The sequence below is a fragment of the Micromonospora endophytica genome (assembly GCF_003236305.1).
GTDB lineage: Bacteria > Actinomycetota > Actinomycetes > Mycobacteriales > Micromonosporaceae > Micromonospora > Micromonospora endophytica.
The window spans coordinates 1-44812 of sequence record NZ_POTX01000019.1 but is presented as its reverse complement, the minus strand read 5'-3'; the positions used below and the strand labels follow the sequence as shown (position 1 = coordinate 44812).

General features: G+C 71.9%; 40 protein-coding genes and 2 pseudogenes. 20 read left to right on the top strand and 22 right to left on the bottom strand.

The window, feature by feature from the left end; translation table 11 throughout:
• Positions 1–434 (bottom strand): cellulose binding domain-containing protein (locus C1I93_RS05005; RefSeq protein WP_181445015.1); only part of this gene is annotated, 434 nt, incomplete at its 3' end.
• A 191-nt stretch (positions 435–625) separates the two neighbouring features.
• On the opposite strand from C1I93_RS05005, the gene C1I93_RS05000 reads away from it, so the two are divergent.
• Positions 626–1297, top strand: coding sequence for an NADPH-dependent F420 reductase (locus C1I93_RS05000; RefSeq protein WP_111242023.1), 672 nt, complete (start codon positions 626–628; stop codon positions 1295–1297).
• 10 nt (positions 1298–1307) lie between these two features.
• Here C1I93_RS05000 and C1I93_RS04995 read toward each other — a convergent pair whose 3' ends face one another.
• Entirely contained in the window at positions 1308–1874 is a 567-nt protein-coding gene (locus tag C1I93_RS04995; protein ID WP_111242033.1) for a GNAT family N-acetyltransferase, read from the bottom strand.
• 128 nt (positions 1875–2002) lie between these two features.
• On the opposite strand from C1I93_RS04995, the gene C1I93_RS04990 reads away from it, so the two are divergent.
• Complete coding sequence (locus tag C1I93_RS04990) at positions 2003–2362, top strand: trypco2 family protein (protein ID WP_146603427.1); 360 nt, start codon at positions 2003–2005, stop codon at positions 2360–2362.
• Positions 2359–3567, top strand: a complete 1209-nt coding sequence (locus C1I93_RS04985) for a trypsin-like serine peptidase (protein WP_111242021.1) — start codon at positions 2359–2361, stop codon at positions 3565–3567. The genes C1I93_RS04990 and C1I93_RS04985 overlap by 4 nt, the downstream gene beginning before the upstream one ends.
• 189 nt (positions 3568–3756) lie before the next feature.
• On the opposite strand, the gene C1I93_RS04980 is transcribed toward C1I93_RS04985, so the two are convergent.
• The 5 genes from C1I93_RS04980 to C1I93_RS04960 form a co-directional block, all read right to left on the bottom strand.
• Complete coding sequence (locus C1I93_RS04980; protein WP_111242020.1) at positions 3757–4107, bottom strand: DUF2203 domain-containing protein; 351 nt, start codon at positions 4105–4107, stop codon at positions 3757–3759.
• 58 nt (positions 4108–4165) lie between these two features.
• A complete protein-coding gene (gene proC, locus C1I93_RS04975) occupies positions 4166–4984 on the bottom strand; it encodes a pyrroline-5-carboxylate reductase (RefSeq protein ID WP_111242019.1) in 819 nt (272 codons plus the stop codon).
• Positions 4985–5066: 82 nt separating this feature from the next.
• A complete protein-coding gene (locus tag C1I93_RS04970) occupies positions 5067–6095 on the bottom strand; it encodes a 6-phosphofructokinase (RefSeq protein WP_111242018.1) in 1029 nt (342 codons plus the stop codon).
• A gap of 226 nt (positions 6096–6321) precedes the next feature.
• Complete coding sequence (locus C1I93_RS04965) at positions 6322–6729, bottom strand: pyridoxamine 5'-phosphate oxidase family protein (RefSeq protein WP_181445013.1); 408 nt, start codon at positions 6727–6729, stop codon at positions 6322–6324.
• A gap of 66 nt (positions 6730–6795) precedes the next feature.
• The gene (locus C1I93_RS04960) at positions 6796–7293 is read right to left on the bottom strand and encodes a polyadenylate-specific 3'-exoribonuclease AS (protein ID WP_111242016.1); all 498 of its coding nucleotides are present in this window, start codon (positions 7291–7293) and stop codon (positions 6796–6798) included.
• 259 nt (positions 7294–7552) lie between these two features.
• On the opposite strand from C1I93_RS04960, the pseudogene C1I93_RS04955 reads away from it, so the two are divergent.
• A pseudogene (locus tag C1I93_RS04955) lies at positions 7553–8246 on the top strand (Crp/Fnr family transcriptional regulator).
• A gap of 88 nt (positions 8247–8334) precedes the next feature.
• Here C1I93_RS04955 and C1I93_RS04950 read toward each other — a convergent pair.
• Positions 8335–8559, bottom strand: a complete 225-nt coding sequence (locus tag C1I93_RS04950; protein ID WP_111242015.1) for a hypothetical protein — start codon at positions 8557–8559, stop codon at positions 8335–8337.
• Between the two features lie 165 nt (positions 8560–8724).
• Between C1I93_RS04950 and C1I93_RS04945 the strand changes: the two genes are divergently transcribed.
• The 3 genes from C1I93_RS04945 (at position 8725) to C1I93_RS04935 (ending at position 14885) form a co-directional block, all read left to right on the top strand.
• Positions 8725–12258 (top strand): adenylate/guanylate cyclase domain-containing protein, encoded by a 3534-nt coding sequence (locus C1I93_RS04945; protein WP_111242014.1) that lies wholly within the window; start codon positions 8725–8727, stop codon positions 12256–12258.
• Between the two features lie 191 nt (positions 12259–12449).
• Positions 12450–13292, top strand: coding sequence for a DUF308 domain-containing protein (locus C1I93_RS04940; protein ID WP_111242013.1), 843 nt, complete (start codon positions 12450–12452; stop codon positions 13290–13292).
• Between the two features lie 180 nt (positions 13293–13472).
• Positions 13473–14885, top strand: coding sequence for an alpha,alpha-trehalose-phosphate synthase (UDP-forming) (locus C1I93_RS04935; protein ID WP_111242032.1), 1413 nt, complete (start codon positions 13473–13475; stop codon positions 14883–14885).
• A 45-nt stretch (positions 14886–14930) separates the two neighbouring features.
• Here C1I93_RS04935 and C1I93_RS04930 read toward each other — a convergent pair whose 3' ends face one another.
• The 6 genes and pseudogenes from C1I93_RS04930 to C1I93_RS04905 form a co-directional block, all read right to left on the bottom strand.
• On the bottom strand, positions 14931–15752 hold the full coding sequence (locus C1I93_RS04930) for an alpha/beta hydrolase (RefSeq protein WP_111242012.1): 822 nt from the start codon (positions 15750–15752) through the stop codon (positions 14931–14933).
• The gene (locus C1I93_RS04925; protein ID WP_111242011.1) at positions 15749–17158 is read right to left on the bottom strand and encodes a flavin-containing monooxygenase; all 1410 of its coding nucleotides are present in this window, start codon (positions 17156–17158) and stop codon (positions 15749–15751) included. Before C1I93_RS04925 ends, C1I93_RS04930 begins: the two co-directional genes overlap by 4 nt.
• A 92-nt stretch (positions 17159–17250) precedes the next feature.
• Positions 17251–17940: an endonuclease/exonuclease/phosphatase family protein gene (locus C1I93_RS04920; protein ID WP_181445012.1), complete on the bottom strand. Its 690-nt coding sequence runs from the start codon at positions 17938–17940 to the stop codon at positions 17251–17253.
• 16 nt (positions 17941–17956) lie between these two features.
• Positions 17957–18904, bottom strand: coding sequence for an ROK family glucokinase (locus C1I93_RS04915; protein ID WP_111242031.1), 948 nt, complete (start codon positions 18902–18904; stop codon positions 17957–17959).
• Positions 18846–19522 (bottom strand): annotated as a pseudogene (locus C1I93_RS04910) (hypothetical protein). The gene C1I93_RS04915 and the pseudogene C1I93_RS04910 overlap by 59 nt, the downstream one beginning before the upstream one ends.
• A gap of 40 nt (positions 19523–19562) precedes the next feature.
• Positions 19563–20018, bottom strand: coding sequence for an SRPBCC family protein (locus C1I93_RS04905; RefSeq protein ID WP_111242009.1), 456 nt, complete (start codon positions 20016–20018; stop codon positions 19563–19565).
• A gap of 145 nt (positions 20019–20163) precedes the next feature.
• Here C1I93_RS04905 and C1I93_RS04900 point away from each other — a divergent pair, with 145 nt between their 5' ends.
• The 5 genes from C1I93_RS04900 to C1I93_RS04880 all read left to right on the top strand — a co-directional run bounded on the left by C1I93_RS04900 (position 20164) and on the right by C1I93_RS04880 (position 27076).
• Positions 20164–21963 carry an AMP-dependent synthetase/ligase gene (locus C1I93_RS04900; protein ID WP_111242030.1) on the top strand — a complete coding sequence of 600 codons (1800 nt, stop codon included), beginning with the start codon at positions 20164–20166 and terminating at the stop codon, positions 21961–21963.
• A gap of 14 nt (positions 21964–21977) precedes the next feature.
• The gene (locus C1I93_RS04895; protein WP_111242008.1) at positions 21978–23672 is read left to right on the top strand and encodes a sensor histidine kinase; all 1695 of its coding nucleotides are present in this window, start codon (positions 21978–21980) and stop codon (positions 23670–23672) included.
• A 7-nt stretch (positions 23673–23679) separates the two neighbouring features.
• Positions 23680–24348 (top strand): response regulator transcription factor, encoded by a 669-nt coding sequence (locus C1I93_RS04890; protein ID WP_007072219.1) that lies wholly within the window; start codon positions 23680–23682, stop codon positions 24346–24348.
• A gap of 171 nt (positions 24349–24519) precedes the next feature.
• Positions 24520–25329, top strand: coding sequence for an SAM-dependent methyltransferase (locus C1I93_RS04885; protein ID WP_111242029.1), 810 nt, complete (start codon positions 24520–24522; stop codon positions 25327–25329).
• A gap of 79 nt (positions 25330–25408) precedes the next feature.
• A complete protein-coding gene (locus tag C1I93_RS04880; RefSeq protein WP_111242028.1) occupies positions 25409–27076 on the top strand; it encodes a putative bifunctional diguanylate cyclase/phosphodiesterase in 1668 nt (555 codons plus the stop codon).
• A 125-nt stretch (positions 27077–27201) separates the two neighbouring features.
• On the opposite strand, the gene C1I93_RS04875 is transcribed toward C1I93_RS04880, so the two are convergent.
• The 3 genes from C1I93_RS04875 to C1I93_RS04865 form a co-directional block, all read right to left on the bottom strand.
• Positions 27202–28326, bottom strand: coding sequence for a glycosyltransferase family 4 protein (locus C1I93_RS04875; protein WP_111242007.1), 1125 nt, complete (start codon positions 28324–28326; stop codon positions 27202–27204).
• Positions 28323–29582: a M48 family metallopeptidase gene (locus C1I93_RS04870; RefSeq protein ID WP_111242006.1), complete on the bottom strand. Its 1260-nt coding sequence runs from the start codon at positions 29580–29582 to the stop codon at positions 28323–28325. Before C1I93_RS04870 ends, C1I93_RS04875 begins: the two co-directional genes overlap by 4 nt.
• 166 nt (positions 29583–29748) lie before the next feature.
• Positions 29749–31404 carry an NYN domain-containing protein gene (locus tag C1I93_RS04865; RefSeq protein ID WP_181445011.1) on the bottom strand — a complete coding sequence of 552 codons (1656 nt, stop codon included), beginning with the start codon at positions 31402–31404 and terminating at the stop codon, positions 29749–29751.
• 127 nt (positions 31405–31531) lie between these two features.
• Here C1I93_RS04865 and C1I93_RS04860 point away from each other — a divergent pair, with 127 nt between their 5' ends.
• The 5 genes from C1I93_RS04860 to C1I93_RS04840 all read left to right on the top strand — a co-directional run bounded on the left by C1I93_RS04860 (position 31532) and on the right by C1I93_RS04840 (position 36995).
• Positions 31532–33286 carry a DEDD exonuclease domain-containing protein gene (locus C1I93_RS04860; protein ID WP_111242026.1) on the top strand — a complete coding sequence of 585 codons (1755 nt, stop codon included), beginning with the start codon at positions 31532–31534 and terminating at the stop codon, positions 33284–33286.
• Between the two features lie 128 nt (positions 33287–33414).
• Positions 33415–35205 carry a RelA/SpoT family protein gene (locus C1I93_RS04855; RefSeq protein ID WP_111242025.1) on the top strand — a complete coding sequence of 597 codons (1791 nt, stop codon included), beginning with the start codon at positions 33415–33417 and terminating at the stop codon, positions 35203–35205.
• Positions 35206–35257: 52 nt separating this feature from the next.
• Positions 35258–35800: an NUDIX hydrolase gene (locus tag C1I93_RS04850; RefSeq protein ID WP_111242005.1), complete on the top strand. Its 543-nt coding sequence runs from the start codon at positions 35258–35260 to the stop codon at positions 35798–35800.
• Positions 35797–36663, top strand: coding sequence for a nucleotidyltransferase family protein (locus C1I93_RS04845; RefSeq protein WP_111242004.1), 867 nt, complete (start codon positions 35797–35799; stop codon positions 36661–36663). The genes C1I93_RS04850 and C1I93_RS04845 overlap by 4 nt, the downstream gene beginning before the upstream one ends.
• A gap of 50 nt (positions 36664–36713) precedes the next feature.
• Positions 36714–36995 (top strand): Lrp/AsnC family transcriptional regulator, encoded by a 282-nt coding sequence (locus C1I93_RS04840; protein WP_111242003.1) that lies wholly within the window; start codon positions 36714–36716, stop codon positions 36993–36995.
• Positions 36996–37108: 113 nt separating this feature from the next.
• Here the strand turns inward: C1I93_RS04840 and C1I93_RS04835 are convergent, their stop codons facing one another.
• The 5 genes from C1I93_RS04835 to ctaE all read right to left on the bottom strand — a co-directional run bounded on the left by C1I93_RS04835 (position 37109) and on the right by ctaE (position 42172).
• Complete coding sequence (locus tag C1I93_RS04835; RefSeq protein WP_111242002.1) at positions 37109–37780, bottom strand: DUF4142 domain-containing protein; 672 nt, start codon at positions 37778–37780, stop codon at positions 37109–37111.
• A 167-nt stretch (positions 37781–37947) separates the two neighbouring features.
• Positions 37948–39573 carry a cytochrome bc1 complex cytochrome b subunit gene (gene qcrB / locus C1I93_RS04830; RefSeq protein WP_111242001.1) on the bottom strand — a complete coding sequence of 542 codons (1626 nt, stop codon included), beginning with the start codon at positions 39571–39573 and terminating at the stop codon, positions 37948–37950.
• Positions 39570–40655, bottom strand: a complete 1086-nt coding sequence (gene qcrA, locus C1I93_RS04825; protein WP_111242024.1) for a cytochrome bc1 complex Rieske iron-sulfur subunit — start codon at positions 40653–40655, stop codon at positions 39570–39572. Before qcrA ends, qcrB begins: the two co-directional genes overlap by 4 nt.
• 11 nt (positions 40656–40666) lie before the next feature.
• Positions 40667–41500 (bottom strand): cytochrome bc1 complex diheme cytochrome c subunit, encoded by an 834-nt coding sequence (qcrC, locus tag C1I93_RS04820; protein ID WP_111242000.1) that lies wholly within the window; start codon positions 41498–41500, stop codon positions 40667–40669.
• Positions 41501–41572: 72 nt separating this feature from the next.
• The gene (gene ctaE, locus C1I93_RS04815; RefSeq protein ID WP_111241999.1) at positions 41573–42172 is read right to left on the bottom strand and encodes an aa3-type cytochrome oxidase subunit III; all 600 of its coding nucleotides are present in this window, start codon (positions 42170–42172) and stop codon (positions 41573–41575) included.
• Positions 42173–42279: 107 nt separating this feature from the next.
• Here ctaE and C1I93_RS04810 point away from each other — a divergent pair, with 107 nt between their 5' ends.
• The 3 genes from C1I93_RS04810 to trpD all read left to right on the top strand — a co-directional run.
• A complete protein-coding gene (locus C1I93_RS04810; protein ID WP_111241998.1) occupies positions 42280–43284 on the top strand; it encodes a cytochrome c oxidase assembly protein in 1005 nt (334 codons plus the stop codon).
• 83 nt (positions 43285–43367) lie between these two features.
• Positions 43368–43763 (top strand): response regulator, encoded by a 396-nt coding sequence (locus C1I93_RS04805; RefSeq protein WP_111241997.1) that lies wholly within the window; start codon positions 43368–43370, stop codon positions 43761–43763.
• An 87-nt stretch (positions 43764–43850) separates the two neighbouring features.
• The coding region (gene trpD / locus C1I93_RS04800; protein WP_111241996.1) for an anthranilate phosphoribosyltransferase at positions 43851–44812 on the top strand (962 nt) is incomplete at its 3' end.

The following is a 44812-nucleotide window of genomic DNA, read 5'->3' as shown; positions in this document are numbered from 1 at the left end:
GTGGTGGTGGGCGTGGTGGTCGGTGGGGTCGTGCCACCGCCGCAGGCCGCGCCGTTGACGGTGCAGTTCAGCGGCGCCCGATACCCGCCGGTGCCGTTGTAACCCCAGCTGAAGGAGTCGCCGGGGGCCAGGGCACCGGCCCAGCTCTTCTTGACCGCCACGTACCGGTTGCCGTCGCGGGTGACGTCGGCGTCCCAGGAGCTGCTGATGGTGGTGCCCGCGGGCAGCTCGAACTCGATCCGCCAGGTGCTGACGCTGGCGCTCGAACCGTTGGTGATGGTGACCTTCGTTTCGTGACCGGTCCCCCAGTCCGACGCCCGGGTGAACGAGGCGGTCACGTTTCCGGCGCCGAACGCGGAGGCCATCGGGACGGTGGCGACGGTCACCGCGACCACGGCACCGAGCCAGAGGGCCCGCCGGAGCGATCTCTTCATGTGGCGCCTCCAAACAGTTAGGAAACTTTCCAAAAGGATGAGGAGACGCTACTCACACGACACCACTTCGTCAAGATGTCCATGTATCGATCAATCGTCCGGGTGACCCCGGTCAACGCCCTGTCCCGGCGAGCGACGGGTGGGAAGCGCGGGTGCGGGGTACGTTCGCAAGGGACGAAGGGAGTGGGTCTGTGACCACCGTGGGGTTTATCGGGAGTGGGCACATCGGGGGGACGGTCGCGCGGTTGGCGGTCAACGCCGGTTACGACGTGGTGTTGAGCAACTCACGGGGGCCGGAAACCCTTGCCGACCTGGTGGACGAACTGGGTCCACAGGCCAGCGCGGGCACCGTCGAGGCGGCAGCCCGCGCCGGTGACCTGGTCGTGGTCACCATCCCGCTCAAGGCGTACCGGTCGGTGCCGGCCGCACCGCTGGCCGGCAAGCTCGTCATCGACACCAACAACTACTACCCGGAACGGGACGGTCAGTTCCCGGAGTTGGACGATGGCGCCACCACCAGCAGCGAGCTGCTGCAACGCCAGCTACCCGAGGCGCGGGTGGTGAAGGCGTTCAACAACATCTTCTTCAAGCACCTGCTCGCGCTGGCCCGCCCCACCGGCGCGGCCGATCGCAGCGCGTTGCCGATCGCCGGCGACGACCCACAGGCCAAGAGCGCCGCCACCGCTTTCCTCGACCGGATCGGCTACGACGCGTTCGACGCCGGCGCCCTCGCCGACAGTTGGCGTTTCCAGCCGGACACCCCGGCCTACGGCGTCATCTACTCTGCCGACCCGACCAACTGGGAGCAGGCCGCCCCGGGTGACATCGGCAAGCTGCGGGCGGCGCTCGCCAAGGCCGGCTGAGCCCGGCCGTTCAGTCCGCGACGCCGCCGTCGCGCCGGGCCCGCCACTCGGGCGCCAGCACCGACCAGATCTCCAGGTCGATCCGGCCGTCCGGGCCGGGCGCCACCTGACGCAGTACGCCGTCCCGGCGCATGCCTAGCCGGCGGGCCACCGCGATGCTGCGTACGTTGCCGGCGGTCACCCGCCACTCGACCCGGTGCAGGCCGCGCTCGTCGACCACCCAGTCGATGAGCCGGCTGACCGCGCGGGTCACCAGGCCCCGCCCCTCGGCGGCCGGTTCCAGCCAGCAACCCGCCTCGCAGACTCCGGTCGCGGTGCTCAACGACACCAGCAGCACCCCGCCGACCAGGGTGTCACCGGACCAGATGCCCCAGATCCCGCCGTCGTCACGGGCCCACCTGTCGGCGTAGCGCTGGAGCACGTGCCGCGCGCCGTCGAGATCAGCGGCCACGAAGGATGGCGACACCCACGGCAGCATGCTCTCCCGGCCCCGGTCCAGATTGGCCAGGAACTCCTCGGCGTGCCAGGGGTTCAGCGGACGCAGGTGCGCGTCGTCGGTCAACGGCATGGAAAACATCAGCACTCCCCCGCGGCGCGGCCCAGCGCCCCGCTCACCGTAGTGCACCCGCGTCGCACCGGTGCCATCCGCTCGGCCATCCCCATTACCGGGCAGGGCGATTCCGCAGCCGACTTCCCCCTCATACCGTGGTCTTCCATCGATTGTCATTGACGACGGAATTCGAGGAGGATGCCTTGGAGGATCGGATCAGTGTGGCCGAGGTGATCTCCCAACTGCGAGGTGACCTGGCACTCGCCGCGTGGCAAGGTGAGCACAAGGACCCGAAGTTCAAAATCGGTGCGATTGAGCTGGAACTTTCCGTGGTCGTGGATCGGTCACGTCAGCGCGGCGGCCACGCGAAGTTGTGGGTGGTCGACGTGGGACTCGACCAGACCCGCTCATCGTCGGTCGTGCATCAGATCCGGCTCACGCTGCAACCGATAAACCCGGACGACCCGGACGGTGACTACATAGTCCATGGCCGGGCCCGGGCAGGCGAGGAATGACGGCCGGACAATCGCAGCCCAGCGGTGGGATCGATCCGGACCGGGTGGCCCTGATCCGGATCACCCGCCGGGTCGGCGGTCGACCCGAAAAATTCCGTGCCACCGGCTATTTGATCAACTCGAAGACGATCCTGACCGCCGGCCATGTGCTTGACGACGCGAGCGACGTCTCGGTGGAGTTCTTCGGCGGTGACGACGGCGAGCCCGTGCGGGTCCAACCCTCGACGAGGTGGTCCGCGCAGGCCCGTTTCGGCGTGGACATCGGCATCCTCCGGGTCAACCACCCGAAGATCCGCACCACGAAGCCGGCCCTGATCGGCCGGATCAGCCGTGTTGACCGGAAGGTGGCGTGCGGCACCGCCGGCTTCCCCGCGTTCAAGCTGCGGCGCAGATCCGCCGATCCGCGCGGCGCCGTCAAGTTCCGGGACATGGTGCGGCGGGACGGTCGGATCATGACCCTCTCCAATCACCGGAGCAGGACGGTAGAGGTGCTTGTCGATCCGCCGGGAGAGTCGTCGCCGAGGCCCTGGGAGGGGATGTCCGGGGCACCGATATTCGTCAACGGCTACATCATTGGCGTGGTCAGCGAACACCATCCCGATGACGGTCCGGGCACGCTCACCGGCACACTGTTGGCGGAACTGTTCGGCACGGTGCCCGCCACCGAGATGGGGAAGGTCTGTGGATGGCTCGACACCAGCACGGAACTGCTCAAGATAATCAACGTGCTGACGCTTGACGACCATGAGTTGACGGACCCGCCAGTGGACCTCTCGGACCGGGTCTTGCGCAACCTGCGTACGTTCGGGTGCCGGCCGGTGTCGCAGGTCCCGCCGCTGCGCGTCAACCTGTCCCGGTCGAGGCACCGCCTGCCCTCCCACGAGCAGGTGCTCGGGTTGAGATTCGACAAGGACTTCGTCTACGTGCACTTTCTCGTAAAGCTGGCACAAGGATTTCCCGCCTCGGTGATCCTGACCGAGGACAGAATGAGCATCTACGACATGTTCGGCGGGCGAGTGGCCGTGTCGTACACCGAAATGCGCGGCGTGACGACCGAGGTCGTGTATCACACGGTGCCGAATGCTGACGGCAGCAGGGATTACCAGGTGCCGGCCCACAAGTTGAACCTGGCCGGTCGGACCATCGAGACCCGCGACGACGGCGCCATGAAGATCGCCACGACGATCTCCCGTTGGCTGGACTGACGCCCAACCCTTCCGACGCCGGTCCGGCCTCCCAGGTCGCCAGAAACCAGAACTGACACCGAGTGACGCAGGATCACGTGGCGGGCGTTCGCCGGCCGCAGGTAGGCCGACGGCTAGCTGCCTTGATCAGCCGGTCGGATGATCAATCTCGGGCCGACCGTACGCCCGCAGTCGCCTGTCGACCCACTGTCAGACCCGGCGGCGGCCGGCGAAGCCGCAGTCGGCGCGGTGGTACCAGCGCACGTCGGTGTCCCCCTCCAGCCAGCACCAGAGGACCTGCCGGCCGTCGCGCTCGCCGGGAAAGTCGAGCAGCACCGGAGCCACGCTCTTGATCTCGATGCCGTGCTGCCGTAGCTCGTCGAGGATCGCGTGCAGCCGGGCCTCCAGCCCTTTGACCTCGGGCCGGCCGCCGAGCACGCTGAGCCCGTGGGCGGCCAGGTCGGCCTGCAACTCGGCCAGGTCGGCCCGGACCCGGATCAGCTCGTCGATGCGGGGGTGCAGGGTGGCCACCAGGTGTCGGGCCTGGGCGAGAGTGAACACCGCGCCAGTATGCGCCACCGGACCGACCGGCGGGAGGCGACGCAGGGCCAAAGCGGGCTCACTCCGCCTGGGCGGCCAGCTCCCGGGCCCGGTCGCGGGCCGCTTCGAGGGCGGCCAGCAACGCCGCGCGTACGCCATGGTTTTCCAGCTCGCGGATGGCGGAGATGGTGGTACCGGCGGGCGAGGTGACCGCCTCGCGCAGCTTCACCGGATGCTCGCCGGAGTCGCGCAGCATCACCGCCGAGCCGATCGCGGTCTGCACGATCAGGTCGTGCGCCACCTGCCGGGGCAGACCGAGCAGGATGCCCGCGTCGGTCATCGCCTCGACCAGCAGATAGAAGTAGGCCGGGCCGGAGCCGGAGAGCGCGGTCACCGCGTCCTGCTGGCTCTCCGGCACCCGGAGCGTCGCGCCCAGCGGCTTGAACATCTCCTCGGCCAGCGCCAGGTGCTCACCGGTGGCGTACGCCCCGGCCGAGATGGCGCTCATCGCCTGGTCCACCAGGGCCGGCGTGTTGGTCATGACCCGCACCACCGGGGTGCCGTCGGGCAGCCGGCGGCTGAAGAAGCTGGTGGGCAGGCCCGCGCAGAGCGAGATCACCAACTTGTCGGCGGGCACCTTCGGTCCGATCTCGTCCAGCAGCGCGGCGGCGTCCTGCGGCTTGACCGCCACCGCCAGCACCTCGGCCTCGTCCACGGCGGTCAGATTGTCCACCACGCGTACGCCGTAGCGGGCGGCCAACTCGTCGGCCCGCCCCGGCCGGCGGGCGGTGGCCAGCAGCCGGTCCACCGGCCAGCCCGAGCGCAGCAGCCCGGAGAGCATCAGCTCGCCGATCTTGCCCGCCCCGATCACCGCGACCGTGTGCCTGCCGTCCACCATGCCGTCGTACCCCTCTTTTCCATCGTCCGCACCGTCCCCACCCCGCCGTGGTGCGGTGGGGTGGGGACGGTGGGCACGGTGATCAGCTGCCGAAGAAGACCTCGGCCTCGGCGTAGCGCTCCAGCGGAACGGTCTTCAGCTCGCGGGTGGCGTCGGCCAGCGGCACGCGGACGATGTCGGTGCTCTGCATCGCGACCATCTTGCCCCAGTCGCCCTCGTGCGCCGCGTCGATCGCCTGCAGGCCGAGCCGGGTGGCGAGCACCCGGTCGAAGGCGGTCGGGGTGCCACCGCGCTGGATGTGCCCGAGCACGACCGTGCGGGCCTCCTTGCCGGTCTTCGCCTCCAGCTGCTCGGCCAGCCACTGACCGATGCCGCCGAGGCGGACGTGGCCGAAGGCGTCCAGCTCCTGGTTCTGGAGCACCATCTGGCCCTCGAGCGGCTGCGCGCCCTCGGCGACCACGACGATCGGGGCGTACTGGTGCTGGAAACGCTTCTCGACGTAACCGGCGACCTGCTCGACGTCGAAGTTCCGCTCCGGCAGCAGGATCACGTTCGCGCCACCGGCCAGGCCGGCGTGCAGGGCGATCCAGCCGGCGTGCCGGCCCATCACCTCGACCACCAGGGTGCGGTGGTGGCTCTCGGCGGTGGTGTGCAGCCGGTCGATCGCCTCCATGGCGATGTTCACCGCGGTGTCGAACCCGAAGGTGTAGTCGGTGGCGCCGAGGTCGTTGTCGATGGTCTTCGGCACGCCGATGACGTTGACACCCAGCTCGTGCAGTTTGGTGGCGACACCGAGGGTGTCCTCACCGCCGATGGCGATGAGGGCGTCGACGCCCTGCGCGGCCAGGTTCTCCTTGATCCGCTCGACGCCATTCTCGATCTTGAAGGGGTTGGTCCGGGAGGAGCCGAGGATGGTGCCGCCGCGCGGCAGGATCCCCCGCACCTCCGCGATGCCGAGCGGGCGGGAGAGTCCCTCCAGCGGGCCCTTCCAGCCGTCCCGGAACCCCACGAACTCGTGGCCGTAGCTGGCGACGCCCTTGCGGACCACCGCCCGGATGACCGCGTTGAGACCTGGGCAGTCGCCGCCGCCGGTGAGCACGCCGATACGCATGATCCGCTCATCCTCCTGGGGAGCATCTGGTCAAGCCCGTTCAAGCCCCAGGATATGTGTCAGTTTCAGACCATCGGCGCCGTTGCCGGCCCGGGGCGGGCCGTCACCTGCGACTGTATCCGCCGCTGGCCCATGCCCGACACCGCGCCCCGCTACCGGTCAGTAGGCGGACCTGTTAAAAGGGGGCCCTTCCTATACACCAGGCGTTAACAGGGGGCCCCTCCTTTCACTCCCAGAGGTGGGTGGCGGTGACGTGGACGGCGATCAGAGTCAGTCCGGTGGTCTCCGGCCCGTTCGGGAACCATGCGGACAGCCCCGGCTGCCACAGCCAATCGGCGCGATCCCGCTGGTACTCGTCGCGCGCGGTGCCGGAGAGCGACACCCAGCACCGCTCCTGCGGCATGCCGAAGCCCACCGCCACCTCCGGGTTCACCCGCAGTTGGCGGACCAGGGAGGAGTCGGCGTGCGCGAAGAACCACAGTTCGCCGTCGAAGTCCGCCTGTTGCAGCAGCATCGGCCGGCCGGTCAGCCGGCCGTCGAGGGCGATCGTGGTGAGTGTGCAGACCCGGGCTGCCCGGATCAACCCGGTCACCTGACGCCGTCGCTCCGCGATGTTCATCGCCTCGTGATCCATACCGACGGCACTCCTCTGCATCGCCCCGTTGGCCGGTACCGGTGCCCCGGCTGAGACGGAACAAACCTACGAAGCGGTCATCGTCCGCCAGCGGGCCAGGTTGTGCCGGGCGTCGACCAGAGCGTCGTGCCGGGCCGCGGCGGCGCTGGGCAGGCGTGGCCGACCTCGATCGTCCCAGAGTTGCCGCAGTTCCTTGGTGAAGCGCGGTATTTCCCGGGGCAGCGCCGGCATCGAGCCCCAGAGCTGCGCCAGCGCCACGTGGTCGTACGCCGCGTACCAGGCCCACAGCTCCAGTTCCTCGCCGGGGCGGTCCCGGATCGGCGCGATCAGGAAGTCGTGCAACTCGTCGCGGATGCGCTCCCGGGACCGCCAGGCCCGGTCGGCCGGCGAGGGCAGCTTGTCCAGCACGTTGCGGCGCACCCAGGGCACCGCCCGGGACGCGTCGAACTCGGTGGAGACCGCGTAGAACTCGCGGCCGTACTCGTCGACGACGCCGATCGAGACCAGCTCGACGGTCCGGCCGTCCTCGATGAACTCACAGTCGTAGAAGTAGCGGTAGGACATCCCCGCCATCCTCGCCCACGCCCGTCCCGGCGACACCGGCGGGGCGTGCAGACGGGAGCGCTTCCACCGTTTTGTCCCACGTCAGCCGCCACTCAGGTGGTAACGGAAGTGATTCGAGGGGTGTACAGCACGCGACCGGGCCGTCATGATCTGATGTGTACCGCTACCGGACGCGGAACGGGTGTCGGATCACCTCGTCAGGGGCCACCAGGCTCACCCGGTGAGCGAGTGGGGTCCTTGACCGGGGAGGGGTGGGACCGTGGAAATGCGCCTGCCGGAGCCGGGCGACGCGCTCACGGGTGTCGACATGTTCGCCGGGCTGGAGCCCGAGGTGCGCCAGCGGGTGATCGCCGCCGCGGTGCCTCGGACGTACCGCAAGGGCCAGTTGCTGTTCGTGGAGAACGACCCGGGCGAATCGCTCATCGTGCTGCGCCGGGGCGCGGTGGCGGTGTTCCGCACCGCGCCGACCGGCGAGCGGGCCGTGCTGTCGGTGATCCGACCGCCGGACGTGCTGGGCGAGGTCTCCCTGTTGGACGCCTCCACCCGGTCCGCCTCCGCCGAGGCGATCGAGGACTGCACCGCCCTGGCCCTGTCCCGGGGGGGCCTTCATGGAGCTGGTCCACTCGAATCCGCGCATCCTCGACGCGGTGATGCGCTCGCTCGGTGCGCTCATCCGTCGGCTCACCGAGCAGAACGCCGACCATGTCTTCCTCGACCTGCCCGGGCGGGTCGCCAAGACACTGGTCCGGCTGGCCGGCGAGAGCCAGGCCCCGATGATCACTATCGAGTTGAACCAGAGCCAGCTCGCCGAGATGGCAGGTGGCTCCCGGCAGAGCGTCAACCAGGCGATCGGGTCGTTCGCCAACCGGGGGTGGCTGCGGACCGAGGGCCGCCGGATCGTGGTCACCGACGTGCCGGCGCTGCGCCGCCGCGCCGGGATGAACGAGCGCTGAGAAAGCCGCGCCGGGATGAACGAGCGCTGAGAGACCAGAAGGGGCCGGGACGCTTGCGCGCTCCGGCCCCCGGCGTGGTGTGCCGCGGTCAGGGCTTGACGCTGCCCGGACCGACCCATTCGGCACCGCCCGGACCGGCCCATTCGCCGCCGTCCTTGCCGCCACCGCCACCGCCACCGTCGACCTGCTCGCTGACGATGCCCTGGGCCTGAAGGTCGGCCAGCGTCGCGGCGTCGACGTCGACGGAGTCACCGGCCAGGTGGGTGACCCCGTTACCGTCGGTCCACTCCTGCTGGAGCATGACGTAAACCATGAAACTGTCCCCCTGATCAGCATTCGACGTTCGGCTGCCTGAATCTAGCCGTTTCCGAGATGCCGGTGGAGGGTGGTGCAGTGTCCACAAGCCAACAGCCCGGTACCCGACAGAGCGCTGGTCGGCGATACTCGACCGGGCGCCTGCGGGCGCCGGAGCCGGCCAGTGGAGGGTGTCATCGCCGCGCGATGTGACCGCTGTGGACGCACCGCCTCCGACGGCGACCGCTTCTGCGGTGGCTGCGGAGCGGAGCTCGGCTCGGTCTGCCCACATTGTTTCCGGCCGCTCGCCGCCGACGTGGCCTTCTGCACCGCCTGCGGTGCTCCCCGGCCGGGCAGCAGCGCACCGGCGGCCATCGCCCAGGAGGACCGCCGTCGGGTCAGCGTGCTCTTCGTCGACCTGATCGACTTCACCCCGTACGTCGAGCGGGCCGACCCGGAACTGGTCCGGGGCATGCAGACAGGCTTCTTCTCGGCGGCCCGACGGGTGGTCGGCCAGTACGGCGGCGTGGTGGAGAAATACATCGGCGACGCGGTGATGGCGCTGTTCGGCGCGCCGATCGCCACCGAGACCGACGCGCTGCGATGCGTACGGGCCGGGCTGGAGTTGCAACGGGTGCTCACCCGGTTCACCCCCACCGGCACCGACGGGCTGCGTTTCCGGGTCGGGGTGGCCACCGGCGAGGCACTCGTCGACGTGGCCGCCGCCCGCGACGGCGGGCAGGCGATCGTGGCCGGCGACGTGGTCAACACGGCCTCCCGGTTGCAGTCGGTGGCCCCACCCGGCGGGGTGCTCGTCGACGGCAGCACGCACGCGCTGACCCGGGACACCATCCGCTACGCCGAGCAGCCGCCGGTCACCCTGCGCGGCCGGTCGGCGCCGACCGAGGTGTGGCTGGCGCTGGCCGCGGTGCGTCAGCAGCCCACCGACCGGGAACCGGACGCCACTCCGCTGATCGATCGCGAGCACGAGCTGGGCATGCTCGTCAACGCCCTGCACCGCAGCCTGCGCGACCGGCGGCCGCAGGTGGTGACGGTCTTCGGCCGGGCCGGGATCGGCAAGAGCCGGCTGGTCCGCGAGCTGCACCGGCACACCGGCCGGCTGGTCGACGAGCCGCTGACGTGGCGTACCGGACGCTGCCCGCCGTTCGGCGAGAACGTCACGTTCGCCGCGCTCGCCGACGTGGTCAAGGCCGAGGCGGGCATCCTGGACACCGACCCGGCCACCAGCGCCGCGCAGCGACTCACCACGGCCGTGGCCGAGCTGGTCGGGCCCGGCGAGCGGGACCGGGTGGTCGACGCGTTGCGCCCGCTGGTCGGCCTGCCCGGTCCGGCGCTGCCGGCCGAGGAGGCGGAGTCGGCGTGGCGGCGGTTCCTGCTGGCCCTGGCGTCCCGCCGCCCGACCGTGCTGGTCTTCGAGGACCTGCACTGGGCCGACGACGCGATGTTGCGCTTCGTGGAACTGCTCGGCGCGGCCGCCCGGGACGTGCCGCTGCTGCTGCTCTGCACCGCCCGGCCCGAGCTGGTCGAGCGGGATCCGAGTTGGGCCGGCACCATCACCGGCTCGGTGACGATCACCCTGCCGCCGCTGCGGGACACCGGCATCGCCGCCCTCTACGCGCACATGTTCGGTCAGGCCGCGTTCTCCGCCGACCTGCTGACCCCACTGATCGAGGTGGCCGGGGGCAATCCGCTCTACGCCCACGAGTACGTCCGGATGCTCATCGAGCAGGGTGCGCTGCGCCAGTCCGGGCGGGCCTGGTCGCTGGAGAAGCAGTTGGACCTGCCGATGCCGGAGAGCGTGCACGCGGTCATCGCCAACCGCGTCGACCTGCTCGACGCCAAGGACCGGACGGTGCTGCTGGCGGCGGCGGTGGTCGGGATTCAGTTCTGGCCCGGTGCGGTGGCCGCCGCGGTCGGGCAGTCGGTCGAGTCGGTGGAACGGGCCCTGCGCCGGCTGGAGCAACGCGACTTCGTCCACGAGCAGGGCGCCTCCACCATGGCCGGGCAGCCGGAGTACCGCTTCCGCCACGTGCTGGTGCGCGACGTGTGTTACCAGCGGCTGCCGCGCACCGAGCGGGTGGCCCGGCACGAGCGGACCGCCGACTGGCTGGACACCCTCTCGCAGAGCCGGGACACCGACCTGGCCGAGGTGCTGGCCCACCACCGCTGGGCGGCGCACGAGATCGCCCGGTCGCTGGACATGGCGACCGACAGGTACGCCGGCCCCGCCCGCGCCGCCCTGCACCGGGCGGCGCGGCGGGCGTACGCGCTGCACGGGTTGGACGCCGCCGCCGGTCACGCCGCTCGGGCCCTCGGCCTGACCGACGAGACCGACCCGCTGGGCCGGCTCCAGTTGGAGCTGCTCAGCACCGAGATCTCCTTCTACCGGGACGGCAACGCGTTTCTCTCCGGCGGCGGGTCGGAGCAGTTGCGGGCCCTGGCCGGCCGGTTGCTGGCCGGCGGTGACGAAGCCTGCGCGGCGCGGGCCTGGACCCTGCTCGGCCAGGCGGCCTGGTTGCGGGCCGACCGGCAGGCGGCACTGGCCTGCCTGGACCGCGCCGTGCAGCTGTTCGAGCCGCTGCCGGACAGCGCGCAGAAGGCGGACGCCTATGCCGAGCTGGGCCGGTTGCACATGCTCAACTACGAGCGGGACGCCGCGGTGGCCGCGGCGGACACGGCCGTGCGGATCGCCGAGCGGCTGGGGTTGACCGAGACCCACACCAACGGCCGGATCACCGCGGCCACCGCCCGGTACCAGGCCGGAGACCGGGCCGGCCTGGACGAGTTGTACAGCATCGTGGAGTTCGCCCGGGCCCGGCAGTTGCTGGCGCTGCCCCGGGCCATCCAGAACCTCGCGTACGCCGTCTGTGAGGAGGGCGACTCGCGGCGCTTCGACGCGTTGCTGTCGGCCGCCCCGGCCCGGACCGCCAGCGGGCAGTCGTTGACCACCAGCTACTCCGCCGAGGCGGTGCGGTCCTGGTTCGCCGGGGACTTCAGCCGGTTCCTGGCCGCCGCCGAGGCGTTCGTGGACACCCCGACCGGCAGCTGGGACATGCAGGTACGCGGGCTGCGGGCGGTGCTGCTGGTGCTGCGCGGCCAGCCGGTGCCGCCGGCCGGGCCGGGTCGCGACGACGTGGCCGACGCGCTGGACACCGCCCGGCGCAGCGGCTTTCACCGGGTGCACTGGACGATGCTGGCGATGGGCGCGCTGTGCCGGGCTCTGCAGGGGCGTACCGACGAGGCCGGTGCCCTGATCGACGAGCTGGCCGAGTCGTGGACGGCGGTGCCGGCGCTGGCCAGCGGCGAGTGGATCGCCGCGGCCGCCTGGGCGGCGAGTCTGTCCGGACGTAAGCCGGCGGCCCGGGTGCGAGCCATGTTGGATCAGGTCGGCCACCGTACGCCCTGGTCGGAGGCGGCACTGCGGGCGGTGACCGGCGCGCTGGCGGGCATCGACGGCGACCACCGGCACGCCGCCGACCTGTACCTCGCCGCCGCCGACATCTATGCCGGGATCCCTGATCTGACCGACAGGTTGCTGGCGCTGACCCTCGCGCTGCGGGAACTGGCGTCGACAGGTGAGCCGGCGGAGAGCGATCCGCTGCTACCCGAGGTGCGCGCCTTCGCCCACCGCAACGCCGCGCCCGGCCTGCTCGCCCTGGCCCACCCGACCACCGACACCCGCTCGCTGGCCGGTTGACGGAGACGACACCGCACGCTGCGCGTAAACGGACAAAGAGCCCGGCCCTGACCAGCCCGGAAGGGCCACCACCGTACGCCGCGCCACAAGGCACTCCCCGAACCCGCCCCGGACGTGTCACGATTCAGAGCACGGCGCAGATTGGCGCGCCGACGGGGCACGCGGGGGCGGCGCGACGAGGAGGCTGGTCGGTGTCAGCGGGTGGGGCCCGCCGGGGACGGCGGGACAACGGGCTCGACGCGAGCGAGTACGCCGTCGCCGGCGATGTCGACCCGCGGGTCGGCGAGCACCTGCTCGACGTGCTGGCCGCTGGTGGCATCGCCGCCTATCTGCAGCCCTCGGCCGACCTGAACCCGGTCACCCGCACCACCACCGTTCCGGCCCGTCCGGTCGACCGGCTCTACGTGGATCGTTCCCACCTGAGCACCGCCCGTGACTACCTGAGTCAACTGGCCGACGAGAGCGGTGCCGGGCGCGCCGACACCGAACCCGACATCGACGCCGAGTGGGCCCGCATCGTCGCCGGTTTCCACCGCACCCCCGGCGCGGGTGAGCATCCCTGGCCCGCCGCCGAGGACGTGGACGATCCGGCCGAGGGCGGTGGCACCGGCGCGTCGACCCGGTCCGGTGCCGACGAGCCGGCCGCGCCGACCGCGACCGACGTGCGGCGCCTGCCGTGGGCGGCGGACGTCTCGGGCGTGTCGGTGGGCCGTGGCCCCCGCGACGCCGACGAGTCCCTGCTGGAGGGCCTGGACACCTTCGGCGCCGACCTGCCCGACGATCCGGACGCCGAGGAACGGTACGTCCCGCCGCCGCCTCCGCCACTGCCCCGGGTCTCGAAGTACGCGGTGGCCGGGGTGCTCGCCATCGTCGTCGGCTTCCTGCTCTTCGTCTTCCCCGGTCTGCTGCCCGCGGACCGGGGCATCGTGACCCTGCTCGGCTTCACCGGCATCCTCGCCGGCTTCGTCACGCTCGTGTGGCGGCTGCGTCCGGGTGACGAGGAACGCGACCCGGACGACGGCGCGGTGGTCTGAGCAAGTCACCGCGCACGGTAGCCGCCCGGATACCGGGACGGGACCCGCCCGCGCCAGATGGCGTAACAGTGGTGTAACTTACTGTCAGTAGGAATACCGCAGTACGTCACGTCACCCCGCCGACTGCCCGGTTGTTCCTTTCTCGTGGCGGTCGCACCCCTGCTGATCGGAATGCCCGAGATGCGACAGAGTTCCCTCGTGGTGGTGGCCAACCGCCTGCCCATCGACGACAGCGTGGCTCTCGACGGCGCCTGCGAGTGGCGTCGCAGCCCCGGTGGGCTGGTGAGCGCGCTGCATCCGCTGCTGCGACACACTCCGGCGACCTGGGTGGGCTGGGCCGGTGGCACCGGTCCCGCGCCCGCGCTGCCCGACGTCGACGGCGTACGGATGCAGAGTGTCCCGCTGACCACCGACGACCTGCGCGACCACTACGAGGGCTTCGCCAACGCGACGCTCTGGCCGATCTACCACGACGCGGTCGAGCAGCCGGAGCACCATCGCCGCTGGTGGGACGCGTACCAGCGGGTCAACCAGCGGTTTGCCGAGGCCACCGCGAAGGTGGCCGAGACCGGCGCGGTGGTCTGGGTGCAGGACTACCACCTCCAGCTGGTGCCGGGGCTGCTCCGCGCGCTCCGCCCCGACCTGCGCATCGGTTTCTTCCTGCACGTGCCCTTCCCGCCGCCGGAGTTGTTCATGCAGTTGCCCCGCCGGGCCGAGCTGCTGCGCGGGATGCTCGGCGCGGACCTGGTCGGTTTCCAGCGCGCCCAGGCCGCGCACAACTTCGCCCAGCTGGCCACGAAGGTGCTCGGGCTGCCGGCCACCGACCGGCGGATCGCGTTCGACGGCCGGATGGTGCGCATCGGCGCGTTCCCGGTCTCCATCGACACCGCGGAGATGTCCGCGTTGGCCGGCCGCCCGGAGGTGGTCGACCGGGCCCGCCGGCTGCGCCACGATCTCGGCAGCCCCGACCAGGTGATTCTCAGCGTCGACCGGATGGACTACACCAAGGGCATCGAGCAGCGCCTCAAGGCCTACAGCGAGCTGCTCGAAGGCGGGCACGTCAAGGTCCGCGACACGGTGCTGGTGCAGGTGGCGGTGCCCAGCCGGGAGCGGGTCGGGCAGTACCAGATCCTCCGCGAGCGGGTCGAGCGGGAGGTCGGGCGGATCAACGGCGAGTTCGGCCGGGTGGGCGAGCCGGCCATCCACTACCTCACCCAGCCCTTCGACCGGGCCGAGCTGGCCGCCCTCTACCGGGTCGCCGACGTGATGGCGGTGACCCCGCTGCGGGACGGGATGAACCTGGTCGCCAAGGAGTACGTCGCCGCCCGGGTGGACGACGCCGGCGCGCTGCTGCTCAGCGAGTTCGCCGGTGCCGCCGCCGAGCTGCCGCAGGCGTACCTGGTCAACCCGCACGACCTGGAGGGACTCAAGCAGGCGCTGCTGGCCGCGCTGCGGGCCGAACCGGCCGACGTGCGCGCCCGGATGCGGGCCATGCGGGACCACCTGCGCGAGCACGACATCCACGCCTGGGCCCGGTCGTACCTCTCCGCGCTGGACCAGAGCGGTTCCCTGCTCACCCGGCTCGGCGGCTGACGGCCGCCGGGCCGGGACACCTCGCGCTGACGGCCGCCGGCCGGGTCAGCGCACCTCGCCGCGGATCGGGTTCTTGACCAGCCAGTCCAGGATGGCGTCGATCGGCTCCTGCCACCGGGCGTCGAGCATCAGGTCGTGCCCCATGCCGGGAAAGAGCAGCGGCGCCGAGCCGTAGCGCCGGGCCGCCCGGGTCAGCGCCGTCGCCGGCAACACCCGGTCGTCCGGGCTGCCCAGCACCAGCACCGGTGGGCCGCCCACCGGTGGCTCCGGGTCGGTGCCGGTCAGCAGCTCCCACTGGGCGCGTCGGGCCGCCCGGCCGAGCCGGTTTGTGTGCCGGCGCGCGTCGGCGTCGGGCGTCTCCCGGCCGAAGAGCTGCCGGCGGCTCAGTCGCAGCCCGCCGCCGAACACCGCGGGCAGGGTGCCGAGCGGGTTGCGACGCAACGCGGCACCGAACGTCGCCCAGCCGCCGAGCACCGGCGCCACCAGCACCGCCGCCCGGGCCGGGTACCGGGCCAGGGCGTGCGCGACCACCAGGGCCCCGGCGCCGTGCCCCACCAGCACCGCCTGGCGCGGCAGGCTCGCCGCCACCTGGACCACGTCATGGGCGTACGCCCGCAGCGTCGCCTCCGGCGCCGGTCCGCTGCCGCCGTGCCCGCGCAGGCTGACCGCGTACGCCGGGAAGCCCCGCGCGGCGGTGTGCCCGAGCCAGTGCTCGGCGTACGCCCAGGCGCCGTGGCCGAAGCCGGGCACGAAGAGCAGCGGTGGCTGGCCCTCGTCGAGTTCGGGTCGGGCGCTGAGCACCTCGCGCCGGACCGGACGGACCGGCCGGGCCCACTCCCCGCTCCGGATCACCCGCTCGCCGTTCACTTGCCGCCCTCCAGGTCGCGCAGCGCACGCTCCAGGGCGCGCAGGTAGTCGACGTGGCCGACCTCGAACCAGTGCCGGGTCGAGTCCTTGACCGGCCCCGCGTATCGTTCGCCGGCTCCGGAGCGGGCCCGGGCGGCGAAGGCGGCGGCCCGCTCCGGCCGGGTGGTGCGCAGCCGCAGCAGCCGGGCGAAGAGCACGCTCTGCCAGTGCGCCAGCGGAAACAGGCCCGAGTCGGGCTGGAGCAGACCGGCCACCGCGAGGGTGGGGTGGTCCGGCACGAAGGCGTGCAGCCAGAGCCGGGGGCGGCCGACGCCCTCGTCGTCGCCGAGCACCTTTGGATCGAGGAACTCGAAACGCGGCAGGTAGCCGGTGGCGAAGACGACCAGGTCAGGGTCGATCCGCCGGCCGTCGGTCAGCTCCACCGTGGGCGAGTCGAACCGGGCCACGTCCGGCACCGGGCTGATCGCGCCGTGCCCGACGTAGTAGACGAGTTGGCTGTTGGCGATGGGGTGGGTCTCGTACACCCGGTGGTCGGGTCGGGGCAGGCCGAAGCGGGTCAGGTCGCCGACGGTCAGGCGCAGGGTGCGGTGATAGAGCCACTGCCGCAGCCGCAGCGGCACCCGCAGCGCCAGCAGGGTGTCGTTGATCTGGTCGGCGGGGCGGCCGAAGACGTACTTCGGGGCGTACCAGTAGCCGCGGCGGGTGGAGTGCCAGCAGTGCGACGCCTGCTGCGCGGCCTCCACCGCGATGTCGCAACCGGTGTTGCCGGCGCCCACCACCAGCACCCGCCGGCCCCGTAGCTGCGCCGGGTCCTTGTAGGACGAGGCGTGCATGACCTCGCCCCGGAACTGCTCCAGCCCCTCGTAGCGGGGCAGCTTCGGCGACCAGTTGTGGCCGTTGGCGATCAGCACGGCGGCGTATCGGGAGGTGCGTTCGGGTCCGTAGCCGCCGGTGCTGCGGGTGGTCACGTCCCAGCGGTCCTCGGCGACCGGTTCGACCCGGATCACCTCGGTGCCGAACCAGATGTGCCGGCGCAGGTCGAAGTGGTCGGCGTACCGCTCGAAATAGGACAGCAGCTGGCTGTGGTGCGGGTAGTCCGGCCAGTCGTCGGGCATCGGGAAGTCGGGAAACTCGGTGAACGGTCGCGACGAGACCAGATGGGTGCTGGCGTACACCGGGCTGCGGTCGTGCCGCCAGTTCCAGGCGCCGCCGACACCGGTCTCCCGCTCGTAGCAGTCGACGCCGAAGCCGTGCTCGACGAGGTTCTTCACCGCGGTCAGGCCGCTCGCGCCGGCGCCGATGACGCAGACGGTGTCACCCCGGTCGGAGACCGGACGGCCGTCGCGGGTGCGGGCGAGCGTGGCCGGCTCCGGATCGGGCCGTGACTGCTCGGTGGGGGTGGGCACCGGGGATCTCCTTCGTCTCGGCACGAGTGCCGGGTCGGGCGAAATCCTTCCGACAACGGCGCGCGATGTCCAGTCCGCTTGTCGGCGGGTGGTCAGCCGTCGGCGGGCAGCAGCAGATCGACCAGGACCGGGAAGTGGTCACTGGCCCGGCGGGTCAGCGCAGTGTCCAGCACGTCGTAGTCGCGGACGGTGATCCGCGGGTCGACGAAGAGCGCGTCGATGCGCCGGCGGGGGTCCGCGCAGGAGTAGGTGAGCCGCTCGGTCCGGTCGGCGGCCACCGCCGCGTCGGTCAGTCCCTGGGCGACGACGGCCCAGGCCGGCCAGCCCGGTTCCTCGTTGAGATCGGCCGCGGCGATCACCGGGTGGGGTGCCGCCGCCAGGTCGCGTTTGAACAGTTCGGCCTGGCTCGGCCGTTCGGCCGGGTCGGTGGAGAGGTGCGAGCCGGCCACGGTGAAGCGCGCCGCGCCGTCCACCAGGCAGTCGGCGTACGCGGCACCGCGCAGGTGCCGACCCGGGGTGAGCGGGAAGCGCCGGCACCGGGTGCTGGTCACCCGCACCCGCAGGCTGGTCAGCAGCACGTTGCCCAGCGACGGCAGACCACCGGCGGCGACCACCAGACCGAACGAGGATGCCAGCGCGGCGGTCTTCGCCCGCCACCGGAACCGGCGCGGTCCCTCCTGGACGACCACCACGTCCGGCGACGCCGCGCGAACCACCTCGGCCAGCGCGGCGGTGTCGTCGCGCTGGCCGTGGATGTTGTAGGACAGGACCCGCAAGGGCACGCGGGGCGGGGTCACCTCAGAGCCGCCGGGCCAGGTCGGCCGCGCCGATCACCCCGGCGGAGTTGCCCAGCTCAGCCGGGTGGATCTCGGCCACCGGCAACCGGCTGCGCTGCGCGAGGGCCTCGGTGAACGACCGGCGGGTCGGCCCCATCAGCAGGTCACCGGCATCGATGACGCCGCCGCCGACGACCAGGATCTGCGGGTCGAGGATCTGGGCCATGTCCGCCAGGCTGGTGCCGAGCCACCGTCCGACCTGGGCGAACGCTTCGGCGGAGACCGGGTCGCCGCCCTTGGCCGCCGCCGTCACCATGGGTCCGGTGATCGCCTCGGCCTCGCCGTCGGCGAGCCGCAGCAGCGCGGTGGCCCGGTGTGGTTCCTGCCGGGCGGCGGCGCGGGCGAACCGGACCAGGGCGCTGCCGCTGGCGTACTGCTCGATGCAGCCGAGCCGGCCGCAGCCGCACTGGTGCCCGTCGGGAACGGTGAGCATGTGACCCAGTTCGGCGGCGATGCCGTGGGCACCCCGGACCAGCTCGCCACCGAGCACGATGCCGCCGCCGACACCGGTGCCGATGGTGAACATGACCATCGAGTCGTCGGCGTGCCGGGCGGCGCCGTAGCGGAACTCCGCCCAGGCGGCCACGTTGCCGTCGTTCTCGACGATGACCGGCAGTCCCACCGCCGCGCTGACGTACGCCCGCAGCGGCTCGTCCCGCCAGGCCAGGTTCGGCGCGAAGAGGACGGTGGAGCGGCTCGCGTCGATCCAGCCCGCCGCGCCGATGCCGACCGCCTGGATCTCGTGCCCGCCTGCCAGCTCGGTGACCAGCTCGATGATGACGTCGCGGGTCTTGCCCACGTCATCGGCGGGGGTGTCCCGTCGGGTCTGCACGAGCACCCGGCCGGTGTCGTCAACGACACCGCCGGCCACCTTCGTGCCACCCACGTCGACTCCGATGGTGAGCGTCACCGCTGCCACTCCCCTCTGCTGTGCCACCCCGCACGCCCGGCCTGGCCGGGTGTCGCGGGTCTTTCGTGGTCAGGCTCCGTCGCCTGCTGCGGCGGCCGGGGCGGGGGTGTCCGGCGACCGGGTCGCGACGGACCAGACGTCCCGCTCCGGTGCCGGCTGAGAATCATGCCCGGTACGGGTCGCCTCGCGCCACACGTGGTCGCTGTCCGGACCCGTGCCGGAGCCCGCCGGGGGCTCGTTGACCGGCTCGTCGACCGGCTCGGTGGTCGTCGCGACCGTCGGCTCGGCGGGGGTGAAGGCGCGGAGGAAGCTGGCGAGGCCGGCGGCCAGATCGCCCGCGCCAGTGGCCAGCCGCTCGGCGAATTCCGGACTGGGGTCACGGAGAGCCGCTATCCCCCGGCAAACCGGGCAAACGCAGCATTCCGCCGCACCGGTGGCGAACCCGGCCGTGGGCGCGCCGGTGGCGCCGCTGTGACCGAGGACACTCGTCACCATCCCACCGAGCGGTCCCCAGGACGACCCGGCCCCGGCGGCGCCCGCCATCCGTGCGGTGGCCAGCACCGTGGCCACCAACCGCTCCGCCTCTTCCCGGGCGGAGCCCGGTTCCGTTGCACCCATGCTGGGCTCCTCTACCGTGACGGCCGGGTGGGCGGAGGCGTCACTGCGCCGCACCCGGTGTTTCTACCCGGCGCTTGAGCTGCTTCAACGCGGCATCCATGATCATTTTCTCGGCCTTGCGGCGGAACATCCCGAGCATCCCGACGGCGAGTTCCACCTCCAGCGTGTAGGTCACGGTGGTGCCGCCGTCGTCGTTGGCCACCAGGTCGTACGAGCCACGCTGGGCCTTCTGCATCTTCGAGGGGGACACCAGGTGCCATTCGATGCGGGACAGGTCCTCGGCGTAGGCGTACGCGAGCACGTACTCGTCGACCAGCACCCCCGCGTCCAGGACAAACCGCACCTGACTGGGATAACCGTCCTCGTACTCCTCGACGACAGTGGCCGCGCGGACCGCGTCGGTCCACTCCGGGTAGCTCGGGAAGTCGCAGATGACCGCCGCGACCCGGTCCGGTGCCGCGTCGATCACGATCGACTGGGTGGAGGAGTCCGCCATGTCGGGGAGGCTACCCGTCCGGTGCGTGCCCGCGCGTCGCGCCGCCCACCTGCGCTGTCAGCCGACCCACAGGAGCAGGTAGGTTTCGACAGGAGGCCGCCGCGGCGGCCGGTGATCCGGCCAGAGTGAGCACGAGGGAGTGCAGGTGCGCGAGTTCTCCGTCCCACCGATCGTCACCGTCGGCGATTCGGCAAATCTCACCGATCCGGTCTGGGACAACGCGGAGGCCGCGCCGGACGCGGTGCAGTTCATCCGCCGCGACGCGACGGGCGGCCGGGTGGAGGTCACCTGCCGGGAGTTCCGCGACGAGGTGGTGGCGGTCGCCCGCGGGCTGGTCGCCGCCGGGGTGCGCCCGGGTGACCGGGTCGGCCTGATGAGCCGGACCCGCTACGAGTGGACCCTCGTCGACTACGCCGTCTGGGCCGCCGGTGCGGTCACCGTGCCCATCTACGAGACCTCCAGCGCCGAGCAGACGGCCTGGATCCTGGCCGACTCCGGCGCGGTTGCCGTCGTGGTGGAGAGCACCGCACACGCCACGCTCGTGGCAGGCGTCCGGGACCGGCTACCCGAGCTGACCCACCTGTGGCAGATCGACCTGGGTGGCGTCGACGAACTGGTGAGTGCCGGCGCGGCGGTCGAGCCGGCCGAGATCGACAGCCGGCGCGCGGACCTGCGTGCCACGAACCTCGCCACCATCATCTACACCAGCGGCACCACCGGCCGCCCCAAGGGCTGTGTGCTGACCCACCGCAACATGTACGCCGACATCGCCAACGCGGTGCCGGTGCTGCCCAACCTCTTCGGCCCGAACGCCTCGACCCTGCTCTTCCTGCCCCTGGCGCACGCCTTCGCCCGGCTCATCCAGATCGGCGTGGTGCAGGCCCGGACCACCATGGCGCACTGCGCCGACCCCAAGCAGCTGCTCGCCGAGTTGCAGGAGGTCAAGCCCACCTTCGTGCTCTCGGTGCCCCGGGTCTTCGAGAAGGTCTACAACGGCGCCAAGCAGAAGGCCGAGGCGGGCGGCAAGGGCAAGATCTTCGCCCGGGCCGAGGCCGTGGCCATCGCGTACAGCGAGGCGTTGGAGACCTCCGCCGGGCCGGGCCTGGCCCTGCGCGCCCAGCACGCCCTCTTCGACCGGCTGGTCTACGGCAAGCTGCGGGCCGCGCTCGGCGGTCGCTGCCGCGACGCGATCTCCGGCGGTGCGCCGCTCGGCGCCCGGTTGGGGCACTTCTTCCGCGGCGTCGGGGTGACCGTGTACGAGGGGTACGGGCTCACCGAGACCTCCCCGGCCGCCTCGGTGAACCTGCCCGATTTCATCCGGGTCGGCACGGTCGGCCGCCCGCTGCCCGGGGTGACCATCCGCATCGCCGACGACGGCGAGGTGCTCATCGCCGGTGATCTCATCTTCGGCGGTTACTGGGGCAACGACGAGGCCACCAGCGAGGCGATCACTGACGACGGCTGGTTCCACACCGGCGACCTCGGTTCGCTCGACGGCGACGGCTACCTGACCATCACCGGCCGGAAGAAGGAGATCATCGTGACGGCCGGCGGCAAGAACGTCGCCCCGGCCGTGCTGGAGGACCAGGTCCGGGCGCACCAGCTGATCAGCCAGTGTGTCGTGGTCGGCGACCGGCAGCCGTTCATCGCCGCGCTCGTCACCCTGGACGAGGAGGCCCTGCCGGCCTGGCTGGAGTCGGCCGGACTGCCGGCCGACACCGACGTCGAGACGCTCCGCGAGCACGAGGGGCTGCGGGCGGAGATCCAGTCCGCTGTGGACCGGGCCAACGGGTCGGTCTCCCAGGCCGAGGCGATCAAGGTGTTCCGGATCCTGCCTCGGGACTTCACCGAGGCCACCGGCGAGCTGACCCCGTCGATGAAGGTGAAACGGCAGGTCGTCCAGAAGACCTACGCGGCGGAAATCGCCGACATCTACCGCGGCTGACTACGATCCGTCACGTGTCCGCCTCGACCTCGGCTCTGGCCCGATCCCACCCGCTCGCCGCCACGGCGCGGGTGGTCGTGCTGGCGCTGATCGCTGTCCTGACCCTGCTCGCCACCCGCGACCTGGCTCAACTGTGGTGGATCGTCCTGCTGGCGATCGCCGGACTGCCGGCGCTGCTCGCGCCGCAGCACCGGTTGATCGGTCCGCTCAGCCGGACCGCGGAGGTGGTGTTGCTCGGTCTGGCCGCGAGCCAGGTCGCCGCGGTCTCCACCATCGGCGGGCACATCGACGGCCTGGGCGCCTCCGCGGTGCTGCCGTACCTCGCGGTGCCGGTGACCGTCACGGCGCTGCGGCGCCGCTTCCGCGAGGGCGCGGTGCTGATCGCGATCGTGGCCGGCACCCTGCTGGTCGCCGGGGCGCTCACCGAGGTCGGCGGGGCGCGGCAGCTCACCCAGCCGGGCTACCTCGCGGTCTGCGCCCAGTGGCTGATCCTGGCCACGCTGGGCCTGTCCGCGGCGCGCACCCTGCACCGGGTGATGCTCGTGCGGCAGGACACCAAACCCCAGCCGTACGCGGAGGCGACCCGGCTGCTGACCCAGCTGCGTACGGTGGCCCGGCAGCTGCCCGGTGCCACGCTGGACCCGGGCGGGATCTCCGAGCACCTGCTGGAGGAGTTGCGCACGGTGGCCCGCACCGACCGCGGGGCGGTGCTCTCCGCCAGCGGCGGCGGGCGGCTGGTGGTGCTCGCCCAGATCGGCGCGGACCGGGTCGACTGGGAGACCACGCTCGACGCGGACTCGGCCATCGCCGACGCCTGGGCCAGCCAGCAGCCGCAGACCGCGGCCCGCTCGCAGTCCCGCTCGCACTCCGGCGGCGGCGTCTCGGCGCTCATCGTGCCGCTGGTCGCCGGGGTCCGCACGGTCGGTCTGGTGGTGCTGGAGGCGGACGCGGCGCAGGCGTACCCACCGCCGGTGGTGGCCCAGGTGACCGGGCTGACCGGCCCGGCGGCGCTGCGCTTGGAAGCCGCCCTGCTCTTCGACGAGGTGCGCTCGCTGGCCACCAACGAGGAGCGGCAACGGCTGGCCCGTGAGATCCACGACGGGGTGGCCCAGGAACTGGTGATGGTCGGCTACGGGATCGACAACGCCCTGGCCACCGTCTACGACGACGCCGAGGAGACCGCCGAGGCGCTGCGTACGCTGCGCCAGGAGGTCACCCGCGTGATCACCGAGCTGCGACTGAGCCTGTTCGAGCTACGCAGCGAGGTGGACCGGCACGGCGGTCTGGCCGCCGCGATCGCCGAGTACGCCCGCACCGTCGGCGCCTCCGGCGGGCTGCGGGTGCACCTGTCGCTGGACGAGTCCACCGCCCGGCTGCCCGCCGCCACCGAGGCCGAGTTGCTGCGCATCGCCCAGGAGGCGGTCACCAACGCGCGCAAGCACGCGGGAGCGTCCAATCTCTGGGTCACCTGCGAGGTGGATCCCCCGTACGCGCAGATCGAAGTGTCGGATGACGGTCATGGCATAGGTGACCAGCGCTCGGACGGGCACTATGGTCTTGCGATCATGGCCGAGAGAGCGGAACGTATCCGAGGCCGGTTGGAGATCAGACCGCGTCAGCCCAGTGGGACGACCGTGGCGGTGGTGGTCGGCTCCTCGCCCCGGCGGGATAACGTTCGCGGTAGCGCCGCCGCAGCAGAAGGGGAGTAACCCGAGGATGACCACAAGTCCGACACCGGCAACCCGTACCAAGGTCCTCCTGGTCGACGATCACGACTTGATCCGCAAGGGTCTGCGGCACGCCTTCGAGCGCGACCGGCAGTTCGAGGTCGTCGGCGAGGCGGCCACGGCGGCGGAGGGCGTACGGCAGGCCGGCGCGTTGCAGCCGGATGTGGTGATCATGGACCTGCGGCTGCCTGACGGCAGCGGCCTGGAGGCCACCCGGGCGCTGCGCAAGTCCAGCGCGTCGATGGGCATCGTGGTGCTCACCATGTACGCGGGCGACGACCAGCTCTTCGGCGCGTTGGAGGCCGGGGCGAGCGCCTTCGTGCCGAAGACCGCACCGGCCGACGAGGTCGTCGCCGCCGCCCGGCACGCCGCCTCCTCCCCCAGCGCCTTCACCGCCGCCGACCTGGCCGAGGCGATGAAGCGACGGCTCGCCCCGTCCGGGCCCCAGCTCTCCCCGCGCGAGGGGCAGGTGCTGCGCCTGCTCGCCGACGGGATGAGCGTCGCCGGCATCGCCAAGCAGCTGTTCGTCAGCGAGTCGACCGCCAAGACCCACATCTCCAAGCTCTACGAGAAGCTCGGCGCGGCCAACCGGGCCCAGGCGCTGATGACCGCGCTGCGGCTCGGTCTGCTGGAAGCACCGGACGCGCCGAAGTTCTGACGCCACCCGGCGCCACCGACCGCTGAAGATCCGTGCCCGCCCTCGCGCGGGCACGGATCTTTCACATTGATCCCTGTTCGTGTCACTGCGCTATGGTCTCCCCGACGGAAGCGGGGCAGAATACCCGCCGGGGCACAGACGCCCCGGACGGCGCACGAAGGGGTGAGCGGATTGCAGCGGCCCGACTGGGCACCCGAGACGATCGACGTCGAGCGGCCCAGCGTCGCGCGCATGTACGACTACTACCTGGGTGGCTCCCACAACTTCGCAGTGGACCGGGCCGCGGCCCAGACGATGATGGCGGCGGTGCCGGAGGCACCGCTGATGGCCCAGGCCAACCGGGCTTTCCTGCGCCGGGCGGTGCAGTACCTCACCGACGTCGGGATCCGGCAGTTCCTGGACATCGGCTCGGGCATCCCCACCGTCGGCAACGTCCACGAGATCGCCCAGCGGCACACCCCCGACGCCCGGGTGGTCTACGTCGACGTCGACCCGGTCGCCGTCGCGCACAGCCGAGAGATCCTGGCCGGCACCGACGGCACCACAGTCGTCCAGGAGGATCTGCGCCACCCCGAGCGGATCCTCGCCCACCCGGATGTCCGCGCGACGCTCGACTTCTCCCGGCCCGTCGCCGTGCTGGTGGTGGCGGTGCTGCACTTCGTCCCCGACCACGACCGGCCGGCCGAGTTGCTGCGGACCCTACGCGCGGCGTTGGCCCCGGGCAGCCACCTGGTGCTCTCCCAGGCCAGCGACGACGGCCGCGACGATGCCGAACGGGCCGAGGCCGAGCAGGTCTACCGGCGTACCGACAGCCCGCTGTCGGTACGCAGCCGGGCCGAGCTGACCGCTTTCTTCGACGGCTTCCAGCTCGTCGAACCCGGAGTGGTCTGGGTGCCGCAATGGCGGCCGGAGACCCCGGAGGACGCCGAGGACGCCGAGCGGGCGGTGTTCCTCGGCGGGGTCGGGCGGCTCGGTGGGTGAGCCACCCGACGGCGCGCCCCGCACCGGGGTGTTCGCCCGGGCCTGGGCCCGGGCCCTGTCGGGCACCAGCTACCTGCCGATGCCCCAGGCCCAGTTGGAGACGCTGTTGCAGCGGCTCACCGACCTGCTGGCCCAGACCCTGCGGACCGAGCCGCTCGACCTGCGGGTGGGGCACCGGATCGCCACCGAACTCGTCGCCGCGCACATCGTCTCCGCCGAGGCGCTCGGCCGCACCCTGGAGGTGGTGCAGCTACGGCTGCTGCGTGACCTCGACCTGGTCGCCGACGACATGGCCGACCGGATGGCCCGGCTGCTGGCCGCCGTCGCCACCGGATACGCCCGGGCGCTGCGCGACCGCACCCTTGACGAGCAGGAGACCATCCGCCGGGCCGCGATGACCGCCCAGGTCGAGGCGGAACAGGCACTGCGCGCCAGCGAGGCCCGCTTCCGGCACCAGGCGACCCACGACGCGCTCACCGACCTGCCCAACCGCACCCTGTTCGGGCAACGACTCGCGGCGGCTGTGGAGGCGTCGGCGGGCGGTGGCCGCCGGCTCGGACTGTGCTTCCTCGATCTGGACCAGTTCAAGCGGGTCAACGACTCGTACGGCCACCGGGTCGGCGACAAGACTCTGATCTCGGCGGCCCGGCGGCTCAGCCGGGCCGTGGAGCCCCACCTGGTCGCCCGGCTCGGCGGGGACGCCTTCGTCATCCTGGTCGAGCGCTCCACCGGCACCGGCGACGTGGTCGCCGTCGCCGAGGCGGCGCTCGCCGCGCTCTCGGAAGCGGACGTGGTCGACGGGAACGACGTGGCCATCACCGCCAGCGTCGGCATCGTGGAACGCCGGGCGGACGACACCTCACCTGACGAGCTGATGCGCGCCGCGGACACCACCCTGCACTGGGCCAAGGACGCCGGTGGTGCCCGCTGGGAGCTGTACGACGCCGAACGCGACACGCGGGAGAAGGCCCGCCGGGCGTTGAGCGCGGCGATCCCGACCGGCCTGGAGCGCGGCGAGTTCTACCTCGACTACCAGCCACTGACGTCGCTCCAGGACGGATCGCTGCTCGGGGTCGAGGCGCTGGTGCGCTGGCGCCATCCGCAGCTGGGGGTGCTGCGACCCGACCGGTTCATCGGGCTGGCCGAGGAGACCGGGCTGATCGTGCCGTTGGGTGGCTGGGTGCTCGCCGAGGCGTGTCGCGAGGCGGTCGGCTGGAGCGCTGCCACCGCGCAGCCGCCGTACGTCAGCGTCAACCTGGCGGTACGCCAGGTCCGCCGGCCCGACCTGGTGCAGGAGGTACGCGCACTGCTGCGCCGCACCGGCCTGCCGCCCGACCGGCTCCAACTGGAGATCACCGAGAGCACCATGATGAGTGGTGCCGAAGAACCGATCCGTACCCTGCGTGCCCTGGCCGATCTGGGCGTACGCATCGCCATCGACGACTTCGGCACCGGCTACAGCAACCTGGCGTACCTGCGGGACCTGCCGGTGACCGAGCTGAAGGTGGCCGGCGAGTTCGTCCGCGGCCTGCGCGCCCCGGAAGCCGCCGACGAACGGATCCTCGCCTCCCTGGTCTCCCTGGCCCACGCCCTGAACCTGACCGTGACCGCCGAGGGGGTGGAGACCGGTGGCCAGGCCGAGCGGCTGCGCGCGATCGGCTGCGACGCCGCTCAGGGCTGGCACTTCGGCCGCCCCGCCCCCGCCGTCAACATCCTCGCCCGGGTGAAAGGAGGGGCCCCCTGCTAACGCCTGGTGTATAGGAGGGGCCCCCTTTTAACACCAGCACCCCAGCGCAGGGCAGCGCGGCGGCGAGCAGCGCGGGATGGCGCGCGGTGGCGCGGGATGGCGCGCGGTGGCGCGGCGGTGCGGGGTCAGGCGGCGAGGAGTGCGGCCAGGCGCTGCGCCTGGGTCTCCCAGCGCCACTCCCGCTCCACCCAGGCCCGGCCGGCGGCACCGAACTGTCGGGCCAGGTCCCGGTCGGCCAGCAGGGTGGCCACCCGGTCGGCGAGCGCGGCCAGATCCCGACCGTCCACCACGTAGCCCGTCTCCCCCTCCCGCACCGCGTCGGGGGCACCGCCCGAGTCGCCGGCCACCACCGGCAGGCCGGTCGCCGACGCCTCCAGGTAGACGATGCCGAGCCCTTCGACGTCCAGCCCCCGGTTGCGGGTCCGGCACGGCATGGCGTACACGTCGCCGGCCGCGTAGTGGGCGGGCAACTCGACGGAGGGCACCGAGCCGGTGAAGACCACGTCCCGTTCCACACCTGACTGCCGGGCCAGCCGGGCCAGGGTGGCCCGGTACGGACCACCGCCCACCACCAGCAGCGCCGCCTCCGGCACCCGGCGGCGGATCAGTGGCATCGCCCGGATCAGCATGTCCTGTCCCTTGCGCGGCACCAGGCGGGACACGCAGACCACCACCGGGCGGTCGGCCAGCCCCAGCCGGTGCCGCACCGCGCTCCCGTCGACATCCGGGTGGTACAGGTCGGTGTCCACGCCGGGGGCGAGCCGGCGCAGCTCGGTCAGCCCGTCCAACGCCCGGGCCAACCGGGTGCGGGTGTACTCCCCCAGGTAGGTGATCACATCGGTGCCGCGACCGATGCGCCGCAACGCACCACGGGCCACCGGCAACGCCGCCCACCCGACCTCGTGGCCGTGGGTGAGCGCGATCACCCGGCGTACGCCGGCCCGCCGACGCAGGCCGGGGGCGAGCAGGCCGAGCGGGGCCGCCGCGCCGAACCAGACCGTGTCGCAGTCGTACGCGCGAGCCAGCCGGGCGGCGCGGCGGGCCACCAGCGGGGTGGGCAGCAGCACCCGGGTGCGTTCGCGGATCACCTCGAAGGGCTGGTCGGCATCGAACTTCTCGGCATCACGCCAACTCGACGCGTAGACCACCACCGAGCCGGCCGGTTGACGTACGGCGAGGTTGTGCACGAACGACTGGATACCGCCCGGCCGGGGCGGAAAGTCGTTGGTGATCAGCAGCGTGCGGCTCATGCCGGCGCCTTTCTGGCGTACGCGCGGGCGGCGGCGATCCGCTCGACGGTGGACGGGTGCGAGGCGGAGTAGAGGTATTCCCAGCGCGGCGGGTCCGGGTCGGCGAGGTTGATCCCGGCGAGCCGCCGCTGCATCGACTCGAAGGCTTCCGGGTCGCGGGTCAGCGCCAACGCGTGCGCGTCGGCGCGCGCCTCGATCCGCCGCGACATCAGCGCCTGCACCGGCGTGAAGATCAGCCCGGCCACCGTGACCAGGGCCAACAGCAGTCCGAACGCCCGCGGTTGGGCCACCGAGTCGACGCCGGCCAGGCGCAGCAGCGGCGGCCAGGACCCGATCAGGTAGAGCGCGACCACCGCGGCGGCGGCACCGAGCGCGCCGGTGAGCGTGCCGACGGGTACGTCCCGATCCCGGGCATGGCCGAGTTCGTGTGCCACGACCGCGGTCACCTCGGCCGGTGTCGCCTCGCGCAGCAGGTTGTCGTACACCACGATGCGGCGGGTCGGGCCGAGTCCGGAGACGTACGCGTTGACCGCCCGGGTACGCCGGGACGCGTCAGCGACCAGCACGTCACGCACGGGCACGCTGTCCCGCGCGGCCAACTCCATCAGTTCGGTACGCAGCGGGCCGGGCGGCATCGGGCTGAACCTGTTGAACACCGGCTCGACAAGCACCGGCAGCACGAACGACAGCAACGCCACCAGGGTCGCCGCGCCGGCCGCGCCGAACGCCCACCACCAGCGTGGTGCCAGCCGGACCACGGTGTAGAAGCCGAGCAGCGCCACCGCACCGATGACGGCGCTCACCGCGTACGACTTGAGCAGGTCCACCGCCCAGCCGCTCCACCCGTTGGTGGCCAGTCCGTAGCGGGTGAGCACGGCGTGCCGCCAGGCGGCGAACGGCAACGTCACCAGGTCGGCGACGAGCACCACAGCCAGTCCACCGCCGATCGCCTGCGCGATCCAGTGGTCGCCGAAGGGGCGCCCGACCAGCTCGATCAGGCGGCTGCCCAGCGGGGTCAACCCCAGTGCCAGCGCCACCAGCAACCCCACGCCGAGCGCCGTCCAGCCGCCGGGGCGCAGCGCGGCACGGAACTGCCGGGCCCGCTCCACCTGGTCGGCAGGCAGCTCCCGCAGCGCGGCGAGTTGGTCGGCCCGGGGCGCGGGTGGGCGCTGCCACGGGATCAGCACCAGCGCCGCCACCACCACGGCGATCCCGAGCCCGGCCAGGGTGAGCATCGCCCAACCGCGCGGACTCATCGCGCCACCGGACCGTCTTCCCGGCGGATCGGCGCGCCGACACGGCCGTACCCCCGCTGCCTACCCGCCACGCCGTCACTCCTCCCGCTGGTGCGCGCCCATCCTAGTTGTCCCGGCCGGCTCGCCCCGCCGCCCCGGCGGGCATCCGGGTTCGCCTTCGACGTGATCAGGAACGGGACAGCCGGCGCAGCAGCGAGTCGGCGCCCAACGGGTACGCGCCGTGCCGGCGTACCCCGTCGGCGACCTCACGGTCGGAGGAGACCACCACCACCGGGCGGCCCGGCGGTTCGGCGCGTACCAGCCGGCGGATCAGCTCGTCGGCGGTCATCCCCTTGCGGGAGAAGAGGACCCGGACCCCGCGCGGGGCCGGCGGCAGCCCGTGGATGCGCTCGGCGCCGTCGAAGACCACTGTGACCTCGTCACCGGTCTGTGCCGCGATGCCGCCCAGTCCGCTGATCAACCGCTTGCGCTGCTGTTCCAGCGACATCTCACCGAAGCCGCGCTTGGTCACGTTGTAGCCGTCGACCACGAGGTGGGCCCGGGGCAGCGCGAGCAACTGGTCGAGCCGGGCCGGGTCGTCGGTGTCCCGGGCCCGGGTCGCGGCGCCGGCCGCGGCGCCGGTCGCGGACTCGGCGGAGGACTCCGCGACGACATCGGCGGGCAGCAGGTCCACCGGATCCAACGCCAGTTCGCGGCGGAGCCCGACGGCCGCCTGGCCGATGGTCTCCAGGAGCAGCCAGAGCCGCGCGTCGTCGACCGAGCGGGCCTCCTTGGCGCTGGCCCGGGCGACGCCCGCCGCCGCTTCCGCCTCGGCCAGCCGGGCCCGGACCCGCCGCAACTCGGCGTCCGCGTCCGCTGCGGCCCGGGTCGCCCGTCCCCGCTCGGTGGCCAGCAGCTCGCTGGTGCGTCGCTCGCGGGTCTGTGCCTCCCGCAGGGCGCGGCTGAGCTGCCGGTTCTCCTCCCGGAACTGGCCCATCTCCTCGCGGACCCGGGCGAGTTCGTCGCGTAGCTTGTCGGCCTCCACCCGGGCCACCGCCCGGTCGTGTTCGGCCCGGGTGGCCCGCTGCTCGGCCTGGCGGACCAGCTCGGCGACCAGCGCGCTGTCCGCCTCGGCCCGCACGGCCGCGCCGCTGGCCTCGATCAGCTTCCGCCACCCGCGCGGCCGGACAAGGTACGCCAGAGCCGCCACCTCGACCGGGTCGGCGGCGGCCGGGGCGGTGCCCTCGACCACTGCCGCACCCAGGTCACCGGCGTCGGCCAGCACCCGGGCGGTGACCCGCTGCCGGAACAGCGGATCACCGACGAGCTGAGCCGCGATCGCCGGCGCGCCGAGGCGGGCCCGGCGGTTGGGGGCGAATTTGGCGACCCGCCGCAGCGGCACGGGCACCTCGTCGGCGGGCAGGCCGGGCAGGACGGCGGCGGTGAGGGACACGATCCGCTGCCGTACCGGCTCGGGCAGGGTCGGCTCCGCCTCGGGCTCTCCCTCAGCCGGGCTCGGCTCCTCCTCGGCAACGTCGAGGTCGGCCTCGGCGGCGCTCGGGTCGGCCCCAGCAAGGCCGGGACCGGCCCCAGCGGCGCTCGGGTCGGCCCCAGCAAGGCCCGGACCGGCCCCAGCGGCGCTCGGGTCGGCCCCAGCAAGGCCGGGACCGGCCCCAGCAAGGCCCGGATCGGGGTCGGGGTCGGCCGGGTGCGGAGCGGGCGGCGCGAGGGACGTCGGGGCGTCGACAGCGTCGGTGGGATCAGGGCGGTCACCGGCAGCCGGCACCGTGACGACCTGCTCCTCCTCGGGGAGGTTGTCGTCGTGCGGCTCGGTGAGGGGCATGTGGCAAGTCTCCCACCGCGACCGGGCCCACCGCCTGATGAGTGAGCCGATCTCTCATCCTAGACCGGTGGTGACGGACGAGGCCGGTGGGACGGGAGTGTCGCACCGGACGGTTACCGTGCCGCCGATGGCAGGACAGGAATACCTCCAACCCGCACTGGCCGGGCTCGACCCGACAGTCGACGGGGTCGACCCCGCGTTGCCGCTGCACGCGACGACCTTCGTCGTGGTCGACCTGGAGACCACCGGCGGCGCGCCGGACGGCGGCGGCATCACCGAGATCGGCGCGGTCAAGGTGCGCGGCGGCGAGGAGTTGGGGGTGTTGGCGACCCTGGTCAACCCGGGTGTGCCGATTCCGCCGTTCATCACCGTGCTGACCGGCATCACCCAGGCGATGCTGCTGCCGGCACCGCCGATCGAGCAGGTGCTGCCGAGTTTCCTGGAGTTCGTCACCGACGCCGTGCTGGTGGCGCACAACGCGCCGTACGATGTCGGTTTCCTCAAGGCGGCCTGCGCCCGGCACAGCTATCGCTGGCCGAACCCGAAGGTGCTGGACACCGCGGCGCTGGCCCGGCGGGTGCTGCTGCGCGACGAGGTGCCCAACCGCAAGTTGGCCACGCTCGCCGCGTACTTCCGGGCCAGCACCACACCGACGCACCGGGCGCTGGACGACGCCCGGGCCACCGTCGACGTGCTGCACGGGCTGATCGGGCGGCTCGGCGGGCACCGGGTGGACACCGTCGGTGACGCCATCGAGTTCTCCCGCGCGGTCACCCCCACCCAGCGCCGCAAGCGCCACCTGGCCGACGGCCTGCCGCGTTCGCCCGGGGTCTACATCTTCCGGGCCGCCGACGACCGACCGTTGTACGTCGGCACCTCCCGCGACATCGCCACCCGGGTGCGCAGCTACTTCACCGCCTCCGAGAAGCGTGCCCGAATCTCGGAGATGCTTGCCGCCGCCGAGCGGGTCGAGGCGGTCGAGTGCGCGCACTCGCTGGAGGCGGAGGTGCGTGAGCTGCGGCTGATCGGGGCGCACGCGCCGCCGTACAATCGCCGTTCGAAGTTCCCCGAGCGGGTGGTCTGGCTGAAGCTGACCGACGGGCCGTACCCCCGGTTGTCGGTGGTCCGGCAGCTCTCCCCCGACGACCGCGCCTACCTCGGGCCCTTCTCCTCCCGGCGGGCCGCGGAGCTGGCCGCCGCCGGGTTCCACGACGCGGTGCCGCTGCGTCAGTGCACTCACCGACTGTCGTTACGCACCGTAACGCCCGCCTGCGCGCTGGCCGAGCTGGGTCGCTGCCCGGCACCGTGCGAGCACCGGATCACCCCCGAGGAGTACGCCGAACGCGCGGTCACCCCGTTCGCCACGTCCACCACCGGCGACCCCCAGCCGGTGGTGGACGTCCTGCTCGCCCGGATCGAGGGGCTGGCGGCCGACAAGCGGTACGAGGAGGCGGCGGTGCTCCGGTCCCGGTTGGTCGCGGTGTTGCGGGCCGCCGTACGCATGCAGCGGCTGGCCGCACTGACCGGGATCGCCGAGCTGGCCGCCGCCCGGCCCGCCGCCGGCGGCGGCTGGGAGCTGGCGCTGGTGCGGCACGGCCGACTGGCCGGGGCCGGTGTCTCGCCGCCCGGGGTCCACCCGCGACCGACACTCGCCGTCATCCGGGCCACCGCGGAGACGGTCTCACCCGGCCACGGCCCGGTCCCGGCGGCCAGCCCCGAGGAGTCCGAACGCATCCTGTCCTGGTTGGAACGACCGGAGACCAGACTTGTCGAGATGTCCGACGCCTGGGCGTCCCCGGTGGCCGGTGCAGCCCGCTTCCGTGACCTGCTGGCCAAGGCCGAGAACGCCGGATCCCACAAACTCTGGTCCGAACGCCTATGAGCAAGTGTCCGATCGGACGACCTCCGCTCACTTAGTCTGTTAAGGAAGTACAGTCCTGCCCGTTTCGAGGGTCTGTTCCCGGTTGCCGGAATCCGGCGGTCGTGGTGCGGGGTGAGGGGGTGTCCCAGGTGGACGTCAACGCCGGAAACGGCGGCGCCCTGGGGGGCGCCCTCCCGACACAGCCGGGCGAGCTGCCGCTGACCCGCCGGCTCCGATCGCTGCTGACCTGGCCCGCCGCCGACAACGAGCCGGTTGGTCAGGTGGTCCGCGCGCACCGGAACATCCACGCCGGTGCCGATCCGGCGGTGCTGCGCCGGGCATACACCATCGCGGAGAACATGCACCGGGGCCAGTTCCGCAAGAGCGGGGAGCCGTTCATCACCCATCCGCTCGCGGTCGCGCAGATCTGCGCCGACCTGGGCATGGACACCACCACGCTGGTCGCGGCGCTGCTGCATGACACGGTGGAGGACACCCGTTACACCCTGCAGGCGTTGGCCGAGGACTTTGGTCACGAGGTGGCCCACCTGGTCGACGGGGTGACCAAGTTCGACAAGGCGTTCTACGGCAAGGCCGCCGAGGCGGAGACCATCCGCAAGATGATCATCGCGGCCGGCAAGGACGTCCGGGTTCTGATCATCAAGCTCTGCGACCGGCTACACAACATGCGCACCCTCGGCGTGCGTTCGGCGGCCTCCCGGGAACGGATCGCCCGCAAGACCCAGGAGGTGCTGGTACCCCTCTGCGACCGGCTGGGCATCCAGACCCTCAAACGGGAACTCGACGACGTGGTGCTGCTGCACCTGGAGCCGGACGAGCACGCCCGCATCGCCCGGCACGTGCACGACCGCCCGGGTTGGGACGCCTACCTCGCCGATGTGGTGGCCCAGACCAAGGTGGCGATGCGCCGCAGCCGGGTCGACGCCGAGGTGGCACCCCGACCCCGGCACCTCTACTCGATCTGGAAGGACACCGTGGCCGGCGGCCACACCGTCCCGTACGACCTGCCTCGCATCACGGTGGTGGTGGACGGCCCGGCCACCGACTGTTACGCGGCGCTGGGCGCGGTGCACGGCCTCTGGCGGCCGGTGCCCGGCCGGTTCAAGGACTTCATCGCCTCGCCGAAGAACAACCTCTACCGTTCCCTGCACACCACCGTCTGCGGGCCGAAGAACCGCACTGTGGAGGTGCTGATCCGCACCGTCGAGATGCACCGCTCGGCCGAGTACGGTGTGGCCGCCGACTTCCGGTTCCCGCGGACCGGTGGCGCCGCCGCCCTCCGCGCCGGCCAGCTCGACTGGCTGCGCCGGGTGCTGGACTGGGAGCAGGACGCCGCCGACCCGGCGCAGTTCCTCCAGTCCCTGCGCTGCGACCTGGCCGAGGCGCAGATCCAGGTGGTCGCCGAGGGGCGGCAGGTCGTCCTGCCGGCCGGGGCCACCCCCGTCGACCTGGCGTACGAGCTGGGCGCCGACCGGGGCGACCGATGTCTGGCCGCCCGGATCAACGGTCGACTGGTGCCGCTCTCCTCCGAGTTGGACGAGGGCGACGTGGTGGAGATCTTCACCGAGACCGACGAGGAGAGCAGCCTCGACGCCGAGGTCGCCCCGCGCGGCCCGCGCCGGGAGTGGCTCGGTTTCGTCAAGTCGCCGCACGCCCAGATGCAGATCAACAGGTGGTTCGCCGACCACAGCGAGCCGGGCATCTCGATCAGCGACAAGGTCCGACTCGGCCGGGCCACCATCGGCCTGGCGCTGCGCCAGCACAACCGTGGGCTGGCCAGCGACCTGCCGTTGCTGCGGCTCTCCGAGGAACTCGGCTACCCCGACCTGGAGACTCTCCTGGTCGCGGTCTTCGACCGGGTGATCGAACCGGACGCCGTGGTACGCCAACTCATCGACCTGGTCGACCATCGACAGTGACCCACTGTGGTCCCCGGGCGCGGGCGGCACCCCGGACCACTAGCCTTGAGTCATGATCCTCCGCTCGCGCCGCACCGGTCGCGCCGTCGCCTACCAGGTTTTCTACCGGCTGCCGCTGCCGGTGCGGCGCCGGCTGGTGCGACTGGCCGTGCCGAAATACATCGTCGGCGCCGTCACTCTGCTCCGTGACAGCGAAGCCGACGGGGCGGGGCGACTCCTGTTGCTGCGGCAACCGCCCGGCCGGGGCTGGACGCTCCCCGCCGGGCTGCTGCAACGCGGCGAGAACCCGGCGGTGGGTGCGGCCCGCGAGTTGCACGAGGAGAGCGGCGTACGGCTGGCCCCGACCCAGCTCAGCCCGGCGATGCCCAACGCGATAGTGCACGCCAAGGGGTGGGTGGACATGGTCTTCACCGCCGAGGTGCCGGCCTCGCGCACCGAACTCGTCGTCGACGGGGCGGAGGTCTTCGAGGCGGCCTGGCACCCACTGGACGACCTGCCGAAGCTGACCTGGCCCACCGCGCGCCTGCTCGCCTACTACGACATCGGCCCGTTGGCCGGGCAGTTCCCGCCTCCGCTGCCGGACAGCCTGCCATGACCGGCCCCACCAGCCTCTTCCCCGCCGACGAGATCTGCGCGGTGGTGCTCGCCGCCGGGGAGGGCACCCGGCTGCGCCCGCTCACCGAACGGCTACCCAAGGCGCTCTGCCCGGTGGGCAACGTGCCGTTGCTGGACCGGGCGTTGGCCCGGCTCGCCGGTCTCGGGTTACGCGGTCCGGCGGCGGTCGCGGTCAACGCCAGCTATCTCGGCGACCAGATCGTCGAACGGGTCGGCAGCCGCGCCCACCTCTCGGTGGAGCCGGGCGGCCCGCTCGGCACCGCCGGCGGGGTGGGCAGACTGCGGGACTGGATCGCCGGCCGGGGAGTGCTGGTGGGCAACGCCGACGCGTACCTCGCCGATCCGGCGGCCCCACCGGGACCCGACATCGCCGCCCTGCTGGCCGGCTGGGACGGGGACTCCGTACGCCTGCTCGGTCAGCCCTCGCCCGACCCGCGCGCACCCGGCACCTTCGACGGGCACCTGTTCACCGGATTCTCGCTGCTGCCCTGGCGGATGGTCCGGGACCTGCCCGCGACCTTCGGTGACCTGGTCCGCACGGTCTGGCGACCGGCCGAGGCCACCGGCCGGTTGACGGTGGTCGGCTTTCCGGGGACCTTCTACGACACCGGAACCCCCGCCGACTATCTTGCCGCGAACCTGCACGCGGCCGGCGAGGGCTCCCTGGTCGCCGCGGACGCCACGGTCACCGGTAGCTGCCACCGGTCGGTGGTCGGCGCCGGCGCCACGGTACGCGGCACGGTGACCCGATGCGTGGTCTGGCCGGGTGCCACCGTCGGCAGCGAGGAGCACCTGCACGACGTGATCCGCGCCGACGATGGCCGCACCGTCCGCGCCTGTTGAGCCCACTCGCCTAGCATGGGCGGCGACGCCGACGAACGGAGAAACCGCCCGTGATCACCGCGATCGTGCTTATCGACTGCGCCACCGACTCGATTCCTGAGGTGGCGACGGCCCTCGCCGACCTGCCCGGCGTCAGCGAGGTCTACTCGGTGGCGGGGCACGTGGACCTGATCGCCATGGTCCGGGTCCGCGAGTTCGACGAGATCGCCCAGATCATCGCCGGCAGCATCTCCAAGGTCCCTGGCGTGCTCAACACCGAGTCGCACATCGCCTTCCGCGCCTACTCCCGCCACGACCTCGACCAGGCCTTCGCCATCGGCCTCACCCCCTGACACTGCGAAAGTCCCCCGAGAGGCCAGCTCGAACCAGGATCGGCTCCATCGCCTTGACGCAGGAGCCGGCCCACCCCGGGCAGGGGTGGGCCGGATTTCCGCGTACCGCCGGGTCAGCTCTGCTGCGGAACCGGGGTCTCGGAGACGCTGCCGCTCGGAGCCGGAGCCTCCTCGGTGGCGGTGCCACCCGGGGTCGGCTGCCCGGTGCCCGGTGCGGTGCCACCCGGGCTGGGCGTACCGGACGCGCTGGCCTCCGGGACCGGGATGCCGAGCTGCTCGGCCAGCTGCACCAGGGCGTCATAGTGCGCCTGGAGGACCGGCAGCGCGGTCTGCGCCAGCTGGACCACCTGGGTCTCGGTGCCCTGCGAGATCTCCGTCTGGGTGGCCTGGATGGCCTGGAGATGGCCGGCCAGACCCTGGATCACCCAGAGCCGGTCGAACTCCTCACCGTTGGCGTTCTTCAGCTGGTCGAGAGCCGTCCGCTGATCCGGGGTGGGCTCCTTCGGCAGCTGGACGTTGAGCTGCCCGGCCAGGTCCTTCACTGACTTGTCCAGCTCCTGATGATCAGTGACGATCATCTGCGCCAGATCCTTGACCTGCTGGTTCTGGGCCTTCTTCTGGGCCAATTCGCCAGCCTGGACCTCGTACAGGTTGACCTGGTGGATCGCCTGGAGGTACTGCGTGTCCTGCTCCGACGGCTGCGCCGCCGCCTGGGCCGCGCCGGCGGGTGCGATTCCCACCAGCACCAGCGCGGCCAGCAGGCCGAGGCGTTTGATACCCAACATGCTTCCTCCCCGTTGAGACGTTGGACCGCACGGATACCCGGCTGGCCGGGGTTATTCCTGCGATCCGAAAGACGGGCGGGAAGCTCCGGCGATCCTCCGGAGGGCGGAAAAGGGCGTGGCGCCCGCCGGAAGACTCCGGCGGGCGCCACGTCACGCTGTGCGGTCCCTCAGCGGCGGGTCTCCCCGCTGCCGATTTCCTCCCGCTCCGGTCGCGGCTCGACCGGCGGATGTCCCGGCGAGACCGGCGCCTCGGCCGGCTTCTCGATCGGGTAGAAGAAGCCCCGGATGGCCGGGCCGAGTGCCCCGAGCCGGTTCATCTTCTTCGGCACCACCCAACCGGCGTACTCCAGCTCGGTGTGTCCGTGCTCGTCCGGCGCGCTGAGCGGCTGATGCACCTCGACGAACCGGCCGTCCGGCAGTCGCTTGATGATGCCGGTCTCCACGCCGTGGGCGAGCACCTCCCGGTCGTGCTGCTGGAGACCGAGGCAGATCCGGTAGGTGACGTAGTACGCCAGCGGCGGCAGGATCAGCAGACCGATCCGGCCGGCCCAGGTCATCGCGTTGAGGCTGATGTGGAACTTGTCGGCGATGACGTCGTTGGCGCCGGTCAGCGTCAGGATCAGGTAGAACGTGACGGCCATGGCGCCCAGGGCGGTGCGGAACGGCACGTCGCGGGGACGCTGGAGCAGGTTGTGGCTCCGGTAGTCCTTCAGGTAACGCGCCTCCATGAACGGATAGAACAGGGAGAGCATCACCAGGATGCCGGGTAGCACCACAGTCGGCCAGAACAGCGGCGGGATGACGTATCCGTCGCCGATCGGTATGTCGATCTGCCAGTCCGGCATCAACCGGGTCGAGCCGTCCAGGAACATGACGTACCAGTCGGGCTGGCTGGCGGCCGAGACCACCCACGCCTCGTACGGGCCGAAGAGCCAGATCGGGTTGATCTGGAACAGACCGCCCATCAGCGCGATCACGCCGAAGACGACCATGAAGAAGCCGCCCTGCTTGATCGCGTACCGCGGGAACATCCGCTCGCCGACCACGTTGCCGTTGGTCCGCCCCGGCCCCGGCCACTGGGTGTGCTTCTGCTTGAAGACCAGCCCCAGGTGAACGCTGATCAGCGCGACCAGCAGCGCCGGGATGAGCAACACGTGGGCGATGAAGAACCGGCTGATGATGATCGTGCCGGGGAACTCACCGTCGAAGATCGAGGAGGTCAGCCAGGAACCGATCACCGGAATGGAGAGCATGATCGCCGAGGCGATCCGCAGACCGGTGCCGGAGAGCCCGTCGTCCGGCAGCGAGTAGCCGGTGAAGCCGGCGAGGAAGCCGACCCAGAACAGCAGCGAACCGATGATCCAGTTGGTCTCACGCGGCTTGCGGAACGCGCCGGTGAAGAAGATTCGCAGCATGTGCACCACGATCGCGGCCATGAAGAGCAGCGCGGACCAGTGGTGCATCTGCCGCATGATCAGGCCGCCCCGGACATCGAACGAGATGTCCAGGCTGGAGGCGTACGCGGCCGACATCGGCGTGCCCCGCAGCGGGGCGTAGCTGCCGTTGTAGATGACCTCGGTCATCGTCGGCTCGAAGAAGAACGTCAGGAAGACACCGGTCAGCAGCAGGACGACGAACGAGAAGAGCGCGATCTCGCCGAGCAGGAACGACCAGTGGTCGGGGAAGACCTTGTTCAGCAGCCGACGCAGCGGGGTGGCCACCTGGAAACGGTCGTCGATCGCCCGGGCGCTGTTGCCCGGCGCCGCTGCCATGTCAAACTTTCGCCGTTTCACGGCCGCTCCCAGAAGTCGGGCCCGACGGGTTCAGTGTAGTCGGACTTCGCCACGAAGTAGCCCTCGGCGTCGACCTCGATCGGCAGCTGCGGCAGCCGCCGGCTGGCCGGACCGAAGATGGGCTTGGCGTTGTCGGTGATCAGGAACTGCGACTGGTGGCACGGGCAGAGCAGCCGGTTGGTCTGCTGCTCGTAGAGGCTCGCCGGGCAGCCGGCGTGCGTGCAGATCTTCGAGAAGGCGGCGTAGTTGCCCCACATGTAGCCGCCGTGGCCCTCGCGCTCGTTGTTGCGGCGCGAGTCCTCGGCGTCGGCGTCCCGAAGGTGGATCAGCAGGGTGGGCGAGTCGGCGTACCTGTTGCTCACCCCGTGCTCCACGCCGGGGAAGACGGTGATCTGCCCGCCCGCGCTGATGTCCGCCGGGCGGATCGGCCGCCCGTCCTCGCGGACCAGCCGGATCTTCTGCCCCTCCTGCGGGGAGAATCCGGTGGTCATCATCTGGTTGTTCTTGTGCGGGTCGGAGATGAGTCCACCCACCAGCGGCGCCGCGGCCACCGCGCCGACCGGCACCAGGCCGGCCAGCAGCGACATGCCGAGCAGCGGCCGGCGGCGTACGCCCAGCTCGTCGGCCATGTAGAGCATGGTCTGGCCGGTGATGGTGCGGTCCTCGGTGGACACCGCGCCCTCGTGCCGGTCCTGGATCGACACCTCCTTGGGCAGCAGCTTCTTGCCCCAGGTCAGGATGCCGAATCCGATGCCCAGCAGGGCCACGCCGAGAGTCACGCCCAGCAGCGGGGTGAACAGCTTGTCGCCGCCACGGCCCGGCTGGTACTCCCAGGGCCACCAGATGTAGATCACCAGGAAGGCGGTCGCCGCCAGGCCGGTGAGCAGGAAGAACCCCGCCACCGTACGGACCAGCCGGCGCTCGGCCTTGCTGCCCGGCGCGACCTGGTGCTCGTAGTGGACGATCTCGATGTCGTCCCGGCGAGCGCCCTCGCGGACGATGTCGAACCGGCTCACCTGCGGGTCGTTCACGTCGATCGGTTCCTGGCCCGGGCGGGTGGACTGCCCGGTCTGCGTGCTCATGCTCCCCCCGGTCACGACTTGCCCGCAATCCACAGGCTGGCGAAGACCAACGCGACGATGCCGACCAGGAAGATCGCCACACCCTCGGTGGAGGGTCCGTACCGGCCCAGGTTGAACCCGCCCGGGTCGCCGTCGGTGTTCAGGGTCTGGATGTAGGCGATGATGTCCGCCTTCTGCTCCGGCGTGATCTGGTTGTCACCGAAGACCGGCATGTTCTGCGGGCCACTGAGCATCGCCGCGTAGATCTGGCGATCGGTGGCCGGCTTGAGGCTCGGCGCGTACTTGCCGGAGGAGAGGGCACCGCCGCCGCCGCTGAAGGCGTGGCACTGCGAGCAGTTGATCCGGTACAGCTCGCCGCCGATCGCGACGTTGCCGTCGGCGTGCAGGTTGTCGCCCGCCGGCACCACCGGACCGCCACCCAGCTCCTGGATGTACGCGGCCAGCTGGTCGACCTCGTCGGGGCTGAAGACCTCGGGCTTGCGCTGCGCCTGGGCCTCCTGCCGGGCCATCGGCATCCGACCCGTGCTGACCTGGAACTCGACCGAGGCCGCGCCGACGCCGATGAGGCTCGGCCCGCGCCCCTCGACCCCCTGCGCGTTGCGGCCGTGGCAGGTCACACAGCTCACGTCGAACAGCGCCTTGCCGTCGGCGGCGGCCCCGCTCAACGGCGGGTTTTCCTGCGCCGACGCGCCGGGGGCGAGGACGGTGTAGGCACCGCCGGCCAGCATCAGCGCGGCGACCAGCCGGACCGCGGCACCCAGCCGGCGGCGGCCCCTGCTGCGCGCCACGGGCCGCCCGCGCAGCCGCGCGAGCAGACCGCGTCGGCGGTCGTTGTCAGAAGTCATGACCTGTGTCCTTAACCGGTTGGACCTTGTCTCAGGGGGTGGTGCGACGGAGCGGCACGAGACGCGCCAAGATCACTGAAGCCAGTAGATCATGGCGTAGAGCGCGATCCAGACGACGTCCACGAAGTGCCAGTAGTACGACACGACGATCGCCGACGTGGCCTGTGCCGGCGTGAACCGGCCCATGGTGGTGCGGATCATGAAGATCACGAAGGCGATCAGACCACCGATCACGTGCAGCCCGTGAAAGCCCGTGGTCAGGTAGAACATCGAGCCGTAGCCGTCTGCGTTGATCTTGATGCCCTCGTGCACCAGCTCGCGGTACTCGTTGGCCTGACCGAGCACGAAGATCAGACCCATCACGAAGGTGATCATGAACCAGCGCCGCAGCGCGTGCACGTCACCCCGCTCCGCGGCGAACACGCCGATCTGGCAGGTCACCGAGGACAGCACCAGGATCGTCGTGAACGTGGTCGCGTACGGGATGTTGAGGACCTCGGTGTGCTCCGCCCACTGCTCCGGCGCCGCCGCGCGGATGGAGAAGTACATGGCGAACAGCGCCGCAAAGAACATGAGCTCGCTGGAGAGCCAGACGATCGTCCCGACGCTGACCATGTTGGGACGCGTCAGGGAGTGGATCCGGCTCTTGTCAATGGCTGGGGCCGCAGTCACGCGGTCATTATTGCCCTTGACCACGGCCGGCGATCAGCGGGGGGCCAAACCCGGGTGCAGATGGCCCGATCGGTACCGTCCGGTTCGCCTGACCTAGGCTGATTGGCGTGCTGCACGTCGATCAGCTCTCCCTGGCCGGTACGGCCGCGCCGCAGATCGCGGCGGGCGTACCCAGCACCGGCGGGACAAGCGCCCCGGCCACCGCCGTGCTGCCGCTCGCGGCCGAGGCCGCGCCGCCGCCGTTCTCGATCACCGCCGTGGTCACCGAGGCCAGGTTGGACAGCTGGCTCGCCGTCGGCCTGGTGCTCGCCGCCGGCCTCTACCTCTACGGCGTGCACCGGCTGCGGATCCGGGGCGACCGCTGGCCGGTGGCCCGGACGGTCTTCTTCCTCGGTCCCGGCCTCGGCGGCATCGCCTCGGTCACGGTGAGCGGGCTGCACGCGTACGACACCAGCCTGCTGTCGGTGCACATGGTGCAGCACATGGTGCTCTCCATGGTGTCGCCGATCTTCCTGGCGCTCGGCGCGCCGATGACGCTGGCCCTGCGTACGCTGCCGACCGGCCCGCGCAAGCGGCTGCTCGCGGTGGTGCACAGCCGGATCGCGCGGGTCTACAGCTTCCCCCTCGTGGCGTTCGCCATATTCGTGGTCAACCCGTTCGCGCTCTACTTCACCGACCTGTACCGCTACACCCTGGAACACGCCTGGGCGCACGAGCTGGTGCACGCCCACTTCATCATGACCGGCTGCGTGTTCTTCTGGCCGCTGCTCGGCCTCGATCCGCTGCCCGGCCGCTGGCCCTACCCCGGCCGCGCGCTGCTGATGCTGCTGTCGGTGCCGTTCCACACCGTGCTCGGGCTCACCATCATGCAGAGCAGCACCCTCTTCGGCGGGGACTGGTATCCCTCGCTCGGGCTGAGCTGGGCCGACCCCTGGGAGGACCAGGTGCTCGCCGGAGGCATCCTCTGGGCCGGCGGCGAGTTCGTCAGTGTGACGATGCTCGCCGTGCTCGTCGTCCAGTGGATGCGCCACGCCGAGCGGGAGGCCCGCCGGGTCGACCGCGAACTGGATCGCCAGGAGGCCCGCGAGCGCGCCGCCGGCTCCGCCGCCTGACCCGGCGAGGGCGGCGTGTCACGCAGACCACAACGACCGGTACGATCGGCGTCGCAGCTACGAGGTGGGAGCCGTTCTTAATCATGAGCGATCGTCTGTGCACCGTCCTGCTCTACAGCGACGACCCGCAGGTGCGGGACCGGATGCGGCTCGCCGTCGGCACCCGGCCCGCGACCGACCTGCGGGTGGAGTTCGTCGAGGCGGCCACCTACGCCGAGTGTGTCCGGCTGGTCGACGACTACGAGATCGACCTGATGCTGCTCGACGGTGAGGCCAGCCCCGGCGGCGGCATCGGCATCGCCCGGCAGATCAAGGACGACTTCGACAAGGCCCCGCCGACCTGCGTGGTGATCGCCCGCGCCGCCGACCGATGGCTCGCCGCCTACGCCGAGGTCGACGCCACCCTGGTGCACCCGTTGGACCCGGTGACCACCGCCGCCACGGTGACCGAGCTGCTGCGGACGCACGCACCCGCCTGACGTACCGACTCCGGCACCGCCACGGCGCCGGGCGAGCCGGCGCCGCTTCCGCGTCCCACCCGTACTCGTCTGCTCGGGAGGCCCACCATGGGCGAACGGACCTGGCCGCACCTGCTCACCGCGCTGCTGCGCGGGGAGCAACTCTCCGCCGCCGACACCGCCTGGGCGATGGACGAGATCATGTCCGGCTCTGCGACGCCGGTCCGGATCGCCGCCTTCGCCACGGCGCTACGCGCCAAGGGCGAGACCCCGGCCGAGCTGGCCGGGCTGGTCGAGGCGATGCTCGGCCGGGCCGTCCCGGTCACGCTCCCCGAGGAGGTACGCGCCAGCGCGCTGGACGTCGTCGGCACCGGCGGCGATCTGGCCCACACGGTGAACATCTCCACGATGACCGCGCTGGTGGTCGCCGGGGCCGGGGTCCGCGTGGTCAAGCACGGCAACCGGGCCGCCTCCTCCTCCTGCGGCACCGCCGACCTGCTGGAGTTCCTCGGCGTACCGCTGGATCTCGAACCGGAGCAGGTGGCGCGCTGCGTGGTCGAGGCCGGCATCGGCTTCTGCTTCGCCGCCCGGTTCCACCCCGGCATGCGGCACGCCGGCCCGGTCCGCCGGGAGCTGGGCGTGCCCACCGCCTTCAACTTCCTCGGTCCGCTGACCAACCCGGCCCGGCCGCCGGCCGGCGCGGTCGGCTGTTTCGACCCGACGATGGCCCCGGTGATGGCGTCCGTCTTCGCCGGGCGGGGCGACTCGGTGCTGGTGATGCGGGGTGAGGACGGGCTGGACGAGTTCAGCACCGCCGCGCCGACCCGGTTCTGGATCGCCGCGAACGGCACCGTGAGGGAGACGATGGTGGACGCGACCGACCTCGGCGTGCCCCGGGCCACCCTCGGCGACCTGCGCGGCGGCGACGCCGCGTACAACGCCGACGTGGCCCGTCGCCTGCTCGCCGGGGAACGCGGCCCGGTCCGCGACGCCGTCCTGGTCAACGCCGCCGCCGCGCTGGCCACCCAGGGCCCCCTCGACGGCGACCTCACCGAGGCCTGTCTCTTATA

What these genes read in the sequence shown, in the direction of transcription:
- C1I93_RS04870 (WP_111242006.1), bottom strand. Translation starts at nt 29,582, where the DNA reads ATGAGTCCGCGCGGTTGGGCGATGCTCACCCTGGCCGGGCTCGGGATC.
- C1I93_RS04860 (WP_111242026.1), top strand. Translation starts at nt 31,532, where the DNA reads ATGGCAGGACAGGAATACCTCCAACCCGCACTGGCCGGGCTCGACCCG.
- C1I93_RS04995 (WP_111242033.1), bottom strand. Translation starts at nt 1,874, where the DNA reads ATGTTTTCCATGCCGTTGACCGACGACGCGCACCTGCGTCCGCTGAAC.
- C1I93_RS04845 (WP_111242004.1), top strand. Translation starts at nt 35,797, where the DNA reads ATGACCGGCCCCACCAGCCTCTTCCCCGCCGACGAGATCTGCGCGGTG.
- C1I93_RS04805 (WP_111241997.1), top strand. Translation starts at nt 43,368, where the DNA reads ATGAGCGATCGTCTGTGCACCGTCCTGCTCTACAGCGACGACCCGCAG.
- C1I93_RS04950 (WP_111242015.1), bottom strand. Translation starts at nt 8,559, where the DNA reads ATGGTTTACGTCATGCTCCAGCAGGAGTGGACCGACGGTAACGGGGTC.
- C1I93_RS04865 (WP_181445011.1), bottom strand. Translation starts at nt 31,404, where the DNA reads ATGCCCCTCACCGAGCCGCACGACGACAACCTCCCCGAGGAGGAGCAG.
- C1I93_RS04890 (WP_007072219.1), top strand. Translation starts at nt 23,680, where the DNA reads ATGACCACAAGTCCGACACCGGCAACCCGTACCAAGGTCCTCCTGGTC.
- C1I93_RS04965 (WP_181445013.1), bottom strand. Translation starts at nt 6,729, where the DNA reads ATGGATCACGAGGCGATGAACATCGCGGAGCGACGGCGTCAGGTGACC.
- C1I93_RS04970 (WP_111242018.1), bottom strand. Translation starts at nt 6,095, where the DNA reads ATGCGTATCGGCGTGCTCACCGGCGGCGGCGACTGCCCAGGTCTCAAC.
- C1I93_RS04905 (WP_111242009.1), bottom strand. Translation starts at nt 20,018, where the DNA reads ATGGCGGACTCCTCCACCCAGTCGATCGTGATCGACGCGGCACCGGAC.
- proC (WP_111242019.1), bottom strand. Translation starts at nt 4,984, where the DNA reads ATGGTGGACGGCAGGCACACGGTCGCGGTGATCGGGGCGGGCAAGATC.
- C1I93_RS04875 (WP_111242007.1), bottom strand. Translation starts at nt 28,326, where the DNA reads ATGAGCCGCACGCTGCTGATCACCAACGACTTTCCGCCCCGGCCGGGC.
- C1I93_RS04935 (WP_111242032.1), top strand. Translation starts at nt 13,473, where the DNA reads ATGCGACAGAGTTCCCTCGTGGTGGTGGCCAACCGCCTGCCCATCGAC.
- C1I93_RS04985 (WP_111242021.1), top strand. Translation starts at nt 2,359, where the DNA reads ATGACGGCCGGACAATCGCAGCCCAGCGGTGGGATCGATCCGGACCGG.
- C1I93_RS04880 (WP_111242028.1), top strand. Translation starts at nt 25,409, where the DNA reads ATGCCCCAGGCCCAGTTGGAGACGCTGTTGCAGCGGCTCACCGACCTG.
- qcrA (WP_111242024.1), bottom strand. Translation starts at nt 40,655, where the DNA reads ATGAGCACGCAGACCGGGCAGTCCACCCGCCCGGGCCAGGAACCGATC.
- C1I93_RS04850 (WP_111242005.1), top strand. Translation starts at nt 35,258, where the DNA reads ATGATCCTCCGCTCGCGCCGCACCGGTCGCGCCGTCGCCTACCAGGTT.
- C1I93_RS04960 (WP_111242016.1), bottom strand. Translation starts at nt 7,293, where the DNA reads ATGTCCTACCGCTACTTCTACGACTGTGAGTTCATCGAGGACGGCCGG.
- qcrC (WP_111242000.1), bottom strand. Translation starts at nt 41,500, where the DNA reads ATGACTTCTGACAACGACCGCCGACGCGGTCTGCTCGCGCGGCTGCGC.
- C1I93_RS04835 (WP_111242002.1), bottom strand. Translation starts at nt 37,780, where the DNA reads ATGTTGGGTATCAAACGCCTCGGCCTGCTGGCCGCGCTGGTGCTGGTG.